The organism is Flagellimonas oceanensis, from assembly GCF_003992595.1.
GTDB classification, from domain to species: domain Bacteria; phylum Bacteroidota; class Bacteroidia; order Flavobacteriales; family Flavobacteriaceae; genus Flagellimonas; species Flagellimonas oceanensis.
The window spans coordinates 1-57,671 of record NZ_RZNA01000024.1; the positions used below are offsets into that span (position 1 = coordinate 1).

Here is a 57,671-nt window from a genome sequence, read left to right on the forward strand (position 1 = left end):
GCCCTGAAACGGCTCCCGTTGTACAACTGGTCCGAGACAAAATCCATGCTCCAACATTCGTTCAAACTGGAGGCGTTCCCCTCTGCGGGCTGTCTGTGTGCGGCGGAACGGTTCCGTTTGGGCCGCTTGCTCCTCAGGTTCAGCCCTTCCTCACAATAGACCCTGTACATGCGTTTGTGGTTGTCCATGAAACCCTCCCGTCTCAAAAGAATATGGATACGCCAGAACCCGTAGCGTACCCTGACAGCGGCAATCTCGTTCATTCTCATGCGCAACAGTTCATCGCTACGGCCCTTGGCCCTGTAATAGAAAACACTCTTGTGCAGCAATACGAGCTTGCAGCAACGCTGGATGGAAATATTGTACTCCATCCTTATATTATCGACCATCCCGCGCTTTCGGGACGGCCTCAGAACTTTTTTTTCAGCACGTCCTGTAGGATCTGTTTGTCCAGACTCAGGTCGGCGACCAGTTTCTTCAACTGTGCGTTCTCCTCCTCCAGGTTCTTCAGCCTCCGGAGTTCGGAAACACCCAGCCCACCATATTTCTTCTTCCAATTGTAAAATGTGGCCTCACTGATGCCCATCTTGCGACATACCTCTTGGATACGGGTCCCCGTCTCCACCTGTTCGATCGCAAATACGATCTGCGATTCTGAATACTTTGATCGTCCCATAAGCAAATACTTGTTTAAAGTCAAACATTTATTCGCCCAGAACACTCTAATTCCAAACTGTCCGGTTTAACGGGAGGAGGTCAAACCCAATTGATAAAAAGTGTATTGATGTACAATGCTTTATTGCTTGTATTGGCAATATCATCTAGAGGTTTACTAAAAGATCGGTCTTTAAAACTACTTATTGGGATTTGGTCAATACTTACCATATCAATGGCTCTGATTAATCTCCATTTCTTTAAAAAAATAAAGGAAAATAATGCAATTCTAATTTTAGACAAAAAGGGTATTCAAATTTCAACAAAACCCTTCTTGGCTTGGAGCGATATAATTCCAAATCAAGTAATCTATCATCGTGGACACAACAGTAACGCCCATCAATATTATCTAAATATCAGAGCAAAAGATTTTAAATGGCAAATGAAATCAATGAAATAGATATGGAAATGGATGAAATCTGTCATTGGATTGCTTAATTCAAGAAGCAACTGAATTAAAATGTTTACGCTCTATTTTTTGTCTCGAATAAAATTCTTGGAGCGCAAAATAAAACTGTAAAAAATAGTGTATATGCCAAACGAGCTGGGTTTGGTTTCCTTTCGGGGATTGTGTGACCCTTCTCTCCCATAATCCCTAAAACAATTACTTTATATTCTTCAAATTGATGACCTCCTGCTCCGTTAAGTGTCTCCAATGGCCACGAGGCAAATCTTTTTTGGTCAAACCAGCGAAGATCACACGGTCCAATTTGGTCACGTTGTAGCCCAAATGTTCAAAAATACGGCGTACAATACGGTTACGTCCGCTGTGGATTTCCACTCCAATCTCACGCTTTGGTGCTCCTTGGATATAGCTGATGCTGTCCACTGAAATGGGTCCGTCCTCCAGCTCAAGACCAGCTTCAATTTTATGAAGGTCGCCCAAGCTTAGGTTATTGTCCAAATGCACATGATAGATCTTGCGCACATTATGCTTGGGGTGCGTCAGTTTTTTGGTCAGGTCTCCATCATTGGTAAAAAGCAATAGACCTGTAGTATTCCTATCCAAACGGCCAACGGGCAACAAGCGGTTGTTCGAAGCACTTGAAATCAGTTCCATTACGGTACGGCGTCCCTTTTCATCACTCGTAGTGGTAATAAAATTCTTGGGTTTGTTGAGCAAAATGTACTCCTTCTTTTCCAAGTTGAGTCGTTTTCCATCAAAACGAACATCATCGGAACGCTTTACCTTATAACCCATTTCGGTTATGGTTTTTCCGTTCACGGTAACGTTGCCTGCAGCAATATAGGTATCCGCTTCCCTTCGGGAACAAATGCCCGCATTGGCAATATATCGGTTCAACCGAATCTCATCTGGATTTGATTTTTTCCGTGGAGCGCTCTGCTTAGGTTTTGAGGAAAATTTTTTATCGAACGGTTTCTTTCTATCCCCGCCCTTGAAGTTTTTGGAAGGCCTTCTGCCCTTATTGTTGTCTGATTTCGCCATCAGTCGAATTTTTTGCAAATGTAGTCTTTTTAAGTTCCAAAAAACTTAAAGAACAAAGAATTACATAATTCGATTCAGCACTACATCCACATCAATCAAAAGAATACTGAAAACCCCTGCAACAATAATGAACTTGATGATGTTGTGCAGCCACACATAGTGTTTTTTCCCCTTTGCCTTCCATAACAGTACGAGGAACAAAACCAATAAGACAATGCAAGCCATGAAATAGAGGTACATATACCCTATATCAAACGATTTGATGAGCAGCAGTGCGGGAACCAAGGTCAGTCCAATTAAAAAAGTAATCATGGATTTTGACACATTGGGACCGTAAATAATGGGTATGGTCCTATAATTCTGTGCCATATCGCCTGCCATATTCTCCAAATCCTTGATCATTTCACGGGCCAAAATCAACAAGAACAGGAAGAGAGCGTGCACAAAAATTACGGTCTGGAAATTCTGATAATACACAAACACCACAAAAAATGGTGCAATGGCCAAAGTGGAGGATACCAGGTTACCCACAAAAGGTATACGCTTGAGTTTGTGTGAGTAAATCCAAATACCAAAAATATAGGCAGAGAAAAACAGCACTGCCTTGAACGAGATATAACTTGCAGCGAAAACTGTCAAAAAATTGAGGATAAAATAGGTCGTCAATTTAAATCGCTGGCTTACCAAACGATCCAACATGCTTTTGGTGGGTTTGTTGATCAAATCCTTTTCGGCATCGTAAAAATTATTGATGATGTAACCGCTCGCTATCGTAAGTGCCGAGGCGGTAACAATAAGAAAAAGGTTCAAATCCAGTATGACATGCTGCAGGGGGATGTGGGGCGCCAAAATATAGATGGAAGCCAAGTACTGCGCCAAGGTAATCACAAGGATGTTGTAACCCCTGACCACAGAAAACAGACTCAACAGCTTAAACAGCAAGAGTTTGTTTTTTCTACTAAGCATGTATTTGCTTTTAGAAGTTGTACACTACCTCCAAATTATGGCCTTTGAGTGCTTTTTTGGCCTTTTCCAAATCTTGGGTAAAGCCCAAAATATATCCACCACCACCAGAACCGCAGAGTTTAAGGTAGTAATCGTTGGTCTCGATTCCTTTTTGCCATAATTGGTGGAATTTGGATGGAATCATGGGTTTGAAGTGATCGAACACCACATGCGAAAGTTGCTTCAGGTTACCGAACAAGGATTTTACATTGCCGTTCAAAAAGTCTTCAACGCAGGCATCGGTATGTTTGATGAACTGGTCCTTGATCATATTGCGGAAACCTTCCTGCTTCATGTTTTCCATGAACAATTGCACCATAGGTGCAGTCTCTCCCGTCATTCCACTATCCAACAAGAACACAGCTCCTTTTCCTTCGGTATTTTGAGAAGGAATGCTGGTGGATTCTATATTGTCTTTGGAATTGATGAGAATCGGTAAGCTCAAGTAGCTGTTCAAAGGGTCCAATCCAGAGGATTTACCATGGAAGAAAGACTCCATTTTACCGAATATCTTCTTCAATTGAAGCAGTTTTTCCCGGGTCAGGTTTTCCAAAACCGTGATCTTGTCCGTGGCATAGCGGTCATAAATGGCAGCGACCAATGCACCACTACTCCCAATGCCATAGCCTTGCGGAATGGAACTATCAAAATACATTCCATCGGCAACATCTTTTTCCAAAGCTTCAATATCAAAAGAAACCAAACCTTCTTCCTTGATTTCGAGCACCTTGAGATACTCGGCATAAGCCTTTAGGCTTTTATTGGATTCTTGCGCCATTTTGGAATCGTTCTTGTCCCTCTTGAGCGCTCCTTTGAAAAAATTATACGGGATTGAAAGTCCTTTGGAGTCTTTGATAATGCCGTACTCCCCGAACAATAAAATCTTGGAATAAAATAATGGACCTTTCATATATACTACTAAGATACAAACAAATTTTGTTTAATTTTTGATAAAATTCGATAAACAAACCAACTTTATCTTTAAAAACCTGTTCCCATGGTCTAAAATCTTGGCAAATAACGTAAAAAAACAGCTTAGCTGTTCATTTTTAACCGTTTATTTTGATTGCCCCCAACCCTACTTGATCGTGGATATATTGACCGTTCTGGCAATGTTCAGCCAATTCATTCTTTATAAAATCCTGTACTTTTTCCTTGTCTGCTTCCGGATATAGTAAATGCACATTGGCACCGGCATCCAAGGTAAAGCAAACAGGTGTCTTGGTTGCTTCGCGATATTCCCAAATTTTATTGATGATTTCCAAGGTATCGGGTTTCATCAACATAAAATAGGGCATACTGGTCATCATCATGGCATGCAAGGTCAGCGCCTCACTTTCCACCAATTCGATAAACTCTTCCAGATTGCCATCGGCCAAGATGGGTTTTAACCTATCCAAATTGGAAAAAGCCTGTTCAAATCTATTTTCGGCATAGGGGTGTCCATGCATCAACTGATGCCCCACCGTACTACTGACCTGTTTTTGTCCTTTGTGCACCAACAAAATCGTATCGCAATAACTTTTAAAGACGGGATTTATCTCAAACGGGTATTCAATACCATACAAATCGGAACTGTTGGGAATATTTTGGTGTGCTCCCCATTGAACCAGGTTGCCCTTGGTGCTTCGACATGCACTTCCCGACCCCAATCTAGCCAAATAGGATGCTTTTACAAAGAACAAGGAATCATCCAACTTCGGATTCAATTGCTTTTCAATATCCATTAAACACATCGATAGGGCCGCCATTCCGCTGGCCGATGATGCGATTCCACTACTGTGCGGAAATGAATTGGAGGTTCCGATCGTAAAATGATATTCCTTCAAAAAAGGAAGATACATCTCAATCCGCTCCAAAAAAGTTTGAATCTTGGGTTTAAAATCATCCTTTGGTTTTCCTTCAAAAAACAAATCAAAAGAAAATCCATCTTTGGTGTTTTTTTTCTCAAAAGAAACTGATGTGGTAGTTGCACATGCATCCAATGTAAAGCTAATGGAAGGGTTGGCGGGCATTTGAACAGGGCGTTTTCCCCAATATTTTACCAAGGCAATATTGCTGGGAGCTTTCCAAGTGACCTTACCTTGTTCTGGCAAATTTTGGTAATCGCCGGGCAAAAAATCATTTTCCGTCATTGAGCGTGGATGTTTAAACAAATATAAGCAGCGGCAAACTTACTGGAAATCGGATTGAAATAAATTCTTATTTTAGTGGAAGTTGCACCAACCATGAAAAAAAGAATCGTTTACATAGCCATAAGTGTTTTGGTCTGCCTTGTCATTGGTTTTTTGTCAAGCATCGCGACCCAAAGCTCCGTCAACGATTGGTACGTTACGCTGAGCAAACCATCATTCACCCCTCCGAATTATCTTTTTGCCCCGGTTTGGACAGCATTGTACATTATGATGGGGATAGCTGCAGGTCTTGTTTGGTCCAAGGGCTATCATCATGTTTGGGTAAAAACAGCCTTGTATCACTTTGTGTTCCAACTGTTGCTCAACGCCTTATGGAGCATCGTTTTTTTCGGACTCAAAAATCCATTCGGGGGAATGATTGTTATCTTGGCCTTGTTGACCATGATCATCCTTACCATAAAATGGTTCAGGGTCATCAGTAAACCTGCCGCGCTGTTGATGGTTCCCTATGTTCTATGGGTGGCCTTTGCCTCAACCCTCAATTACAAAATCTGGGAACTCAATCCCTAACCCGAAGTCATTTCCAAAAGCTTCGACATCGTTTTGTGGTTTCTAGTGGTAGCTTCCACTCCCAGCTTTTTTTCAATGAGATTGTTATTCAGTTTTGCTCTACCATAACCATTTTTACAGAATAGGTACACGCAGGAATCGGTCATGTGAAATCCTTCATGTTCAAATTGAAGTTGGTTGAACTGCTTGACCAAATCATCCTTTGGATGACTTTTCAGCAAAACATAGTACAATTTGTTTTCCTCCGCCTCTTCTGAAAAAGGATTGGCATTCAGAATTTGTTCAACGTCATTTTTCTGGATTACCAAGGTCGGCACATCAAATCCAAAATGCTGATGGATGGTTGCCGCAATTTTTTCTTGAAGTATGTCCTTATCAACCTGATCGCTATCAAAAACAATATTACCACTTTGGATATAGGTTTTTACGTTTTTTAGATCGCTATCCTCCAAAATATGCCTCAAATCGGCCATTTTTATCTTTTTTTGACCACTTACATTGATTCCGCGTAGTAAGGCTATATATGTATTCCCCATACTGATGGATTCCAAACCCGAATTAATTTTAGTAAATTCAAACGCACTTAAATTAACAAAATGAATCAATATATCCTTGCCTTGGACCAAGGCACCACCAGTTCCCGTGCCGTGGTCTTTGATAAAAAGGGAACCATTATCTCCGTAGCACAGAAAGAATTCACGCAAATATTTCCCAAACCAGGATGGGTGGAACACGACCCAGACGAAATCTGGTCCACCCAAGCGGGAATGGCCGCAGAGGCTGTGAGCAAAAAAGGGTTGAAAGCAGCACAAATGGCTGCTATTGGCATTACCAATCAGCGGGAAACCGTAGTGGTCTGGGACAGGAACACCAGTGAACCGGTTTATAATGCCATTGTTTGGCAGGACAAGCGTACCGCTGATTATTGCGATGAGTTGAAAAAAGAAGGTAAATCCAATATGATTCGGGAAAAAACGGGATTGGTCATTGATTCCTATTTCTCAGGCACCAAGGTAAAATGGATTTTGGATAATGTGGATGGGGCACGAGAAAAAGCCGAAGCAGGGGATTTAATCATGGGAACCATAGATTCATGGTTGATATGGAAAATGACGGATGGAGGGCTTCACATTACCGATGTGACCAATGCCTGCCGTTCAATGCTCTTCAACATCAATACCATGGATTGGGACGATGAGCTTTTGGATCTGTTGACAATCCCAAAAAGCATGCTCCCCGAAGTAAAACAGTCAAGCGAGGTCTACGGACATACCAGCCCCAATTTATTTGCCACTCCAATCCCGATCGCAGGGATTGCCGGTGATCAACAAGCCGCTTTGTTCGGTCAAATGTGCACAAAAAAGGGCATGGTCAAAAACACTTACGGTACCGGTTGTTTCATGCTGATGAACATTGGGGAAAAACCGATTGTTTCCGACAACAACCTACTGACCACGGTGGCTTGGAAAATCAATGGAAAAACACACTACGCATTAGAGGGAAGCATTTTTATTGCTGGTGCTGTGGTACAATGGTTACGGGATAGTCTAAACATTATAAAAACCTCTGCAGAGGTGGAAAAACTTGCCAGTTCGGTGGATAGCACAGAAGGCGTTGTTTTTGTTCCCGCTTTTGCGGGGTTGGGAGCCCCGCATTGGAACCAAAAGGCACAAGGAACCATATTTGGTCTTACTCGAGGAAGTACCGATGCCCATATTGCTCGTGCTGCCCTGGAATCGATCGCCTATCAGACCATGGATATCCTCAAAGCCATGGAAGCGGATTCCGGCATTTCCATAAAAGAGCTTCGTGTTGATGGTGGTGCCACTGTAAACGATATGCTGATGCAGTTTCAGGCCGATGTATTGAATACCGTTACCGTACGACCAAAGATCGTGGAAACCACCGTGATGGGCGCCGCGTATTTGGCAGGGTTGGCCGTTGGCTATTGGGAAAGTCCAGAAGAAATCCAGGATATTTGGCAAACCGATGTACATTTTAATCCAACTCAAGAACGTGAAGCCATTGATGAAGGCATCAAAAGTTGGTACAAGGCCATAAAAGCATTGGAGTTCTGGACTGAGAACCCCTAATTTTCAAAAATATCATAAACACTAACATTACATTTATATGACTCCTTTTGTATCTGAGATTGTAGGTACTTTTTTGCTGATGGTACTCGGATGTGGCGTAAATGCCAACGTATCCCTACAAAAAACCTACGGTAACGGCTCTGGCTGGATTGTAATCACCACGGGATGGGCTTTTGCCGTGTATACCGGCGTTGTGGTCGCTGGACCACACAGCGGTGCACATATCAACCCTGCCGTAAGTATTGGATTGGCCGTAGCGGGCGAATTTCCTTGGAGCGAAGTACCCGGTTATATTTTGGCTCAATTTATCGGCGCTATGTTCGCAGCATTTTGCGTGTGGCTGGCAAACAAAGATCATTTCAATGCCACAGAAGATGGTGGCACCAAACGAGGTGTTTTTTGTACAGCCCCCGCCATTTCGAACACATTTATAAATCTGTTTTCCGAGGTGTTGGGAACCTTTGTATTGGTCTTTTCGGTGCTTTATTTTACAGATGCAGTGCTATCCACAGACAATGCCATTATTGGGTTGGGCTCGTTGGGTGCGTTGCCCGTTTCTTTGATAGTCTGGGGCATAGGTTTGTCCTTGGGCGGCACTACGGGCTATGCGATAAACCCCGCTAGGGATTTAGGGCCGCGAATCGTACATGCACTTTTACCTTTAAAAAACAAGGGGTCCAACGGTTGGGGGTATGCTTGGATTCCAGTTATAGGCCCGATATTGGGAGCGTCGATAGCCGCGTGGATTGCTTTAGCATTGCAATAAATTTTTAGGAGGCAATGGCCTGAGCAGCAATATAGGCTCCTGTCCATGCATTTTGGAAGTTGAATCCTCCGGTAATGGCATCCACATTGATGATCTCACCCGCAAAGTAGAGATTGGGATGCAATTTGCTCTCGAAGGTCTTAAAGTTGATTTCCTTTAAATCAACTCCACCTGCGGTAACGAATTCTTCTTTGAAGGTACTTTTGCCCTCCACCTTAAATGAGGAGGCCGTCAATTGTTCGGACAGTGCTTGTAACTGCTCTTTGTTGATGTCTCCCCAACGTTCATCGGGAGCAATACCGGCTGCTTCTACCAAGCGCTTCCATAAGCGTTTGGGAAGTTCGGTCACATTGGTTCGCATAACCGTTTTTTTGGCCTCCACTCCTTTTAGTTCCTTGAGGTAGGCCTCCATGGATTCGGTGCTGTAATCGGGCAACCAGTTCACTTTGATCCTGAACGAATAATTGAAATCATGCAGGATATTAGCTCCCCATGCAGAAAGCTTCAAAATGGCAGGGCCGCTCAAGCCCCAGTGCGTTATCAAAAGTGGACCATCTGAATAAAGAACGGCCTCGTCTTTTACATTGCTTTTAAGATTCAGGCTTTTTTTATCGGTATGGAAGGTTTTCCTGGGCATTACCTCAACAGTAGCATACGTACTTATGCCTTGAATACCTTGAATTCTCTTATCGTTAATATTGAATGTGAACAAGGAAGGTACCGGCGAAATAATGTGATGACCCAAATCTTGCAGTTGCTTCCAGATTTTGGGATTACTTCCAGTGGTCACCAATAGTTTTTTGCATTGATAGTGTTTGTTCATTGTAGTGACCTGCCAGCCATCATCCAATTTACCAATTGTCTTTACTGAACTGTTTTTCAGTACTTTAACCCCTAATCGATGTGCTTCACCAACCAGACAATCTATGATGCTTTGTGAAGAATCACTTTTTGGAAACACGCGACCATCATCTTCAATTTTGAGCGGTACGCCTCTTTCCTCAAAAAAAGCCATGACATCCATTGGGGCATATTTATGAAATGGACCTAAGAGCTCTTTCTCCCCCCTTGGATAATTTGTGGTCAGCTCTTTGGGCATAAATTCGCCATGGGTCACATTGCATCGTCCACCTCCTGAAACCTTTACTTTGGAAAGTACGGTTTTGCCACGTTCAAAAATGCCGATTTTTATATCGGTTGAACGTTCCGCTATTTGTATAGCCGCATAAAACCCAGCTGCTCCGCCTCCTACGATTATAACATCGAACATTACTTCACGCGTTCCGGGTAATTTGTAATAATGCCATCGACCCCGAACTCCACCATTCTTTGAATGTCCTTGGGTTCGTTAACCGTCCATGTATATACCTTTAATCCTTCGGATTGGATTTTTGCCGTGTTCTCTTGAGTTAGCGTTTTGTAGTTGGGGTTTATAGCAACCGCACCTAGCTCTTTGGCCACATTTATAGCTCCAAGCGGATCATCGGAGGTTAATATGGCAATCTTTATGTCCTTATTAACAGCTCTCATGCCCTTAAGTTCATCCCATTTAAAACTGGAAATGACAAAATTATCCAGAGACCAACCATGGTCTTCAATATATGTGTTCACTATTTGATTGACATCTTCCGCGGTTCCGGCTCCTTTCAACTCTATATTGAGTTGGACCTTGTTGTCCATCAAGTCAAGTACTTCCGCTAGTTCGGGTATTTTGTGGTTACCTTTTAAGGTAAGTTGTTTTAAACTGTCCAAATCATATCCTTCTATATCGCCTTGGGAATCCGCAAGTCTATCCACTTGATCATCATGAAAAACCACAATCTCTCCGCTCTTTATTTTGAACACATCAATCTCAATCATATCCACGCCGAGTTCCATGGCTTTTTCAATTGATGCCAAAGTGTTCTCGGTCTCGTGACCCATGGCTCCCCTATGTCCAACAACCAATGGTTTTGATTCTTCCATGTTACAACTGGTTAAAAGTAGAATGGCCACAAAAGCCACAAGTAAGTTTCGCTTCATTTTGGTTTGGTTTGATGCTTAAAAATACAATTTGCAATTGAATATCACTTTCAACACTGCATGAAGAAATCTTTATTCCTTTAGCATTCGGTCCTTCAAACAAACCCGAGCCTATTCTTCCACCTTAAAGATGTAGGATTGCAAAGGTTCCAATTCCAATTGGATGTGCCCTTGTCCATTGCTTACGGAGAGTTTCTTCTCTATTTCCCCGTAGAGCTTTTCACTGATTGGATAATCGTCATCGGTCAACTGCCATTTGGCGATCACATCTCCGGGTATTTTGAAATCGAAGGAATAGCTTTTATGCTCATCAAAATTGGAGAGGACAATCAGTTTTTCGTTTTCACTCCAACGTACATAGGAAAGTACCCTGTGGTCGTAACCTTCAGTGTTATCCTTATTGTAGAAATGAATTTCCCGATATTCGCCCATCAAGGCTTCACTGTTGATGGTAAAATTCAGGAGTCGCTTATAAAAGTCCCTTAAATTTTTCTCTTCTTCGGACAATTGTCCACCATCGAACTTATTGTTGTTCACCCACCGCTGATGATGTGGCACACCGATATAGTCGAAAATTGAGGTTCGTGTCGGTTTTCCAAAACCTGCATCTTCGGCCCCAGGTTCCCCAACTTCCTGCCCAAAATAGATCATGGTTGGCGATGTACTGATGGTGGCGGAGACCACCATGGCCGGTTTTGCCAATTCGGCGTCGCCTACAAAATCGGGACTGGCTATACGTTGCTCATCATGGTTCTCCAAAAAGTGGAGCATATGGTGCTCTATATCGGCCATGCCTTTTTGTACAACGGGAATATGGTCCGTCCAACCGTAGCCTTTCATAATGTGTTTGATGCTATCGTAGAGTTCTACCTTATCATACAGGTAATCCATTTTACCTTGATGGATGTAGTCCCGGTACAAACTTGGGTTGTATACTTCGGCCAATAGAAAAGCATCGGGATTTTTCATTTTGATATTGGAATTGAGGTAGCTCCAAAATTCCACAGGAACCATTTCGGCCATGTCAAAACGGAATCCATCCACACCAAAATCCAACCAATATTGGGTAATGTCCTTAAACTTATGCCATGAATCCGGCAAGGTTTTGTCCTTCCAAAATCCGTAGTGGGCTTTATAATCCTTTTGACCATAAGTGTCCGGCAGTTCCTCAAAGTCCTTGGTGCCGTCAGGTCGAACGCCGTAATTGATTTTTACGGTCTCGTACCAATCGTTGAAGTGGGGCTGCGCCAATCGGGAACCGTTGCCCGTCCATTTGGCGGGCACCTCTTCAAATTTTGAATCCGCCAATCTATTTTCATCCCCTCCCAATGGCAAATATCCATCTTGCCACTCTGGCACTTTGAAGGCTTCTCCCGGGATGTAGTAAAAATTATTGTTGACATCATATTCTTTGGATGTATCATCGGAAGCTCCAAAATCCTCAACTCCCTCTGGATTTGTTCTCCCTTCATAATTTCTAGCCACATGATTGGGAACAATGTCGATGATTACTTTAAGACCGGCATCGTGGGTTCTTTGAATCAATTGTTTGAACTCTTCAAGTCGTTTTGATGGGTCTGTGGCCAAATCGGGATTGACATTATAGTAATCCTTGACGGCATAGGGCGACCCCGCCCTTCCTTTTACCACATCGGGATCATCATTGGAAATTCCGTAGTCCGTATAGTCGCGGATAACCGCATGATGCGGTACTCCCGTGTACCAAATATGGGTAACGCCCAAATCTTTGATTTCGGCTAAGGCCTTTTCTGAGAAATCAGCAAACTTCCCTACACCATTTTCCTCAATAGTTCCCCACGGCTTGTTGGTGGTATTGGTGTTTCCAAAAAGACGGGTAAATACCTGATAGACTACTTCTTTCTTTTTCATAGGTGGAGGGGTAGGCTTTTGGTCGGGTTTATCTTTACACGAAGTTAGCACGACAATGGTTAGGAATAAAACAAGGCCGGAAATTGTTCTCATTTTCAAAATTGGTTTGCTAATGGCTATCAATGTGCTATGGAATCCCTGACCACCAAGGTGGGTTCCAATATTTTGGTTTGATAGGTTTCCACTTCAGCTTCGCTCTCTACCTTATCTATGAGCATTTTGGCTGACTCTTCTCCCATTTTCTCACCATGTTGTGCCACAACGGTAAGGCTTGGGTTGGCATATTTGGACAAAACACCATCGGTAAAGCCTATGAACGCGATATCTTCTGGAATTCTCAACCCTTTTTTCTGAACCCAGCGCATACCGCACACTGCAAAGATTTCGTTCACGCACAAAACCGCATCGGGATTCTTGGAGTCCAAAAAGGTTTTTATGGCTTCCTCATCCATTTCCATGGAGGGCATTTTCAACATCATGGATTCATCGATACCAAGGGAACTCTCCTCCAATGCCTTTCTATAGCCTTTGGTCCGAGCCTTGCTCACGCTTAAATAATCATCGGTAGTGATGAGTGCTATTCGTTTTTTGCCTTGATCGATAAACTTTTTAGTGGCTTGATAAGCTCCAAGTTCATCATCGATAATCACTTTATCGCACTCTACCTCTTGGGTAATTCTATCAAAAAGTACTACGGGAATACCTTGTTCCGTTACTTCCTTTAAATGATTGTAATCTCCCTTTTGCTGTGTTTCCGAGGAAAGGGACATGATAAATCCATCGATACTCCCATTGGCCAACATCTCCATATTGATGACTTCCTTGTCAAAAGATTCTTCGGAAAGACAAACAATAACATTATAACCACGCGCATTGGCGTATTTTTCAATGCCTCGAATTACGGTCGTAAAAAAATGGTGCACGATATCGGGGATAACAACCCCAATGTTCTTGGTTCGCTTGTTCTTTAAGCTTATCGCAATATTGTTCGGCTTGTAATTGTAGAGCTTTGCAAAGGCCTGAACTTTCTCTTTGGTGTCCCTGCTTATCTCCTCACTGTTCTTGAGCGCCTTCGAAACGGTGGAAATGGACACCTCGAGTTCACGGGCTATATCTTTTAAGGTAATCTTGGCTTTCAATGATCAAATATTTTTGGCTAACTGATTTGGCGTTGAAAATTACTCAATAATGGTACAAGCAACAGTACATATTTTATTTATTTAACAAAAGTAGGCGTAACTACCGTGCTGAGAAAAAATCTTAACCAAAAAATAAATTCCTTATATTAGAGGGCGCATTATTGAATTAACAATTCTCAATCTCTTTTTTGAGATTACAACAAACTAACGACTAGAGTTTTGTCACACCTTCACATTTCAAAGTTATTAACACGAAAACGGTTTCGTAGTATTTTGCAATATACTTAAATTTCGATTAACCTTTTTTTTATATATGTTTAACACTTGAATTAAAATTAACTAAACTTAAAATTAATTATTTATGAAGATTACGCTACTAAGAAGCTTTCTCTTGCTTGGGGCATTTTTATGCTTTGGGTTGGCGAAAGCTCAGACAGTATCGGGTACCGTTTCGGACGCAAACGGACCTTTGCCAGGGGCAAGCGTATTGGTAAAAGGTACTACCAATGGTACGCAGACCGATTTTGATGGTAACTACACCCTTAATGATATAGGGGATGCCGCAACCTTGGTTTTTAGCTACATTGGGTACAAGACCCAAGAAATTGCAGTTAATGGACAATCTACCATTAACGTGACCTTGGAGGAAGATGCACAAGCATTGGACGAGGTAGTAATCATAGGTTACGGACAAACTACTGTTAAGGATGCGACCGGATCGGTTGCAGCAGTAACCTCTGAAGATTTCAACAAAGGTGTGATTTCTTCTCCTGAGCAATTGATCCAAGGTAAGACTGCCGGTGTTCAGATTGCCCAAGGTAGTGGTGAGCCAGGTTCTGGAGTCGCCATTAGAATTAGGGGTACCTCTTCCGTTCGATCTAACAACAACCCTCTTTTTGTAGTTGATGGGGTTCCATTACCTTCAGGGGACACTTCTTCCGAAGGTACCAACATTGGTGTTGGTTCCAGTTCTGCAAGAAACCCGTTAAGCTTCCTTAACCCTAACGATATTGAAAGTATGAGTATCTTGAAAGATGCTTCCGCTACTGCAATTTATGGTTCTAGAGGTGCGAACGGTGTTGTTATAATCACTACTAAAAGTGGAAAAACCGGAGCTAGCGGTGGTACTTGGGAATACTCTTCAGATTTGAGTTACTCAACTCCAGCCAATAGCTACGATTTATTGAACGCTTCGGAGTTCCTTTCCGCTGTTGATGCTTTTGGAGGAACAGCCATCAATGCTGGTGCCGATACGGATTGGCAAAACTTAGTTACCCGTTCCACTGCTTCCACGAACAACAACTTGGCTTATTCCCAGAACTACGGTTCCGGTAATGTTAGGGCCACTTTCAATTACGGGAAACAATTCGGGGTTATAGAGAAATCCTCTCAAGAAAGAATAACAGGAAGGCTTAATGCCTCACAACGTTTGTTAGATGACAAACTACGCCTAAATCTACAAGGTACGCTCTCAAGGGTTAACGATGAAGCTCCACCATTGAGTGGTAGTGCCGGTTCCACTGGGGATTTACTTGGGGCAGCTTATGCGGCCAACCCAACGTGGCCTGCCAATTCTCAATTCAATCCAGGAGATAGGATAAACCCTTTGAACCTCTTGGAAAACTGGCAAAGCATGACCTATACAGACCGTATTTTGGTCAATTTCTCCGCCGAGTACGATATCACTAGCGAACTAACGGGAAAAATCACTGTTGGTTATGATAAATCCGATTCAAAGAGAGAGGCTTCTCTTACCGCTGAATCATTTAACGTTGCGAGGGGTGCCGGTAACAATGGTAGAGGCGCATTGAACGACCTGATCAATGAAAATAGGTTATTGGAAGCAACATTGAACTACACTAAAGAGTTTGACAATTCCAATCTTGATGCCTTGGTTGGTTTCTCTTACCAAGATTTCAACACAAGAGGAAGAAATATCGAAGGTTGGGGATACTCATCGCCCGACCTAAACCAAATGCCTCGAGACTTATCTAGTTCAGCAAATACCTTGGAGTCCATGATTCCAGGTGAATACCAGCAATACGGGTACTCCTTTGACGTACCCGGCAATCCAGCTGGCCTTTTTGTGAATCGCTTATTTCCTACGCCAGAAACAGAATTCTTTGGCGAAACTACCGGTTTAGGTGTTAGAGCACTATTTGCAGATACATTCGATTACACAGACGAACTTCAATCCTTCTTTGGAAGGGTCAATTATACAATAGCCAACAAATATTTGTTCACGGCCACAGTAAGGGCCGATGGTTCTTCCCGTTTCGGTGAAAACAACAAATATGGTATTTTCCCATCTGCGGCCTTCGCTTGGAAAATCAATGAAGAAGATTTTATCGGCGATGCCGTATCAACTCTTAAACTTAGGTTGAGCTATGGTATCACAGGTAACCAAGATGGTATTGGTTATGGTCGATTTGTAAGAAGGGAAAGATATTCTGGAGGAAGCGTTGGAGACGGTGGTGCCGTCAACGTTCCAGGTACAAGTACCGTGGATTTTGCGAATCCAGACCTTAAATGGGAGGAAACAACACAGTATGGTGTTGGTATTGACTTTGGTTTTGCTAACGATCGTTTGAACGGTAGCGTTGATGTATATCGCAAAGAGACCAGAGACTTATTGTTAAGTGTTGAAGCGGCGCAGCCATCTCCACAGCCGTTCTTCTTCCAAAATTTGGATGCGATGGTATTGAACCAAGGTGTTGAATTCTCGCTTAACTACGATATTTTACAAGGAGAGGACTTTTTCTGGACAGCTGGTTTCAATATGGCATACAACAAAAACGAAATTCAAGATTTTGAAGGAGCCATTCCAGCAGGTACCATACGAGGTGCAGGTCTTACAAATGCATTTGCACAACGTTTGCAAACAGGACAGCCTCTTTACTCTTTCTACCTAAGGGAATTCACTGGATTTGATGAAAACGGAAACCCAGTTCATGAAGGTGGTACGGATAACCAAAAATTTGTTGGGAAAAGTGCACTGCCAGACATTACTGGAGGTTTCTCTACTTCTGCAAACTATAAAAACTGGGATGCGTCTTTGTATTTCACCGGACAATTCGGAAACTACATATATAACAACACGGCCAACGCCTTCTTTACTGCGGGTGCCATTGGAAGTGGAAACAATGTTATAAAAGATGTAGTGGATTTGGCAGGCGAGGAAAGTCGCTTTGCAGAAGCTTCGGTATCTACAAGATTCTTGGAAAAAGGGGATTTTGTAAGACTACAGACCGCATCCATCGGATATAATGTACCACTATCAGGCGACGGGCTTTTCAAAACCATGAGGTTGAGCCTTACAGGTCAGAACCTATTCGTAATCACGGATTACAGTGGTTTGGATCCTGAGGTAAGTGTTACTCCAGCTTCTGGAGACCTATTGAACGGTCTTCCAATTGCCGGTATCGATTACTCATCATTCCCAAGGCCAAGAACTTATACATTTGGCTTTAGTGTAACTTTTTAAAAAAATAAGCATGAAACTAGAAACATATAAAAAATTTGTTTTTGCTTCACTCTTTATACTAGGTCTTACTTACTCTTGTACCGATTTGGAAATAGAGGAAACGGACTCTATTATAAGTGAGGAAGCAGGCGACACTGGGTTTTCAGGGGTCACAAACCCTACCAGTGCATTAAATGATTTGTACAATAAGGTTGGGGGAGACTTTGCAACCCAAGAGAACATGTACGCACTATCGGAAGTAACCTCCGATGAACTATTGATTCCCACAAGAGGTACCGACTGGGGGGATAATGGTGTATGGAGACAATTACATACGCATACTTGGACTCCAGACCACGCATTCGTTAAAAATGCATGGAACAATCTGAACCAAAACATTTTCAGAGCTTCTGAAATCATTGAAACATCAAGTTCAGATAACAGCACTGTTGCTCAAGCTAAATTCCTAAGAGCATTCAACATGTTCTTTGTGATGGATCTTTATGGTTCTGTTCCTTTTAGAGGGGTAGATGAAGGTCCGGAAATAAACCCTACAGTTCTGACTAGATCAGAAGCTTATAGCTTTATAGAAACAGACCTGACCGAAGCAATCGCAGGATTGCCATCCGTTGGCCCTGGTGTTGCCAATGTAGGCACGGCCACTCAAGAAGCCGCGAAGTTCCTTTTGGCCAAACTGTATCTTAACGGTCATGTATACAAAGGAACTGGCTCTGCCGATAATGCAGACATGCAAAATGTAATTGATTTGGTTGACGAAATCAATGCCAGCGGTTTTGATATCCAAGAAGGTTATTTCGAGATTTTTGAGCCAACTGACGATACGGAAACCATCCTATTTTTGAGAAGTGATCTTGGAGCTAGAATTTGGAACAGTCTGCACTACAATCAAAACTCACCTGACAACACAGGTGGTGGTTGGAATGGATTTTCCACATTGGCTGAGTTCTACGACCTTTTCGAAGGTGATCCAAACACGAACTATGTTGGTGATGGCCAAGAAGAAAGAAGAGGATATGTGCCAGATGCCACTACGGCAAATGACCAAAATTTAGGTATTGGCTACGGTTTCCTTATTGGACTACAGTACAACGAGGATGGAACTCCGTTGACCAACAGACAAAACCAGCCTTTGGTATTCCAAAAAGAATTCCCTTCACTTGTAGGTAATGGTGAAGCCGAGGGAGTTCGAGTCATCAAATACCACCCATACGATCCTACCGATGAGGACGATCAAGTAAACTCATATAGACAGCATCAGATCATATTCAGATATGCAGATGCACATTTGATGAAAGCTGAAGCTATGATGCGAATGGGAGGAGACCCGACAAGTATGGTAAATGATTTAAGAGGTCTAAGAGAAGACACTCCTGATTTAGCCAGCGTTACCGAACAAACCCTTCTTGAAGAAAGAGCCCGTGAATTGTTCATAGAGTTCTGGAGAAGAAACGATTTGGTAAGATTTGGTCAATTTACTGCACCATGGGGTCTTAAAGAAGTTAGCGGAGATGAGAATATGAATCTATTCCCAATTCCTGCAACAGCACTTTTATCCAATCCTAACCTAGTTCAAAACCCTGGTTACTAAGCATAAAGTTTAAGCTGTTTTAAAAAAAATGCCGCCCTCGGATTGAGGACGGCATTTTTTTTTGGCTTAAATGGCAAAAAACGACAAATAAAAGATTAATGAAATATTAATGAAGTCGAATAATTTTGAGATAAGTCTCCATCTTGGTAGATTGCTGGCTTCACACGGAAGCCTTTCAAAACTGATGTGGCGATAAGTATGTACTTTTTCAACATCAAAATTGAAATATTTAAGTGTCGCCAGAAAAATTAACGAGTAAATGGCAATGGAATTAAGCTATTCATCATAGCATGGATTATAGAGCTCCTATTTTTTTGGTCAAAAAACAGAACAATAAATGAAACTAAAATATATTACTGTTAGCCTTCTTTTGATAGGCCTTGTCGCATGTAATAATAAAGAAGGCGCTCAACCCAAAAAAGATGAGGACACCGAGACGCTTTTCACCCTGTTGAAACCAGAGGAAACAGGTGTCGAATTCGTCAATAAGGTGGAAAACCAAAAGAATTTCAACATCTTTAAGTACCGTAACTTCTACAACGGCGGGGGTGTGGCCATTGGGGATATCAACAATGACGGACTTCAGGATATTTATTTGACCGGGAATATGGAGCCCAATCGCCTATATCTCAACAAGGGCGACATGAAGTTTGAGGACATCTCCGAAACGGCCGGCGTGCTGGGAAACAAACCCTGGTCCACAGGTGTTGTCATGGTGGATATCAATCATGACGGGCTATTGGACATCTATGTCTCCAATGCCGGGAACATGGAAGGCAACAACCACGACAATGATCTTTACATCAACAATGGAGATTTAACCTTTACTGAAAAGGCTGAAGAGTACAATCTGGCCAAAACCGGTTTTACAACCCATGCCTCCTTTTTTGATTATGATAAAGACGGAGATCTGGACGTATATATCCTAAACAATAGCAACATTCCCGTAAGCAGCCTTGGTTATGCGGAGCAACGTGAGGTAAGAGCACAGGATTGGGAAGGTGTGCCCGATATTTTCAAGGGCGTTGGGGATATGTTGTTGCGTAACGACAACGGCACATTTGTAGACGTAAGTGAAGAAGCTGGGATTTATGGAAGCTTGATTGGTTTTGGGCTTGGCGTATTGGTCACAGACTTTAACGGGGACCTTTATCCAGACATCTACGTATCCAATGATTTTTATGAAAGGGATTATCTCTATATCAATCAAAAGGATGGGACGTTCAATGAAGAAATCAAAGAATGGACCTCACACTTGAGCCTATCGGCCATGGGAATCGATATAGCGGACATCAACAACGATGGCCATAACGATATTTTCATTACCGATATGCTTCCCGAAGAAGAGCACCGGGTAAAATCCGTGATGGAATTTGAAGGCTACAATGTTTTTAATCTAAAACAGAGCAAAGACTTTGGCCAACAGTACATACAGAACACACTCCAACTCAATAACGGTAACGGCACATTCTCCGAAGTGGCATACTACAGCGGCATAGATGCCACGGATTGGAGCTGGGCAGGACTTATGTTCGACATGGACAACGATGGCCTAAAAGATATTTTCATTACCAACGGTATCAATCACGATCTTACCGATTTGGACTTCGTGGATTTTTTTGCCAACGAAATCGTCCAAAAAATGGCATTAACGGGACAAAAGGAATCCATAGACTCCATCATCAGTAAAATGCCGATAAAACCACAGCCCAATTATGCCTATAGGAACAATGGTGACATCTCCTTTAAAAATGCCAATAAGGAATGGGGGTTTGAACTTCCCTCCCGCTCCAACGGAGCTGCCTATGCCGATTTGGACAATGATGGCGATTTGGACCTAGTGATCAACAATGTTAACACACCTGCCTTCATCTATAAAAACAATACCGAATCCCTGTTGAACAACAATTACATTCAACTGAAGTTCAAAGGGCCAGAAAACAATCCTTTTGCAGTTGGCACGCTCGCCAAAATCTATTTCGATGGCAACATCGTGAATCAGGAATTGATTCCATCAAGAGGATTCCAGTCCTCTATGCAATACGATATGACCGTTGGTTTGGGCAAATCAAAACAATTGGATTCCATCCGTATCATATGGCCCGATGAAAAAACCCAAAAAATGGAAAATGTGGTGGTAAACCAGGTCTTGACCTTGGATTATGCCGATGCCACAGAAACTTATTCCATTCCAAAGAAAGAGTCCAAAAAATCGTTCTTGAAAGAGTTGGACAACAATTTGATTACCGAACACAAAGAGGACAACTACAACGATTTTGATTACGAAGGCCTTATTTCCCATAAACTCTCACAAGAAGGACCCTCGTTGGCTGTTGCCGATGTCGATGGCGATGGCAACGAAGATTTCTTTATTGGCGGGGCAAAAGGCCAGGCAGGAACCATTTATCTCCACAAAGGGAATGGAAAAGTGGCCCAACAAAAATCAATGGCTTTCGACGAAGATAAGAACCATGAGGATGTTGCTGCAGCATTTTTTGATGCCGACGGCGATGGCGACTTGGATTTGGTCGTGGGCTCAGGAGGAAACGATGTGACCCAACAAGGTAATTACAAAGCTCGATTGTATCTCAATGACGGCAATGGAAACTTTTCAAAATCGGAAAACCCGCTGCCGTCAACATTCAAGAACATTTCCACGATTTCCGCCCATGATTACGACAACGATGGCGACATGGACCTTTTCATCGGTTCACGCAGCGTAGTGGGTGTATATGGTGTATCGCCCGACCACCTCTTGTTGGAAAACACAGGAAATGGCACCTTCAATGATGTCACGGAAAGATTGGGGTACGATCTCAAGGATGCCGGAATGGTAACCGACTCCAAATGGGAGGATATAGATGGAGACGGTAAAAAGGACCTTATCATCACAGCAGAATGGGACACCCCAAAAATCTATAAAAACACGGGGAGAAGACTGGCTAAAATGACCAGTTCGTTGGACAGCCTTTACGGTTGGTGGAACACTGTGGAGACCGCTGATCTGGATGGAGATGGCGACCAGGATCTCATATTGGGCAACCAAGGTTTAAACCTCCACTACAAACCAACAGATTACGCCCCAATGAAAATGTACATCAATGATTACGACAATAACGGCACCATAGAGCAAATCGTGACCATGCAAGAAAACGGTGGCGATTATCCAATACATCAAAAAAGGGAGCTTACCGAGCAATTACCTTCACTCAAAAAGCAAAACCTGAAAGCATCGGATTATGCCCATCGCACCATACATCAACTTTTTCCAAAGGAAGTGATGGATAGGTCCATTGTAAAAAAAGCTGAAACCTCGGCATCGGTAATTGCCATTAACGAGGGTGGCGGGAAGTTTACAATCAAAAATCTACCGCCCCGGGTACAACTTTCCTGTGTGTGCGACATTACCTGTACCGATGTCAACAAGGATGGCAATCTGGACTTGATCATGGCCGGGAACAATTATGAGTTCAAGCCACAGTTCTCCCGATTGGATGCCAGTCAAGGAAACTTACTGCTGGGCGACGGTAATTTGGGCTTCACTTGGCAAGATTATGAGACCAGCGGGTTCAAAGTCAGGGACGAAGTGAAATATTTAAAGCAGTTCAAGGATAAAAACGGTAAAGTTTATGTCATTGCAGCCGTAAACAACAACAAACCAAAGATTTTTGCCTTAAATGAATAGGTTTCTGATCACATTACTGGCAACAACCCTTGTTGTTTCATGTAAAAAGGAAGGAAGTCTTTTTGAAAATCCTGCCCCTAAGGAAACAGGTGTGGATTTTACCAATACGCTTACCTCTTCAAAAGATTTGAGCATTTTGGATTACCTCTACTTTTACAACGGTGGTGGTGTATCCATTGGCGATATCAATAACGATGGCTTACCCGATATCTTCTTTACCGGAAACCAGGTCAAAAATAAATTGTACCTCAACAAAGGCGACCTTAAATTTGAAGATATCTCCAATTCAGCGGGGATTGAGGGAAACAGCACATGGAACACTGGAGTTACCATGGCCGATGTGAACGGAGACGGTCTATTGGACATCTACGTTTGTGCAGTGGTCGGAATCAATGGGTTCAATGGGTTCAACGAACTATATATCAACAATGGCGATAATACCTTTACCGAAAGTGCCGCCAAATACGGACTGGATTTTGATTCGTACAGTTCCAATGCAACCTTTTTCGATTATGACCTAGATGGCGACCTCGACCTGTACCTGCTCAACCACGCCGTACACACCCAAAATTCCTTTGGGCGATTTGATCTAAGGTACGAACGCAGTTATGAAACTGGGGACAAACTATTACGGAATGATAATGGAAGGTTTACCGATGTGAGCGAAGAAGCAGGCATTTATGGGGGCGTAAACGGTTATGGGCTCGGTTTGGCCGTTGCCGATTTCAATCAAGATGGATACCCTGATATTTATGTGGGCAACGACTTTCACGAAGACGATTATTACTACCTCAACAATGGGGACGGCACCTTTACCGAAAGCTTGAAAAAATACTTTGGACACACCACCCGATTCTCCATGGGCAACGATGTGGCCGACATCAACAACGATGGTCGACCTGATTTCCTTTCGTTGGACATGCTGCCCGAAGACGAAGTGGCCCTAAAATCCTCTGAGGGTGATGATAACATCCAAACCCAAAAGATGCGAATAGACCGTTTTGGTTACCATTATCAGTTTACGCGCAATATGCTCTTTGTCAACCAGCCCGATGGTAATTTCATGGAAACAGCTTTAATGAGCGGTATTGCCGCCACCGATTGGAGCTGGAGTGGTCTTTTTGGTGATTTTGACCAAGATGGACATCAAGATGTATTCATTTCCAACGGAATTCCGAAAAGACCCAATGATTTGGATTTCATCAAGTTTGTTTCGAGCGATCAAATCAGAAGTAAGATCGACAACACTAAGCTCGTGGATCAGCAAGCTTTGGATTTGATGCCTTCCGGAAATGTGCACAACTACGTTTTTAAAGGAGGCAAGGAACTTCATTTTCAAGACATGTCCGAAAAATGGATCACGAAAGACACCTTGATATCTGGTGCAACGGCCATGGGAGACCTTGATGGCGATGGGGATTTGGATGTAGTGACCAACAATATCGATCAACCTGCCTCCCTGTACATCAATAAAACAAACGACAAGAGCAACTACCTGAAGCTAAAATTCAATTATACTGATAAAAACACCTTTGGTATCGGCACCAAGGTATATTCGTATGTCAATGGAGGTCTTCAGTTCAAGGAACTGTTCCCCACAAGGGGCTTTCAGGCATCCTCAGAACCGATGGTACATTTTGGTTACACTAATGCAACAGCAATAGACTCCATAAAAATAATTTGGCCAGACAAAACTTATCAGGTGTTACAAAATGTTCCGGTAAACCAAACACTTACCATTGAGCCGACAAACACAAAGCCCTTTGATTACGAATCACTCCGTAAATCGAAAAAACCTTTGTTCAGCCCAGTGGACAACAATCTTGGCCTTGATTTTACCCATGTGGAGGACAACTATACGGACTTTAACCGCGAAAAATTGATTCCCTATCAAATTTCCGATAGAGGACCTGCTTTTGCCATTGGTGATGTAAATGGAGATGGTAAGAGGGATATTTTCTTTGGAGGGTCCAAATATGAGCCTTCACAGATTTTTGTGCAACAAGATTCCATCTTTGTCAACCAACGGTTTGATAGCATTCAAAAAGACTCCATTCAGGAAAACGTTTCAGCAGCCATTGCGGACTTTAACGGCGATGGGAAAAATGATTTGATCACCGCATCCGGAGGCGGGGACTTTTTTGGTCCGTCCGACCCACTATTGGACGCCTATTACGTGCAACAGGACACCAATTTCACAAGTGCTGAGCTTCCTGAGTACTACCAAAACTCCTCTGTCATCAAACCTTTTGATTTTGACGACGATGGGGATTTGGATGTTTTTATCGGAGGACACACCATTACGGCCAAGTTCGGGGCTCCAGCAAATTCCTATTTGCTGGAAAATGACAAAGGCACTTTCAAAGTGAGGAATGATTTTGAAAGGCTTGGAAAAGGAATGGTAACCGATGCCATTTGGAGTGATTTTGATGGAGATGGCAGCACCGACCTTATTTTGGTGGGGGAATGGATGGCTCCCAAGTTTTTGAAACAAAAAAATGGTTCTTTCACTGAAGTGGAACAAGTCAACATATCCGGTCTATGGCAAACCATTGAAGCCTTTGACATTGATGGGGATGGCGACACGGATTACCTTCTTGGAAACTGGGGCACCAATTCCAAGTTCAAAGCTTCCCAGGAACATCCCATGAAATTGTATTTCAATGATTTTGATGATAACGGTCAGACCGAGACAGTGACGGCCCTGGAGAAAAATGGCAAGTACTACCCTTTGGAAACATTGGACGGATTGGCCTCACAAATGGTATTCCTTAAAAAGAGATATACCACCTATAAATCCTTTGCTGGAGATACCATGGAAGAAATATTCGGAGAGGATGCGTTGAATAAGTCCACTTTAATGGAGGTCAACACATTGAAATCGGGATATTTGCGAAACGATAATGGTACCTTTGTTTTTGTCCCATTTAAAAATGAACTCCAGGTATCCCCGATTATGTCATTTCTGGTAGATGATTTTGATGATGATGGGAATACCGAGGTATTGATCGGAGGAAATTATTTTGGGGTAAAGCCCTATCACGGTAGGCTGGATTCATTTCCAGGGGCCCTCATCAAAAGTGATGGCAGCATTATTTTGGGTAACCAATTGGGATTGGATTTCACAAAAAGATCAATTCGACACTTAAAAACAATCATATTAAACAATCAAAAATATTTGTTGGCAGTGTTCAACAACGATAAAGCACAAGTCTATAAAATCAATGATTAATCGCAATGCCATGAAAAAAAGAATAAGTTTAATCGCAGCTCTAATGTTGGTTTTGGCATCATGTCAGAAAAAACAGGAACCCGTAGAAGTCTCCCCAGAGGAATTCCATGCATCTGTTGACAAGGTGGTGGAAATCATGATTCACGATATATTCTCGCCACCAGTGGCCAGTAGAATTTTTGCATACGGTAACATTGCGGCCTACGAAGTTATAGCCAAGAAAAACGATGAATACAAGTCCTTGGCAGGCCAGGTAACTGGTTTAAAAAACATTCCAGACCCTAAAAACAGTGAGAACATCAACTATGAAATGGCTGCTTTGATCGCTCACATGGACATTAGCAAAAGGCTTATCTTCTCCGAAGAAAGGATGGAAAGCTTCCGCGACAGTCTATACACCATCTGGAAGGATAAAAATGAAACCGTTTTTAATGCCAGCAAGGAATACGGAACGGAAGTGGCCAACTTTGTAGGGGATTGGATGAACAAGGATAACTATAAGGAAACGCGGACCATGCCCAAATTCTCTGTGGACTCCGAAGATCCCTCACGTTGGCAGCCCACTCCCCCGGCCTATATGAACGGTATAGAGCCTCACTGGGAAAAAATACGTCCGTTTGCCATTGACTCCGCACAACAGTTCAAACCCATTCCACCACCAGAATTTTCCTTGGAGAAGGATTCCAAATTTTTCCAAGAAGTGATGGAGGTCTACGAGGTTAGAAAGAGTATGATCGGCAAAGGCGATAAGTCCGACGAAATAGCGATTGCCCAATTTTGGGACTGTAACCCTTATGTTTCCGTAACCCGTGGACATTTGATGTTCGCCACCAAGAAAATTACACCTGGGGCACACTGGATCGGTATTACCAAAATAGCCGCCAGAAAAACGGATGCCGATTTTGCAAAAACAGTGTATGCCTATACCAAAACATCCATTGCGATTGCCGACGCCTTTATAAGCTGCTGGGACGAAAAATACAGGAGTAATCTTATACGTCCAGAAACGGTCATCAACGAGTATATCGACGACAGTTGGGAGCCAGTGCTTCAAACGCCTCCATTCCCGGAATACACAAGCGGACACAGCGTAGTATCGGGTGCAGCAGCGATAGCACTCACGGATATCTTTGGCGACAACTTTGCTTTTGATGATGATACCGAAGTAGCCTACGGTCTGCCCGTACGTTCCTTCAACTCGTTCAATGAAGCCTCCGATGAAGCCGCCCTTAGCCGTATGTATGGAGGAATCCACTATCGTGCGGCCATTGAAGTCGGGATTAAACAAGGTAGGGATCTTGGGAAATTTATAGTGGACAAATTGGATATGACAAAAGGCTAATCCGTATTTTTGCTCCTTAATTATGAGGAAGATTATTTCAATAATCCTTGCCATTTTGGTGGGGGCAGTTTTATGGTATTTATTTTTAAAGCCCCAGGATTATCAAGTCAATTTTAAGGCAAAAGCAATTCCTGGAACCATTTTTGAAACAGTAAAGGCCTGGAATCATGGCTTTGATTCCGTAGTTCCCGTGGATTACATAAGTCCGAGCCATTTCAAACAAACCATTTTGGCAAACGACTCCGTTTATGTGTATGAATGGAAAATCGATCAAGTCCACGACTCCCTGAGTGAAGTTGAAGTAAACATCAAGGATGTTGACAATTCAATCAACAATAGATTAGCTGTACCTTTTTCAGATACCAACTTTGAGAAAGGTTCCCGAAAACGCCTTTTGGATTTCAATGCCTTTCTGAAGGAGCATTTGGAGGGATTCAACTATTCTATTGAAGGAGAAGCCGAAATATTCTCTTCGTTCTGTGCTTGCGTTCAGCTAAAAACCACTCCGGAGAACAAAGCGAAGGGCATGATGGCCAACTATAACTTTCTGGATGGCATTCTTGCCGATAACGAGGTTCAATTGAACGGACCTCCTTTCGTGGAGGTATTGGATTGGGATTTGGAGAACAATAGCCTTTCCTATAATTTTTGCAACCCCATTGTACGTTCCGAAAAACTTCCAAACCACCCCGACATTGAGTACAAGCGCATTTTCAGTAAAAATGCCATAAAGGCTGTTTACCACGGAAATTATATTGCATCCGACCGTGCTTGGTATGCGATAATCGATTATGCCAAGAAGAACGACATCCCCATTGAGAAAAAACCTATCGAAGTGTTCTTTAACAATCCACATGTGGGTGGGAATGAACTGGAATGGACCACAGAGATATTCATGCCCATAAAAGAACCCAATGAATAAAATTGCCCTTATTTTTCTATTGGTCATAGCTCAAGCTTGTGCCCAGAATACCTATATGGGCAACTTGGAGAAGTTGGGCAAATTTCCCTCCAAACTTAAAGAAGTATCGGGATTGGAAGTTACCCCGAATGGGAACATTTGGGTAATTGAGGATAGCGGCAATAAGGATAAAATTTATCGGGTCGATAAAGACGGGGATATCAAGGAATCATTAAAAATTGACCATGCCAAAAACAGGGACTGGGAAGATTTGACCGTAGATACCGAAGGTAACCTGTACATTGGCGATTTTGGCAACAACAAAAATGCGCGTGAGGATTTGGTCATTTACAAAATACCGGAAGATGAAATGGGCAAAAAAGAACCCAATGCCGATAAAATCGAATTCTTTTATCCGCAACAAAAAGATTTCCCTCCCAAAAAAGACAGTCTCTACTTTGATACCGAGGGTTTTTTCCACTTGGATGATCACCTCTACATCTTCACAAAAAACCGCACCAGACCTTACTCAGGGAAAACCTTGATATATCGGGTTCCTGACAAGGAAGGGGAATACGAAGCGGAGTTCTTGGGCTCTTTGTTCCTCTGCGGAGACCAAGACCATTGTTCGGTAACCAGCGCCGATATTTCCCCTGATGGCAAAACCATTGCCTTATTGAGTTACGGCTTTGCTTTTTTACTGACGGATTTCAGCACCCCCGACTTTACCAAATCGTCCATTAAGATCATTGATTTGCAGACGGACACACAGATTGAATCGATTTGCTTTTATGATAACAACACACTTCTCATCGCAGATGAAGAGAACAATCATGGAGGCCGAAAACTCTACGAGTTGAAATTGGATTAAAACCCAAAACCGAGCCCAAAGGCAAAACGCAGCCCATCCACACTGTTGAACAGTCCAAAGTTGGCGGAAAGCACATCAGCCCCGTTCAGGAAGAATCCTCCTCCGTAGGAATTGTGCCATGTATCGGAATCTTCCCCTGGGAACCAAACACGACCATAATCAAATCCACCATAAATTCCAGGGGTAACCGGCATCAATCCTGTTTTCACTCCTCTAAAGCTATACCTCAGGTCTGTATTTTGAAAATAAGCGGTCTTCCCCGTAAATCGTTGAAAACGGAAACCCCTCAACCCATTATCGCCTCCAATACTGGCCGCTTGATAAAATTCATAACCGTTGCCAATGACGAAATGTCCTTTGAATTTGGTGGCAAGCACCAATCTACCATCTGCCGAAAGTTTGTGATCCACAGAAAAAGACGGTATTACGTAACCAAATGACCTGGAAGAATCATCCAGATTGGTCTTGAAACCACCTGCTAGACCAAATGCCATTCCCAAAGTGGGAAAGGCTTCGTTATCCGTATTGGAATAACTGTATTCTGCATGGGCTCCGAAAAAACTCAAATGGTTTTCCTCACCGTTCTCCAGATAAAATTCGTTGATGAACCTATTCTCGGTTTCCTCAATCTCAATGTTCTCATAGGCGACTCCCAATCGGACCTTAGATCCAAAAAAGCCTCGCCACACCAATGAAGGGGCAAATTTCAATGTGCGTATACGCACTCGGTTATAATCCAATTCCAAGGGCTCTTCATCATCATTGTTGACCGTTTCGTTACCAAAACCAAAAAAGTTTTGGGTAAAATTAGGACTCGTGAACCTCGCATGCAGTTCCAAATTCACCTTATTGAAAACATGGGCAAACTCCCCACGGTAGCCCAAATCAAACCCGTCCGTAGCAAAGTAATAGGCAGCACTTACCGTATGCTGCTGTGTGAATGGATTTTTTCTGAAGCCGTTGAAGGTGTAAGTGTTCGTCAACCCGACACGAACACCATCATCCGGATTGAACCCAATGGTGGGCAATGTTTGATTATTACTGCCCTTTATGTTTAAAAACTCATAGGTATTGGTATCGTAATCATTTACCAATTTGATTTTTCCTCCATAGGCCTCGTCCAATGTATTTTTCTTAGCTTTAAAGTCGTACACCAACAATTTCTTGGAATCTTCCGATATTTTATAAATATCGTTGTTCTGTCCGCCAGCGATTCGCACTTTTATTTTTGATGATGCCGTATTGGCTTCAAAAACATCATCATCATCCAGACCATAAATCCAAATCTCTTTGGTGTAGTCGGGACTAAAAACCTTGTTGAAAAATAAATCCGTGTACTCCCCTCCTTTTATCCGATACGCCCTTACCTCAACATCGCCATTGGGAAGTGAAACTATATTGAAATAATCATCCTTGTCGGTTCCGGTAATCACACTGTATTTGTTCAATACGGCATAATAATCACGTGCCGTTTCAACCAAATTTTCCTTCCGGGCCAAAAGTATGTCCTTGATTTCGGTCAAGGTTTCGTCTCTTACCTCTTCCGGAAACGCCAAAAATGCCTCGTCAATGATGTCCCCATCCAAATTTTGTTTGATGAACTTAGCTTGATCGACCCACATCTGCATATCGGTTTCCGATAACAGCGCCATATCCAAGGCAAAGGTCCGTGGGGAGGATGTTAGTCCTTTTACGCTTCTGATTTCCTTATGAAAGCCTTCAAAAATACGGAGTGCCGGAACCGCTCGTGAACCAAAATTCATGATGAGACCATCGCCCCAGCGTGAAAACACCTGATCTCTGTCCCGCGCAATGGGCTTGTAGACCTTGTTCCCGTTCTCCATTTCAAATTCGGCCCAACGCCATTGATCCACATGCCTATCCCAATCCCCGATCAAAATATCGAACAAACGGGCCTTTACGTATTCTTTTTGATCAATGCTGTATTCTTCATCTTCACGGAGCTTGTCCATGAGGTCGTACGTACTTTCAATTTTTTTGGTGTATCCAAAGCTTTCCAGGTTATCGTGATCGTCCGAAACATGTTCCTCGATCATATACAATCCATCGCCAAACTCTTTGTTGTAATCACCCAAAACGGATTGCTTGGGAACATAGTACAGTTTAGGATTGGTGTGGTACATCCCGAGGGCATCAGAAAGTCTGTCGATGGTAAATGGTGCATATGGATGGGCTCCCGTGTATAGGTCCAACAACAATTTTTCGGGATAGGTGTCCTCGAACTTTCCTATGATGTATTGTTCCTGAAAAGCAATGGCCTGGAGGTATCTTTCGGCACTTTTCCGCAAGCCTCTCATTACATATTCCCTGCCATCCTTATCGGCCAATCGCAACGAGTTGGATTGATTCCCACCTCCTTTTCGAACAACGGTCAATCCCCCCAAAAGTGTATCCAGCCGAACAGTTGGTGCTTTTACCTTGGTTCCATAATATTTTCTATAGCGTTCGCCCCACAACAGTTTGTGGAAGCCACTTTTATCGATTTCCTCTGGCTCATAAACCGATGCCATTTTGTATGGAGGAAAATCATCGGGGAGTGTGATTTTTTTGGTAGATCTGTCTGGTGGTAGCACTTCGGTTTGATATAATAGTGCTGTTTCGTTGGCGTCCGCTCCAAAAAACTCCACTTTTGAAGACCCGTCAACATATACCTTTAGAATGGCATATCCATTTCTCCCCGTGGAAAATTTACTCCCGTTCAATAGTCGTGTCCAACCTGTTTTAGCCCCTGAACCACTTACAATTTGCGGCTTTCCCGACTCCACGATGTACTGCAGCGTATGTTCATGGCCTGATGCGAATATTATTTTATCGGAATATTGGGACAGGGTTACCACTCTTTTTTTAAGTTCGTTGTACATCCTATTGGACATATCCTCCGAAGTGGCGCCGGAGGTTTTTCTCATTAGGTTGATGGCCGAACCTAGAAGGGGCAACGGGATTTTTGAGCTGCTGGGATATATGCCCTGTTTAAATGAAAATTGACCTCCATGCGACCCATAGGAAAACATGGGATGATGCATGGCCAAGATCACTGTTTTATCCCTGTTCTTTTTGATGATGCTCTCCAGTTCCTCAAAAAACCGACTCCTGGTCTTGATTTCACATTCATCATTCATGGTAGGGTGCTTGTCCCAATTAACGATGTACCATTCCGTATCGATAGCAACAACGAGTATATTGTCGTTGACTTCAATTTCCTCAATGGGACAGCCATTTTCAGGCTGAAAGGCATCCTTATCATCCAAGACATCCTCCACATATTTTTCTTCCCGTTTTAGACCTTTTAGTCCATCGGTGTACCAATCATGATTGCCAGGAATAAAAAGCTTTTGCCCTTTGTAGTGCTCCAACGTGCTCAATTGGGCATCCAAATGATTTTTAGCTTCCAAATAAGCAATGGTCGAATCTTTTTTATCGGGCAGGCCAGCGGGATAAATATTATCTCCCAAAAAAATCGCGGTGCTATTCGTATTCGCTTGGTCCAGAACTTTTTTAAAGGCTTTCAATGTAGGATTTAAATCGCCCATGGGGGATTTCCCGGCATCACCGATCAAGTAAAATGTATGTTCAACCTCTTTTTCCTGTGGGTTCTCATTTGCGGAAAAGGGCTCCGCATATTTGGTCTCATAAGTTGCACAACCCATGGCCAAAACCAACAAGAAAAGTAGAAAGTAATGTTTCTTCATATACACGAGGTTGATTCCAAAATTTTGTAATTTGGATGTCTTAATTTGGAACTATGTCGGAAATTGTTGAAAAAACTAAACACTTTGTTTCTGAGCTATTAACGGAAGAACTAGATTCAAGGTTCTTGTACCACAACTTGCGACATACCCAAAGAGTAGTCAAAAGTACTAAAGAATTGCTCAATTATTACAACCTGGAGGAAGTTGAGAACGAAAGGTTATTGTTGGCGGCTTGGTTACATGATGTTGGACATACAAAAGGATGGGAGGACCATGAAGAGAACAGCTGTGCAATAGCCAGGGAATTTTTGGGCAATAACGACTACGATCCCAAAGGGATTGAGCAAGTATGCTCCTTGATCATGGTCACCAAAATGTGCAACGAGCCTTCCAATTTAATGGAGGGAATCATCCGGGATGCCGACATATCCCATTTTGCCAAAAAAAGCTATTGGGAGACCACCGATTTCCTGAAAGAGGAGCTCAAAGCCCTTGGTGTAGCAGATTATTCGGCCAAGGAGTGGCGTGATAAGAACATTAAAATGTTCCGCACAAAACATCACTTTTACACGGATTACGCCAAAGAAAATTGGGAAGAGGGCAAACAACAGAACTTAAAAAAGCTCCTTAAGGAGAAAAAGGCAGAGAAAAAGATTGCCAAAAAAGAGGCTTTAAAAGCAAAATATAAAAGTGAGAGCCCGGACAGAAGTGTCCAAACCTTGTATCGTGTTACTTTGAGAAATCACCTTAAACTGAGTGACATTGCTGATACCAAGGCGAATATATTGCTATCTGTCAACGCCATCATCATTTCGCTGGTACTGGCCAATTTACTTACCAAACTGGATAACCCTACCAACTCCTACATGATCTATCCTACGATGATTTTGATTTTGTTCAGTGTGGCTTCCATGGTCCTGTCCGTTTTGGCCACTAGGCCCAACATTACCAGTGGAAAGTTTACCAGGGAAGATGTCGAAAAAAGGAGAGTGAATCTCTTGTTCTTCGGTAATTTCCACCAAATGGGCTTGGAAGAATATCAATCGGCAGTGGAAGAATTGGTAAAGGACAAGGATTACGTCTATTCCTCACTCACCAAAGACCTATATTACTTGGGTGTTGTTCTAAACAGAAAATACAAGATACTACGCATTACCTACAACATTTTCATGTTGGGAATTATAGTTTCGGTAATCGCTTTTGGAATTGCCTTCCGCTTCTTTGGTCCTGATCGTTTGGTGTTCTGATTTTAGGCACTAAGCTCTTCCATCAAATCATCATAGGTGTAGGTACGTTCCGATTTTTTGTCCTTTTGATAAAGAATCTCAGCCCTGATGGCCTTGAGTCCCGATACTCCTTGAACGCCTTCCAGCTCCACAATTTCGATATTGTTGGTAAAATATCCTTTTGCTTTTAGGAAGCTGATGTAGCGTAAGTACTCTTTTTCATCCTTGCGTTGGGAGTACACAATGGCCAATTTACCCTTTTGGGTAAGTCGCTCGTTGGTCCCCTTGATGAATGATTTATCGATACGTTTTTTTATGACTTCGTATCTGGCATTGTAGGTGCCGTCGACATCAAAACGCTTTTCGTCCATTCTAAACCTGATGGCCAAAGACGTGCTGTACACCAAAACCAATGATGCCACATCCAATTTTACGGGCAAATGGGGTTTAAGGCTATAGTACTTGTTCTCCATTTCGCACATGACCTGAAGTTGCCACAATCTCAAGTTACTCAAAAACAGCTCACTGAACTCACGTTCCTTAGTGATAGACCTTCCAATGTACATGTTATGCTCTACCCCATCGGTTTTGTAGCGTTCGAAATAATGTGGGAACATTTCCTGTGCTTCCTCCTGCCTTTTGTCCAGAAGAGCGGCAAGCTTCATGTTGGCCTCCATCACGCTATTGTCGTAATTCCTGCGATGATCATAATAGCTTTCAGTGGACTTATCTATCTTCTGATTGTATTTTTCGAGCAATCCGGCAATTTGTTCATCCTCTTTTTGAAGGTGATTGAAAACGGGGTCCACTTCTACTTTTACAAAATCAAAAACCGCTTGTTCGGTATGTGTGAACAGTGCCTCTTTTACCTCACTCAAATAATTGTTCACCCGGAACATCAACTCCTCATAAATGGGCAGCTTGTATTTTTTAAAAGCAATCTCCAAGATATCATTGATTTCAGAAAGCTGAATCATTAAATCCCTTTGGATGGCCAGGTTTCGTTCTTTTGCAGAATCCTTGATATCGATTTGACCGTACAAGGGGAACACATCCTTGAAAACAACTTCTTTGAAAACGGGTTCGTTCCCGGCCAACTCGTCCTTCATAAAACGTTTGGCCTCTTCCTGGAACTTCCAATACACGGATGGATGTACGGAAGTGCACTCATGCTGGATTACGGCATCAATCAAGTTTTCCTCTTCCTCAATGGTTCGCATCACTGCAGCGATAATGTATGGCATTACATCATCCAACTTGTTCGCATTGACACTGTTGAGCTCGTTTATCTTACCAGACACCAATTCAAGAACCCCCAATAGGTTTCCGTTTACAGCAATAGGAGCTAAAATAGCACTCTTGATGCCTTGCTCCATCAAGCTTTTGTAGGGTTGGGTCTCCCCATTGGAACCTTCAAAATATTTTTCCACATTGGAGATGGCGAAGTACTTGTTCTCCTTGAACAATTTTCCATGGGTGTGGTTGCAGAACATGGAGTCACATTCCTCCATATCCTTGCCATTGAGTATATAACTTTCCATTCCCTTCCCATATACCCTAAAGAAGTGGTTGGCATCGGAGTCGTATTCTGAGAAACCCACTTTGATATCGTTCAGGTTAAAGAACGACCTGAAGGTGTCCTCAAAACTTTCCATAAAGGTATCTTTACCCCTTTGGGAACGACCGATCAAGGTCGATTTTATTTCCGACACGGAATGCTCTGAAGTAACATCGAACATGTTTGAGATAACAAAACCTTTCGCAATAAAGCTGTTCGGTGGAATCTTCTCCTTCCAGATATCCAAGTTGTAGAAATTGTCCAGCAACTCATCCACATCGTCTTGGGTCAGTTCCTTCGCCTTATCGGTAGGGATAATCTCCATAAAATCCGCATTGTACAAAATACGGTACCTGCGCATTACCCCATTGGTATCCGGAATATCATAGAAGAAAGGACGTTTAAAGTCCAATTTGTAGCCGTAATAAAACTGAAGGATAACGGCACAACGCATGATGTAACCAAACTCTCGTGGAATATTGGTAATCGCCAAATCAAAATCCTCTCCTGCATCTTTTAGAATCTGACGAAAACGCTCCGAAGAGTTGAACACCAGATTCTCAAAAGGAGTCGATGCCGTTTTAATCTCGTTTTTGGTCAAAATCGGGGAAAAGGAATCCTCCAAAATTACTCGAATCACATCCTTGTGCTTTTCCAACAGGGACAAGTCGGTAAAACCTTCCCTCAACACAGGGTACGGGGCCTGCGCATCCAATACATATTTTGCCCTTTCGGCAATGTGTGGATTGGAACTTTCCAATTGTTCATCGTAATGTTCCAACAATTTGTTGAAACTTACCAACTGAACCAGAGGGCTTTCCGAATTGAGGTTATGCTTCATACCCAAGTTAGTCGTGGTTTAGGCGGCAAAGTTACAAAAAGTAAAAATGCATTCCGTTTAATGGATATCTTTATGGACGAATCACCTTTTTTAAGGATATTTAGCAAAAACTTTTTCATGTCCTCTTCGACCCGATTAGACAGAGCCTACAAAAACGCCATGAAGATTCCGTTTGATGAGGATTCCAAATTCATTTTTTTCAGTGACTGCCATCGCGGGGACAATAGTTTTGCGGATGACTTTGCCAATAATCGGAATATCTACTTCCATGCACTTAACCATTATTATCGGGAGGGCTACACCTATATTGAACTTGGCGACGGGGACGAACTTTGGGAAAACATCAGTTTTGATTCCATTTTTGAAGCCCATAAAAATGTGTACCAACTTTTGCGAAGGTTCCATTTGGAAAAGCGGCTGCACATGCTCTGGGGAAATCACGATATGGTGTACCGCGACCCCGATTATGTGGACGAACACCTCTCCCATTATTTTGAACCCATCGATGGTTCGGACAAGGAGCTTTTTGAGGGCATTACCTATCACGAAGCACTGATTTTAAAGCATACGGAAACGGGGCAAGAACTTTTTTGCACCCATGGCCACCAAGCGGATTGGTGGAACTATGTCTGTTGGCGCATTGGCCGTTTTTTGGTTCGGGTTTTATGGAAACCGTTGCAGGTCGTAGGTATTGCCGACCCTACAAGTCCTGCCAAAAACTACAAAGAGCTCATTCGTATCGAAAAGCGCATCAAACGGTGGATTTTAAAAAAAGAGTTGCTCGTTACCTTAGCTGGGCATACCCATAGACCGCGCTTTCCCGAGCCGGGGCAGATTCCTTTTTTCAACGACGGTAGCTGCGTTCACCCAAGAAGCATCACGGGCATCGAGATTGAAAAAGGTCAAATCTCTCTCATCAAATGGCATATTGATACCAAACCCGACGGCACCCTTCAAATTGTTAGGGTATTGTTGGAAGGTCCGGAAAAACTACAGGATTACATCGACCACTAGGCTCGTTTTGCCATCGTTTTGATGGCTCCCACAAATTGGTCCAATTCCTCCGTAGCGGTAAATACATTAGGTGTTATCCGGCATCCGTGCACGTTTTCAAAATCAATGGCCACTGTCCATACATTGAATTCATCCAACAAGGTTTTGGCCATTTCGCTTGGTTTCATGTTCGTGAGCCCCACATTGGCAATACCGCAGCTTCTATGTGGTTCAATTGGGGTATTAATGACCACATTCTCCACGTTCCGTAACTGGTCACTCCAATACCGCTGCAAATAGCGCATGCGGTTTTCCTTCCGCTCCATGCCAATCATTTCTAGATAATCCACGGAATCAGTTATAGTTAGGTCAGTGTGCACAGGGTGGGTCCCGGTATGGTTCAGCCTGCGTATTTTGGTCTTGTCCTTTTCATGCTCGGCCAATAAGGGCCATATTTTGGGAATATGCTTTTCAGCCACATAAAGCATGCCCGCCCCTAAAGGGGCGCAAAGCCATTTGTGCAAACTGGAACCGTAGTAATCGCAATCCAATTCGGCCAAGTCGACCTTTATATGTCCCACACAATGGGCTCCGTCCACCATAACCTCCACACCATGCGAATGTGCCATGTCACATATTTTTCTAATGGGTAGAATTTGACCCGTAACATTTACCATATGACAGACCATTAACAACTTGGTCTTGGGTGTAATCTGCGATTCGTAGAGCGAAACAATTTCTTCATCCGATTCAGGATGGTTCGGCAAGGACACCTTTTTACAGACAATTCCATAGCGTTCCTCCATTTGATGAAAATGTACTTGCATGGCCCCGTAATCCTGAACGGCGAAAACGGCTTCATCCCCTTTCTCCCATGGATAACCTCCGATAATGGTATCCAAGGACTCCGTGGTGTTCCGGGTAATGACCAATTCCTTTTCCGAACAGTTGACCAATGCTGCCACACGTGCAGCAGCCTTTTTTTTATTGTCCCATTGTACGGTTCGCATATAATAAGAACCTTCATAATTCACATGTGCCACGTGTTCCATGTATTTATTCAGAATGGGTGTGGGAATAATGTTGTAGTACCCACTTTCCAGATTGATGTAATCGGGTTTCAACCTATAATCTTCCCGTATTCGTTCCCAAAATGCCTCGCTGTCCCCATCCGGGTATGGTGCTACGGTTTTTGAAGAATTTTCAAGGGTAAATGGTAATAAAGGGGCGGCCATGGCGGCATTGCCCATATAGCGAAGGAACTGTCTCTTTTTCATTTTGGTCGGGTTGATTAAAAAAAGATTGGTAATTTTCGATTTTAGTTGACTCCAAGATACAATTTACGCCCATACCATGGATGATGTAAAGGTTATATTTGATCAAATCCCTATTCGCCACGACCTTGCGTCACATATTATGCTTTTGGGTATAGTACAAGGGTTTTTCCTCGCCTTTGTGATTTTTTTGAGAGCGAAACGAAAATCGGCCATCAACCTGTTCGGATGGTCACTTTTAGTGCAATGTTTGGTGTTTTTGGATGTGTACCTGTGCTACACCGGGCTCATGAAGTATATAATCCAATTCAACGATTCCACCGAATTTTTAGTGCTATTGATTACACCCACGCTGTATTTTTTCCTGTATACCCTATTGGAACGGAAGCCCATTACCTTTAAAAAGTTTTGGCCCCATTTTTTGCTTCCCCTGTTCTATGTGGTCTCTCAATTCAACTATCACACAAGCCCTGTTGAAGTTAAACTCAATGCCTATTTAAGTGCATACCACCGAAGTCTGGGTTTTGTCGATGTTCCTGAGGGCTTTGATTATTCGTACCACTATATCAAGGACCAATTTAGGTGGCTCGTACTGTTCAGTTTTGCATTTTACCTTGTTTTGTCATTAATGTTGGTCATTAGAACCAGAAAAAAAGGATGGACTTCCTCCAAAAACATTAAAGTGGACAAATACATTTTCTCCAGAAACACGGTTATTTTCTTTTTTGTGCTGATGCTGACCTTATTCATCATTTACCTGAACTATGATGATGATGGTGGGGATCATATTATCGGAATGATACAGACCGTTACCATCTTTTTTACATCATTCTTTATTCTTTCGGAATCACGCTTTTTTGAAAAATCATGGATTGCGGACAAATACGAGACTCTGACCAATAATTCCATTCAGTTTGAAACCCTTGAGCATTTTATCTCCGAATCCCGGTATTATTCCCAGCAAGAAATCAGCCTTAAAAAAGTGGCAGAACAATTGGGCACCAATGGCAATACTGTTTCCAAACTCATCAATTCCGAAACTGGCACCAATTTCAACGACTACATCAACCAAAAACGGATTGCTTTGGCCAAAGAACGATTATTGGATAATGAATTCAAGCAACTTACAGTGGAAGCTATTGGGGAATCCGTAGGGTTTAAATCAAAATCAGCCTTTTACAATGCCTTTAAAAAACATACCGGACAATCCCCATCCGCATTTATGAAGCAAAATAGGATGTAATTTCTCCATAATTGCAATTCAGGACGTTTCCCAAGCCAAAAAATAAGTCTGTTTTACCATCCCTTTCCATCTTTGGAAAAAATTTTTAAGATGAACACCACGATTAGGCGTTACGATTTGGATTGGCTCCGTGTGATTGTATTTGGGCTACTTATTTTTTATCACGTAGGGATGTTTTTTGTGCCCTGGGGCTGGCACCTCAAAAACAATGAGATATACGACTGGCTTCGTTGGCCCATGTTGTTCCTGAACCAATGGCGCTTGCCCATACTTTTTATGATTTCTGGCATGGGAACCTACTACGCTTTGGGAAAAAGAAGCATGGGTAAATTTGTGTGGGAGCGTTTCCTACGTTTGGGGATTCCCTTGGTAGCAGGTATGATTTTGATTGTGCCCCCACAAGTATATTTTGAACGTTTGGCAGAAGGGCAATTTTCAGGTTCGTATTGGGAATATTTTACCACGATTGCATTTGATGGAGTTTATCCCGTAGGCAACCTGAGCTGGCACCACTTATGGTTTTTGCCTTATCTTTTGGTGTTTTCCTGGGTATTGGCCCCATTATTTGTTTATCTGAGAAGGCATCAGACCCTTTTTATCGAATGGATCAAAAGGTTGATTCAAAAAACTTGGGGAATCTATGTATTTGTGATTCCGCTCTACTTTGTGGAATCCTTGGTTGAACCCTTTTTCCCTGTTACCCATGCCTTGGTCGATGATTGGTTCAATTTCATATTCAGTATTATCCTCTTCTTTTATGGTTTCATATTGATAGCCACGGGAGACGTATTTTGGCAAACGGTCGCCAAAGTGAAGCAAAAAGCACTTGCCTTGGGCATCATTGGGTTTTCAGGTCAATTGATTATTTGGTTGTTTTTTGAAGATAGTTATGTCATTCATTTTACTGAAGCTTTGTTGAAAGTAGTCAATCTCTGGTCATGGATATTGGTGCTTTTTGCCTACGCTTCGCAGTATCTGAACAAGCCGAGTAAAGGTTTGGCCTATTCAAACAGGGCGGTTTATCCCTTCTATATTTTGCACCAAACGGTCACCATTGCAATTGCCTATTATTTGATGGATTTGGACTGGGGATTTGTGCCAAAAGCACTTATTTTGGTTGTGGGTACGTTTGGAATCAGTTGGTTGATCTACGACTTGATTATTTTACGCATTCCGATACTGCATCCACTGTTTGGACTTAAAAAGAAAAAGCCCGCTAAAATATAGCGGGCCATTCCATGCTTTTTTAGAAATAGTAGGAGAGTCCAAATAAAATATTGGATGAATCCAAACCTAAATCAAATCCATTTGAGGTAGTTTCGGCTCCATTGCTTTCTATTTTATTCGAAGAATATTGTAATATGCCAAAGGAAGATTCCAAAGCTAATTTATGGGAAACGAAGAAGGTAATCCCTGGTCTAAACGCTACATAAAATTGATCTGATTCCGTGGTGGACCTGTTTGTTTGGTTCGTGATGTTCTCGGACCATGAACCAACATACCCAGCCTCACCTTGAGCATAGAACAACAGATTCTTTCCCAAACCATAGTACTTTCGAACATAAGGTGCAAAAGTAAAGGCCTCTGTTTTGCTTTCTGATTGATTAAAATTTGGCTGTTGCGCCAAATCATTTTCAACTTTTGTTCGGTTATATCCGGTCCTTAAGCCAACCATCAAGTTTTCCGAGAAAGCATAGCCCATTCTAGGAAAAAATCCTACCGAAAATCTATCGGCATCAAGTGAAGATCCGTCGTTTTGTGATTCTGCATTGTAGGTGCTTAAATTGGCTTCGATACCCAAATTCCAGGTTCCTTTGGAAATTGTTCGTTTGTCTTCATCCGAATTTTGGGCTTGAAGGGTTGCAAAGCCCAGCAATAGGGCAAAAAATAATACTCGTTTCATTTTAATTGGATTTAAAAGGTTAAAGCTGAAAATCATCAAGCATTATTCCCCTTTTTCTTAAAGAATATTATTTGTGAAGACTTTAACGAGCCCTTGTTTTTTATCGATTTAACTCCAATTTATAATGTTGATGGCAAGGTATTTGCTAAATTTATAATTGGATTATCAGCCATCTTGCCATGAAAAAGAAGTTTTATATTGTATTGGGATCAGTTCTATTCAGCCTGCCCATGTTCGCTCAGGGTGATATGCCCACAACCCGACCGTTGAAGATTGGCGAGAAAAACAATCTCGATGTAAAGGCAAGCAATCAAGGGACTTTGCTTCGCATGCCTTCCGTGTTAGATGAAAATTTTATTTCCAAAAACGAGAAACCAGGTGTTAAAATGTTACCGGACCGTGAACTTTTACAAGCCGGTCACGATATGATCATTGACCCCAAAGTGAAGGAAAAAAGAGAAAAAGGGGCCAACGAACATTTTGGCGATCAATATTTAGGTGATTTTAAAACCACCGCCAAGTTTGTGGGCATTGTGGCCCGAGACCACGAATATGTGGATGGTGACCGTATCAAGATCTACGTAAACGGAGAAGTAGTAGAATACAATATGCTCTTATCCGGTTCTTATAAAGGTATTAACTTGGATTTGGTCAAAGGCTTTAACCGTGTGGAATTTGAAGCCCTCAACCAAGGCTCTTCGGGTCCGAACACGGCACAAGTGGTCGTAACGGACGATAAAGGCGTGGTTATCCACAACAACCGCTGGAATTTGTCCACAGGTTCCAAAGCCAGCCTCATCATTGTTAAGGAAGAAGATGGTGAACTAAAAAAAAGCAACTAGTTCATAATCAGTACTTCTCTCCCGGCGAATAGGTTACTTCCGCTCGTTTTAGCACATCTTCCTTGTAATAAGCTGCATCTTTGAATTCCATATCGGCGTAGCGTTGCGCTTGATCATTAAAATGTGGCGACTCAGGGTCTCCACTCTGACCCCCAGCCAACATGGTTTTTGCCTTTACTTTATCCCCAAATTCCACAGCAGCTACAAAACTATTACCGCGGGTACCATAAATCTTTTTGGTATTGTTGGAATAACGAGCTCCGTAAGCAGCCAAGGCACCCCATCTTCCACTGGCAAAACCAATCGGAATACTTGGTTTGTCATCATCAAACGCTTGGCGGATATCACCATTCAAACGCTGGTACCGATTCACTTCGCCCCAAGGCATCTTCCAAGTTCCGAAATCACTTTCAAGATTATCCAAGACCTGCTTAAAGAGTTCCACCCTTCGCTCAGAAGACATCCATTTTTCATTGTTATTAAACAGTTCTAATTGAGTGGGGCGAGTTTTCATTTTTCCAGTCAATGCTGATGTCCAAAAAATTGTTCCATAATAATGAGCCAAAGTCATGGCAATGGATTCTTCAGAAGTGGTATAATCCCAATTACGCAAAACGTCGATTGCCTCCTCCAGTTCAGGGTTTGGGTTTTCATCATAAGCCTTTACCAAGCCGGGAATCAACGCCTCAAAAGCCGGCAAATAAGGATCGTGTGCCAATTCAATAAGTTCGTCCAAAGTATATCCGCTTCGGCCTGTCAGCAATTCAATGGCATGGATGCCCCTAAAGTTTTCTTGGTCCACGGACATATAATTGGGGTAATCTTCACGCTTTGGACTAAACTCCAGCGCGGATGTATAAGGTGTGGAATTACAGTTTTGAATCCAACCATTTTCTGGGTTCAGCACCAAAATATTTTCATCCACTGTATGGAGTCCTTGCCAATCGGTTTTGGGATTACTACCGTCCACTGGCTCGGTATAATCAAAGATGGTATCGCGCTTGGGCACAAAATTTCCATGGAAATAGGCAATATTCCCTTCTGCATCGGCATAAACGGTATTATTGGAGGAATTGGTTCGAATATCCATCATCTCTCTGAAACCATCATAACCATCTTGTTTGGTACGAATATAGGATTGCTCCAAAGCTTTTACGGGCTCCCACATCATGGCGGAAGCCGTCCATTGACCACCCACTTGATGGGTAATCGGACCGTGGTGGGTACTATACATTGGGAAGGTTCTCTCCTTCATGCTGTCCCCATCCTTATAAGTTAAGGTCACTGAACTTGAATCCACAGGTTTCAATTCCTCCCCGTACTGATAAAATAGTTTTCCATCATTTTTAACGATGGTCTCCTTGAACTCATCCATCACATCGGTATAGGTTGAAGTGTGCATCCATCCCGTTTTTTCATTAAAGCCTTGGTACACAAAAAACTGTCCCCAAGTAACAGCGCCGTAGGCATTCAATCCTTCTTCGCTAACCACATGCACTTCACCTCTAAAGTAGAATGAGGTATGGGGGTTGATCAATAACATCGCATTTCCAGATTCCGTCAAGTCTCCAGAAATAGCGATTCCATTCGAACCTTGTGGCTCGGCCATCTCTTCCTCTTTTTTGAGCTGAAGCGCTTCCATTTCCGGTAATTCCATACCGCTTTCGTAAAAGCTTTTGATTTTTCGCGTCGATATCCGTTCGATATCCCCTCCAATAGACCCCTCACTGAAATACATGGGCATCCACGGTTCAAAACGGGTAAATAATTTGGGTTCGATCTCAGGGTGGGTATGCAAGTAGTAGTTGATTCCATCGGCAAAGGCATCACAAAGTTCCTTTAGCCACTCGGGACTGTTTTCGTAATTGGCCCTAGCCTCTTCTTCTGTCATAAAAAGCTTGGCCCGAAGGTCACTGTACAAGGCATCTTCCCCTTCCACCTCGGCCAAACGCCCAGTGGCCCAAATATAATTTTGTTCCACACGGTTAAAATCATCCTCGCATTGCGCGTAGAGCAATCCAAATACTGCATCCGCATCCGTCTTTCCATAAATATGAGGCACTCCAAAATCATCTCGAATGATGGTAATATTTTCCGCTTGTGCTTCCCATTGTTCCACCTCCGTTTGAGGCTTTTCGGAACAAGAAATAAATAGAAAAAGTGCTGCAAGGATTGTAACTCTCATATCGGGGATTGGTTTAGTTAGTTTTTGTGAAAATACGGTAAATCGGAAACAATTACCAACTTCCACTGGCACCTCCACCTCCAGAACTTCCTCCCCCTCCAGAAAAGCTACTGGATGAACCTCCACTAGATCCCGAACCGAAGGAATGGGTTCCCGAAGAGGAAAAGGTTTTGCTCATATAATCGTTATCGGATTTAAAAAACGATAGTTTCAGATCTTGGTCGCCTTTGTCCTTCATTTTTTTAACGACAAGTAGTATGGTAAGAACAATAAAAGCCAGAACCACAAAAAGTACCCAGGTAAAATCCTTGACCAATCGGCTCAATTCATCATCAAAACCAAGTAATAATGTTATGAAAAACAATGGCATGCCCACAAAAACCATCCCAAAAACCAAAGGAAACAGCATAAAAACGGCCATAAACACGCCTCTGAACACCGCTAATTTTCCAATGAACATGCCTCGGAGTATTTCAATCAAGGTAGAATACCCTTTGTAAAAAATGAATCCGCCCGCAGCTACGAACATCATCAGGAACAAACCAATGATTCCCAACAGCCACCAAGGCATTTCGTTTTCAGCCTCGATTTCGGCTTTGAATTCATCCAGCGCCTCGGGATTGTTCAAAAATTCAATGATTTGGTTGGTGGCAGCATCCAATCCTCCGAAATAATCTTCCTCCTTGAACCTTGGGATCATCGTATTTCGAATGATGCGCGAAGCAACGGCATCCGTAATGTAGGGCTCTAGCCCGTAGCCCACCTCAATACGGACCTCCCGGTCCAGTTTTGAAAAGAGAATCAGAATACCATTGTCTTTTCCTTCCTGTCCCAACCCATTTTGGTTGAAGACCTCCAGCGCATACTGTTCAATGGTCTCGTTGCCCAGTTCATCAATCGTTAAAATCACCAACTGATTGGTGGTCTCCGATTCAAATTGATATAGTTTGGTGCGAAGTCCTTCAAGTTGCGGTTGTGTGAAAATTTGGGCTTTATCGGTAACGAATTCCGTCAACTTTGGATACTCTTGCTGTGCCATGCACCAAGAGCCTATCAACAACAAAAAACCGAACCATCGTGCTTTTAGCATACCTGTTTTTTATAATTCAAGCAGTTAAATATAGTGTTTGTAATTTTTCCGAGCCCCGAACCACCCAATTCCCCATCCTTATATTTTGCCGTAACTTGCAGACTCTTTCTAAAAATTATTATGCCCGATAAAAAAGTTAGTATTCTTACTGCGTTCAAAACCATTATTTGGCCCAAGCGCAAACTCGTTTTTTTAGGTCTGTTTTTAATTGCCCTTAGCAAGGGGGCCAGTTTTGTAGCTCCGATTGCCTCCAAATATTTGATTGATGACGTTATCGTGAACAAGGACATTGACATGCTTAAGTACCTGGTTGCTGGTGTAATGTTGGCGATTCTCGTGCAAGCCGTCACTTCGTTTTTGCTGACCAAGATTTTGAGCGTACAGGCGCAATACCTTATTTCTGAACTGCGTGCCCAGGTACAAAAAAAAGTACTGGCATTGCCCGTTCGGTTTTTTGACAATGCCAAATCTGGAGCTTTGGTATCCAGAATCATGTCGGATGTTGAAGGCGTCCGAAACCTTATCGGAACAGGTTTGGTGCAATTGGTAGGCGGCATCATTACGGCAGTGGTCTCCCTAATTCTGTTGATGGAAATCAGCGTGTTTATGACGCTTTTCACCTTTATCCCTTTGACCACTTTCGCCATCATTGCTCTGAAAGCCTTTAAAATCATCCGTCCCATTTTCAGGAATCGTGGGAAAATCAATGCCGAGGTAAAAGGTAGATTAACAGAGACCTTGGGTGGCATTCGCGTAATCAAAGGATTTAATGCCGAGCGGCAGGAAGAAGAAGTGTTTGAAGTTGGAGTGGAACGCCTGTATGAAAATGTAAAAAAGAGTTTGACGACCACTGCCTTTATGACAAGTTCCTCCACTTTTCTCTTAGGTGTGGCGACCACCAGTGTTATGGGATTTGGTGGCTATAAAATCATTCACGACAGCCTTACCGTAGGGGAATTTGTGGAGTTTACGGTGCTTTTAGGCCTTATGATTGCCCCGATTGTACAAATGAGCAGTGTGGGAAGTCAGTTGACCGAAGCGCTGGCCGGTTTGGACAGAACAGAGGAATTGATGAACTTGGAAGAGGAGTCCGATGAGGAAAACCGCACCATTGTTTTGGACAAAGTTGTGGGACGCATGTCATTTTCCGATGTCTGTTTTTCCTATGAAGAAGATAAGGAAGTGCTGCATAATATCAGTTTTGATGTGGAACAAGGGCAGGTCGTAGCCTTGGTGGGCAGTTCAGGCTCGGGAAAATCCACTATCGCAGGCCTGGCCGCCAGTTTTTTAAATCCTGATTCGGGCACAGTCACTATCGATGGACAAGACATTTCCAATGTTAATTTAAAAAGCTTCCGTAAACATTTGGGCGTTGTGCTTCAAGATGACTTTTTGTTTGAGGGCACCATCCGGGAAAATATACTTTTTCCAAGACCAGATGCCAGCAAAGAACAATTATTGGAAGCGGTAAAAGCCGCTTATGTGGATGAATTCACGGACCGGTTCGACAAAGGCTTGGATACCTTGATCGGGGAACGTGGCGTAAAACTATCAGGGGGGCAACGTCAACGCATTGCCATTGCGCGAGCTATTTTGGCAGACCCCAAAATCTTGATTTTGGACGAAGCCACTTCAAGTTTGGACACGGAATCCGAAGCGCTGATTCAGAAAAGTTTGGGCGAACTTACCAAAGGTAGAACCACTTTTGTCATTGCGCACCGACTGAGTACCATCCGAAAAGCGGACCAAATTTTAGTGATTGAAAACGGCCACATCCTGGAACAGGGCACACATGAAAAACTGATAGCTTCCGAAGGAAGATACTTCAACCTGTTCACTTATCAGGCAAGAATTTAAGCTTCTTCAGGTGCCAATTCCACTTCCAAACCATCCAAATCCTCAGTAATGTGGATTTGGCAACCCAAACGGCTGTTGTCCTTCACAAAAAAGGCTTCGGCCAACATGGCTTCTTCGTCATCCGACTTTTCAGGAAGTTGGTGGTCGGACTGCACATAACATTGGCAAGAGGCGCACATCGCCATTCCGCCACAAATTCCAATAGTCCCTTCCGGAGCCAGTTCGTAGGAACGTACCACTTCCATCAGGTTCATGTTCATATCCGTTGGGGCATCCACTTCATGCGCTACGCCCTCTCTATCTATAATTTTTAATTTGATATCGCTCATACCTATTCGAAAACTCACCAAGGAGTTCCCTTAACGATTTTATTTTTGATTTATTACTAGTCGATAGCTTTAACCACAGCCTTCGGCGCTTCTTTTTTACTTCCGTCAAAACCTGTTACTCCGCCTACAGTGGTATATTTCATCACATATTTTTTATCGGGGAATATCTTTTGATAAGCACTTTGGCACATCAAGGTGGCTTCATGGAACCCACAAAGAATCAACTTCAATTTCCCAGGGTACGTATTGACATCCCCAATGGCATAGATACCGGGAATGTTGGTCTGATAATCATAAGTATTGTCCACCTTAATGGCATTTTTCTCTATTTCGAGTCCCCAATTGGCGATTGGGCCCAATTTGGGCGACAATCCGAACAATGGGATAAAGTTATCGACTTCCACATCGGTTTCTTCGGAAGTGGAGGTGTTCTTGACGGTTACTTTCTCCAATTGGTCTTCGCCTTTCAAGGCAACCACCTCGGCAGGTGTTATCAAATTGATTTTGCCCTCATTCTTGAGTTGCTGTACTTTTTCCACAGAATCCAAAGCACCCCTAAATTCATTTCTGCGGTGTACCAAGGTTACTTCCTTGGCGACATCGGCCAAAAAGATGGACCAATCCAAAGCGGAATCGCCCCCACCGGCAATCAACACTTTTTTATCTCGGTAGATCTCCGGCTCCTTGATCATGTAGGCCACTCCATTGTCTTCGTACTTTGCCAAGTTTTCAAGCAAGGGTTTTCTAGGTTCAAAACTTCCCAAACCACCTGCAATGGCCACCACGGGAGCATGGTGCTTAGTCCCTTTATTCGTGGTAACGATGAACGCCCCATCATCCAATTTTTCGATGGTCTCGGCACGTTCACCCAAAGTAAAACCTGGCTGGAACGGTTTGATCTGCTCCATAAGGTTATCCACCAAATCGCCCGCCAATACTTCGGGGTATCCAGGGATATCGTAAATGGGCTTCTTTGGATATATTTCGGAGCATTGACCACCCGCTTGTGGCAATGCATCGATGAGATGACATTTGAGTTGTAAAAGGCCTGCTTCAAAAACAGCAAAGAGACCCGTAGGTCCCGCTCCAATTATCAAAATATCTGTTTTGATCATATACTTAGGGTTTTGGCACGCAACTTACTGCTTGCCCAAAAAAAGATTCATGATTAATATCAGTTAGGAAATATTGATTACCTCTTCGATTTGAGGTGCGTACTTCTTAATGGTCATTTCCACTCCGCTCTTCAAGGTCATCTGGTTTACACTGCATCCAATGCAGTTACCTTCCAAACGTACCTTTACCGTATTGTCCTCGATGGAAATCAACGTAATGTCCCCTCCGTCACTCTGCAAAAATGGACGTATCTCTTCCAACGCCTTTTCTACATTGGTCCTTGTTTCTTCTGATGTCATTGTTGCCATGCTCATTTCTTTTTAACAGCGGAACAGCCGGCCATTGTTGTAATTTTTATTGCTTCGGTCGGTGGAAGGTCGGTATTTCTCCTAACCAACTCCTGAACCACACTCTTTGTGAGCTCTTCGAAAGCCTCTTCGGTAGGGGTGGCTGTCTGTAAAGCAGCTGGCCTTCCTACGTCACCCGCTTCCCTGATGCTTTGCACCAGCGGAATTTGTCCTAAAAATGGTACTTCCAAATCTTCGGACAAGTTCTTTGCTCCGTTCTCACCAAAAATATAATACTTATTATCCGGTAGCTCCGCAGGTGTAAAATACGCCATATTCTCCACGATTCCCAATACGGGGACATTAATAGCCTCCTGTTGGAACATGGCCACTCCTTTTCTGGCATCGGCCAATGCGATTTCCTGAGGGGTACTTACCACCACCGCTCCTGTTACGGGCAGGGATTGCATAATGCTCAAATGGATATCGCCTGTTCCTGGTGGCAGGTCCAGTAAAAGGAAGTCCAATTCGCCCCAATACGCATCAAAAATCATTTGGTTCAATGCCTTTGCCGCCATGGGACCTCTCCAGATTACAGCTTGATTGGGTTGGGTAAAGAATCCTATGGAAAGTAGTTTCACCCCATAGTTTTCAATGGGTTTCATCTTAGCTTTGCCATCCACATTTATGGACAACGGCTTTTCCGTGGCCACATCGAACATGATCGGCATGGATGGACCGTAAATATCCGTGTCCAGCAACCCCACTTTAAAGCCCATTTTGGCCAAGGTCACCGCCAAGTTTGCGGTCACGGTAGATTTACCCACACCACCTTTACCGGACGCTACAGCTATGATATTTTGAATCCCGGGAATCGGGTTTCCCTTGATTTGGTTCACTTTGGGTTTTTCGGGAGCATCAACCTTTAGGTTGACCTTTATTTTGGCTTTTTCGTATACCTCTCTGTGAATACACTTCAATATTTCCACCTCGGTCTTCTTTTTAGCTTGAAGACTTGGGTTCTTGATGGTAACATCCACTTCAACCTCATCACCGAAAACCTGAACATTGGTCACTGCACCACTTTCCACCAAGTTCTGGCCTTCACCGGGTGCGGAAATTTTTTCCAATGCCTTAAGAATATCTGTTTTTTTCAACTTCATGAATCAAATTTTTTAAACCAATAGTTTGAACTGGTTCTAAACTACAAAGATACGGTGTTGGCGTTAGATTAAGAAGTTGTACTGTTGAATTTCAAAAAAATCACATTTTGGATTACGGAGAATGGAATAAACATCATTAACCAACACAAAACAGAGGCGTTTTTGTGCTACTTTTTTTGAAAAAATGTAGCTTAGAAGCTGTTACTTGAAATTATCAACCAACATGCTGTCAAAAACCAGAATCCCCCACTTTATTCTTTTAGTTATTTTTTTGACATGTCTTTCATGCTCCACAAACAAAAACTCATTTACAAAGCGAGATGTTATAAAGTCGGAAAAATTAATCGGCCTTCATTTTGCCAACAAAGACATTGATACACTCTATCCCTATTTAAAAAGAAACCGTAGTGGGTTCGATTCATTGCGTAAATATCCAATAGGAAATGATGTTTTCCCAGCTATCCGCTTTGACCCAACCCCGTTCGATTTTACCATGCCGGAGCAGCAAAATGGAACCGATTGGAAGATTCCAGATAATATAAAAATACCTGAACCATACGATCTATTGGCATTTTACACAATTCCTCAATTGGCCTCACTTGTAAAAAATCAGAAAATATCCTCTACGGAGCTAACAAAATTTTTCTTGGCCCGTCTTAAAAAATATCAACCTGCTCTGCAATGCAGCATAACCATAACAGATAGTTTGGCATTGGAACAGGCCAAGCGAGCCGATGAAGAGATCAAGAATGGGAAATACCGTGGTATTCTCCATGGCATTCCCTATGGCACCAAAGATTTAATGGCGGTTCCAGGGTATCCCACAACTTGGGGAGCCGCTCCTTACAAGGACCAGATAATCGATGAAACAGCCACCGTGGTTAAAAAGTTGGAGGATGCGGGAGCCATTTTAGTTGCTAAATTGGTGTCTGGGGCATTGGCCAGAGGCGACGTATGGTTTGGTGGAAAAACCAAAAATCCTTGGGACACTACACAAGGGGCCAGTGGCTCGTCGGCAGGGTCGGGTTCGGCAACATCTGCAGGGCTTGTGCCATTTGCTCTAGGAACGGAAACCTTGGGCTCGATTACTTCGCCAAGCACACGAAACGGGGTCACAGGTCTTAGACCTACGTATGGAAGGGTAAGCAGACATGGTGTGATGAGCTTAAGCTGGTCCATGGATAAAGTAGGTCCACTGGGACGAAATGCAGAGGACTGTGCCATTGTTTTTGAAGCCATCCAGGGAAAAGATAAAAATGATTTGAGCACAACTGACCTTCCATTTGGAGTGGACTGGAAAAAAGACATCAAAAACCTACGGGTAGCATATTTGAAAAAAGACATTGAAAAAGATACTACGGAAACCGGGGACAATCTGAGAAATGCCCTTAAATCCTTGAAGGAAATGGGTATTGAACCTGCCGCAGTGGAAATGCCCAAAGAAGTACCCTATCGTGGTTTCGATATTATTTTGAGAGCCGAAGCAGGAGCCTTTTTTGATGAACTCGTCCGTTCGGGAGATGTGGACTTGATGGTGGAGCAAAGTAGACGCTCTCGAGCCAACTCTTTAAGACAAAGTAGATTCATTCCTGCTGTGGAGTACATACAGGCCAATAGACAGCGACAGGTGCTCATCCAAAAAATGCACGATTTGATGAAGGACTTCGATGTTTTGATTTCACCCACCTTTGGTAACGACCAATTGATGGCCACGAATTTAACAGGCCATCCGGTAATTGCAGTTCCAACGGGATTGGATGATGAAAACCATCCAACGAGCATGACGTTTGTCGGTAATTTATATGATGAGGAGAGTATATTGTTATTGGCAAAAGCATTTCAGGACAACACCTCGTTTGATGAACTGCATCCTCCAGGTTATTGATCAAGCTCTATCGCAGGGTCCCAAAAGTATTTTTGAAAATCAACGATTTGATTGTCCTTGACGGAGATGCCTTCGTTCTCGAGGAGCTGTTGCATAATGTTGCTTCCATCAAAATGGTGCTTGCCCGTCAACACACCCACCCTATTGACCACACGATGTGCAGGGACGTCCTTCGCCAAGGAATTGTTCATGGCCCAACCCACCATCCGGGCGCTTCGGGCAGCTCCCAAATATTTGGCAATGGCTCCATAGGAGGTCACCCTGCCGTAAGGAATCTGTTTGGCCACTTCGTACACTTTATCAAAAAAGTTTTTCTCCATCTTAGCGGTACATGATTCGAATCAGTGTGATAATCAGCAACAACAGCATCAAAGCGCTCAAAATATAGTTGGAGTTCTTGGAAAAACGGTTGGTCTTGGTCTCCATTTTATCAAAATAAAATGTATAGAGGTATAGTACGGAAAATGTTCCTGCCCCGGCAGCTACCACAAAAGTAGTAATGTCCTTTGCCTCGAATTTAATCCACCCCGCTTCGTTCCACATCGCATTTAAACCACTATAATAGGGAATCGTCAACAAATTGAGTGCTGCCAATAAAACACCCTTAAAAAAACTGTTCTTTTTACTCAGGTTGACCTCTTTGATTGTTTGGGCCTGAGATTTGTTACGTTTTGCCAATACAAAAAAATAAACGGCAAAAAAGGCAAATACAGCCACGGCAATTTTGAATAAAATGTCTATTACCTCAGGGTTACGGTATAAAAATTTCGAAATGTAAACTGCAATATAGGCCTGCAGCATAATGGTGCTGGAAACCCCCAGACTGAAGATTACTCCGTTCAATTTTCCCTTTTCCACACTAACCTTGGCCGCGTTCATATTGAGCAACCCCGGTGGCACGGTAGCCATAAAGGCTGCCGAGAATGTAGCAAAAAAAAGAATGAGTACGTGGGTCATTGGTTAGTTGATCCTAAATTGGATGTAGGTAATTGGTTTTCCTTTTTCAAGATACTGATTTTCATAGAAAGTCTGAATTTTGAGCACTTCTGGAGGAGCTCCTTCATTTTTATACACATCGTGGTTGGCGTACAAAATTTCATGTCCCAGACCTTGCAAAAGCCCCAAAGTATAGCCGTGCATGTACTCGCTATCGGTCTTTAGATTGATCAATCCACCCGGCTTGAGAATTTTTTTGTATCGCTCCAAAAACACGGGATTCGTCATTCGGTGCTTGGTTCGTTTATACTTTATCTGTGGGTCGGGGAATGTAATCCAGATTTCACTGACCTCCCCTTCGCCAAAAAGATGGTCCACCAATTCAATTTGCGTACGCAAAAACGCTACGTTGTTCATTTTTTCCTCCAAAGCGGTTTTTGCACCCCTCCAAAACCTGGCTCCTTTAATATCGATTCCGATATGGTTTTTGTTTGGGTTTATTTGTGCAAGCCCAACCGTATATTCGCCCTTGCCACAACCCAGTTCCAATACTATGGGATTATCATTTCCAAAAAAAGAGGCCCAGTTCCCCTTATACTTGAATCCATCCAAGACTTCTTCCCGTGTGGGTTGGACCACATTGGCAAATGTTTCATTCTCCTTGAACCGTTTCAGCTTGTTCTTACTTCCCACTTTCGTATTGAATTGAGCAAAAAATTAATGATTTGGCAAAACTAAGGAAATCTAAAAGCAATTCGCATTTTGTTTTTTTGTTGTTATGAATTCTTCCAAACGTATTCTGGTTGCTCCCTTGAACTGGGGGCTGGGACATGCTACCAGATGCATCCCCATTATTCATGAATTAATAAAGCATGGGCACCAACCCTATTTGGCTTCAGACGGGGTTGCCCTTTCTTTATTGAAGAAGGAATTTCCAAATTTACCGGCATTTGAGCTTCCGTCCTACAAGATATCGTATGCAGAAAAGGCAAGGAATTTCAAAATAAAAATGATCTGGGACTCCCCAAAAGTGCTCAAAGCCATTGCCAAGGAAAAGAAAGCCGTAAAGCGTTTGGTGAAAGAGCACGGGTTGGACGGAATCATTTCTGATAATCGATTGGGCGCCTATTACAAAAAAGTGCCCTGCGTGTTCATTACCCATCAACTCAACGTACTTTCGGGCAATACAACTTGGATGAGTTCCAAAGCACATCAAAAAATCATAAAAAAGTTTGATGCCTGCTGGGTTCCAGATGTGGAAGAAAAACCGAATTTAACGGGGAAACTGGGGCATCTGAAAAAATCCAAATTGAACATTGCTTATTTGGGTCCTTTGAGTCGATTTGAGAAAAAAGAGGCTCCAATCATCAATGATTTGATGGTGTTGCTCTCTGGTCCTGAACCGCAACGGACCATGTTGGAGGAAAAACTATTGGCTGAACTCCAAGGGTTTGAAGGGAACATTCTTTTTGTAAAAGGCAAAATCGAAGATGAACAGGTCCAAGAAGAAATTCAGACATCAAAGGGAAAAATCCTGCATTACAATTTTATGAAGTCCAACCAATTGGAAAAGGCCTTGAACCAAAGTGAAAAAGTCCTTTGTAGATCGGGATACACCACGGTCATGGATTTGGCCAAGTTGGAAAAGAAAGCATTTTTCATCCCCACACCGGGTCAATACGAACAGGAATATTTGGCCAAACGGATGCAAAAACAAGGTTTGGTTCCCTATAGCACGCAGGAAGAATTCAAGCTCCAGGATTTATCCAAAATAAAGGATTTTGATGGGCTGGCTCAATTTGATTCAAGCGTTGATTTTTCCTCCTTGTTTGGAGTTTTCTCCGAAGCTGGTGCCGTGGAGGCCTTTTCCAGCGTGAAGGAAAATTCAGAACCTACATCGACCTCACTTTCCACGTAAATTTTTTCGCCGTGGGCCTCCACAATATGTTTCACAATGGATAGACCAAGACCTGAACCGCCTTCGTTTCGGCTGCCACTCTGGTCCACGCGGTAAAAACGCTCGAAAAGACGTGGAATGTGCTGTTTTGGAATTCCTCCACCGTTATCCGTTACCCGGACGATCACTTTGTTTTTGATAAGATTTTCCACACTTACCTCCGTGGTTCCTTTGGGCAAACCGTATTTTATGGAGTTTACCAGCAGATTACTTATGACCTGCTGTATTTTCTCCTTATCTCCATTTACATAAACCGGATTGGGATATTCCATATCAAAAGTGAGGGAAATCTCTTTTTTGGCAGCTTTCATTTCCAAAAGTTCAAAGGTGTTTTGGATAAGCTCAATGATATCAAAATCCTCCCGTTCCAACTTTAATTCGCCAGCTTCGAGTTTGGTGATCAAGTCGAGGTCTTTTACAATATAAATGAGGCGCTCCACCCCTTTATTGGCACGTTGGAGGTATTTTTTTCGAAGTTTTTTGTCCTTCATGGCACCATCCAGTAGGGTAAGGATGTAACCTTGCACTGTAAAGAGTGGGGTTTTTAATTCGTGTGATACGTTTCCCAGAAAATCCTTTCGGTATTCTTCCCGTATTTTGAGGGTATCGATTTCGATTTTCTTCCCTTCGGCAAATTTTTCAATCTCTTCAACCAAAGTTCTCATGTCCGTGGTCACGGGCTTGGAGGAAAAGGAGGAGGATTCCAAGAGGGACACATCATCATAAATCCTTTTGATTCGCCTATATATGAAGCGCTCTACCCGAATCTGGATAATGGCGAAGCAAATAGCGAAACATATCAAGGCAAAAAGTAGGGTATGTGGCCAGTCCATATGGTCCACATCCATGTGAAACCCTACAAATACGGCTGTGATCAAAATGGTAATAACCAAAGAAGACCGTAGCGCAAATTTGTATGATTTCTTTAGTTTAATGGCCATTAAAGCACAAACTTATACCCCACGCCCTTCACGGTTTTAAAGTGGTGGTCTCCTATTTTTTCACGTAATTTTCTTATGTGGACATCAATGGTTCTACCACCAACAACCACTTCATTGCCCCAAACTTTGTCCAGAATCACTTCACGTTTGAAAACCTTGTTGGGTTTGGAGGTCAATAGGGACAATAGTTCAAATTCCTTTCTGGGCAATACCATCTCCTCGCCATCGTTCACGATTTTATATTCCTCACGATTAATAACGATGTCCCCTACCTTGACAATATCCTCTACTTCTTTTTTGTCATCTTTCAACCTCCTCAATAGGGCTTTTACCTTACTGACCAATACTTTTGGTTTAATGGGTTTGGTAATGTAATCATCAGCTCCGGCATCGAATCCGGCTACTTGGGAATAATCTTCGCCACGGGCTGTTAAAAAAGTGATTATGGTGTTGTCCAATCCGGGAGTGTTTCGAATCACTTCACATGCTTCGATACCATCCATTTCCGGCATCATCACATCCATAATGATAAGATGTGGGCTCTTCTTTTTGGCTTTGGCGACTCCTTCCGCTCCATTTTTAGCTGTGAATACTTCGTAGCCTTCGGAGGAGAGGTTGTAGCTTATAATTTCCAGAATATCAGGTTCATCGTCTACCAATAGAATCTTAATGTCCTTGTTTTTCATGGGATGGTATTTCTGTGTTAATCGCCCAAATGTAAAGATAATACACTTACGGGATAAACGCTTAACATTCATTTAATCTAGTAACATTATTGTAACAGAACTGAAATAAACTCTTAACATACAACTAACACGGCTTTTACAACCCGTGGCGTTCTTTGCGCCAAATATATACCTGATAATGAAATATTTTTTAATGATTTTTGCCTTGGCGGCAACATCACTGGTCAGCGCCCAACAATCTACGGGTAGCATCGTCGGTAAACTTACCGACCAAGAATACAATAATGAACCGCTTGCATTTGCCAATGTACTTATTAAAGGGACTACTCTGGGAGCCACTTCTGACTTCGATGGTCTTTTTGAAATCGCCAATGTTGAGCCTGGAACTTACACGGTAACTTTCAGTTATTTAGGATATGAGACCGTTGAAATTCCAAATGTGACGGTCGAAGCTGGAAAAGTAACCAGTTTAAATGTGCCCATGAGCGCCTCTGAAGGGGTGGCCTTGGATGAAGTAGTGGTTACCACTGTAGCCAGAAAAGATTCGGAAGTGGCTTTACTTTTGGATCAGAAAAAAGCAATTACACTCGAGACTTCCATTGGTGCGCAAGAGCTGGCACGCAAGGGAGCAAGTGATGCTGCAACCGCAGTTACCAAAATAACCGGTATAGCCAAGGAAGAAGGTTCGGACAATGTTTATGTACGTGGTCTTGGAGATAGGTTTAATGTTACTACCCTAAATGGGCTTCCTTTACCATCAAACAA

General features: G+C 42.8%; 43 protein-coding genes and 3 pseudogenes (1 of these 46 running past the window's edge). 20 read left to right on the plus strand and 26 right to left on the minus strand.

Going from position 1 to position 57,671, the window contains the following annotated elements; genetic code table 11:
* Together EO132_RS06990 and EO132_RS06995 are read right to left on the minus strand one after the other, a co-directional pair.
* A pseudogene (locus EO132_RS06990) lies at positions 1–278 on the minus strand (IS3 family transposase); the annotation flags it as partial.
* A gap of 110 nt (positions 279–388) precedes the next feature.
* Positions 389–676 (minus strand): annotated as a pseudogene (locus EO132_RS06995) (transposase); the annotation flags it as partial.
* Between the two features lie 108 nt (positions 677–784).
* Here EO132_RS06995 and EO132_RS07000 point away from each other — a divergent pair.
* Positions 785–1,114: a hypothetical protein gene (locus EO132_RS07000; protein ID WP_127137200.1), complete on the plus strand. Its 330-nt coding sequence runs from the start codon at positions 785–787 to the stop codon at positions 1,112–1,114.
* 204 nt (positions 1,115–1,318) lie between these two features.
* Here the strand turns inward: EO132_RS07000 and EO132_RS07005 are convergent, their stop codons facing one another.
* From EO132_RS07005 to mvaD, 4 genes are all read right to left on the minus strand, one after another.
* Positions 1,319–2,161: a pseudouridine synthase gene (locus EO132_RS07005; RefSeq protein ID WP_127137201.1), complete on the minus strand. Its 843-nt coding sequence runs from the start codon at positions 2,159–2,161 to the stop codon at positions 1,319–1,321.
* A gap of 60 nt (positions 2,162–2,221) precedes the next feature.
* Entirely contained in the window at positions 2,222–3,127 is a 906-nt protein-coding gene (locus tag EO132_RS07010) for a geranylgeranylglycerol-phosphate geranylgeranyltransferase (protein WP_127137202.1), read from the minus strand.
* A gap of 10 nt (positions 3,128–3,137) precedes the next feature.
* A complete protein-coding gene (locus tag EO132_RS07015; RefSeq protein ID WP_127137203.1) occupies positions 3,138–4,076 on the minus strand; it encodes a mevalonate kinase family protein in 939 nt (312 codons plus the stop codon).
* A gap of 139 nt (positions 4,077–4,215) precedes the next feature.
* Complete coding sequence (gene mvaD / locus EO132_RS07020; RefSeq protein ID WP_127137204.1) at positions 4,216–5,301, minus strand: diphosphomevalonate decarboxylase; 1,086 nt, start codon at positions 5,299–5,301, stop codon at positions 4,216–4,218.
* A 93-nt stretch (positions 5,302–5,394) separates the two neighbouring features.
* Here mvaD and EO132_RS07025 point away from each other — a divergent pair, with 93 nt between their 5' ends.
* A complete protein-coding gene (locus EO132_RS07025; protein ID WP_127137205.1) occupies positions 5,395–5,871 on the plus strand; it encodes a TspO/MBR family protein in 477 nt (158 codons plus the stop codon).
* On the opposite strand, the gene EO132_RS07030 is transcribed toward EO132_RS07025, so the two are convergent.
* Entirely contained in the window at positions 5,868–6,422 is a 555-nt protein-coding gene (locus tag EO132_RS07030) for a DUF1697 domain-containing protein (RefSeq protein ID WP_127137206.1), read from the minus strand. The genes EO132_RS07025 and EO132_RS07030 overlap by 4 nt on opposite strands.
* 45 nt (positions 6,423–6,467) lie before the next feature.
* On the opposite strand from EO132_RS07030, the gene glpK reads away from it, so the two are divergent.
* The gene (gene glpK / locus EO132_RS07035; protein ID WP_127137207.1) at positions 6,468–7,964 is read left to right on the plus strand and encodes a glycerol kinase GlpK; all 1,497 of its coding nucleotides are present in this window, start codon (positions 6,468–6,470) and stop codon (positions 7,962–7,964) included.
* 37 nt (positions 7,965–8,001) lie between these two features.
* Complete coding sequence (locus EO132_RS07040) at positions 8,002–8,730, plus strand: MIP/aquaporin family protein (protein WP_127137208.1); 729 nt, start codon at positions 8,002–8,004, stop codon at positions 8,728–8,730.
* Between the two features lie 4 nt (positions 8,731–8,734).
* Here the strand turns inward: EO132_RS07040 and EO132_RS07045 are convergent, their stop codons facing one another.
* From EO132_RS07045 to EO132_RS07060, 4 genes are all read right to left on the minus strand, one after another.
* Positions 8,735–10,000, minus strand: a complete 1,266-nt coding sequence (locus EO132_RS07045) for a BaiN/RdsA family NAD(P)/FAD-dependent oxidoreductase (protein ID WP_127137209.1) — start codon at positions 9,998–10,000, stop codon at positions 8,735–8,737.
* Positions 10,000–10,752, minus strand: a complete 753-nt coding sequence (locus EO132_RS07050) for a glycerophosphodiester phosphodiesterase (RefSeq protein WP_235856398.1) — start codon at positions 10,750–10,752, stop codon at positions 10,000–10,002. Before EO132_RS07050 ends, EO132_RS07045 begins: the two co-directional genes overlap by 1 nt.
* Positions 10,753–10,863: 111 nt before the next feature.
* Positions 10,864–12,735, minus strand: a complete 1,872-nt coding sequence (locus tag EO132_RS07055) for an alpha-amylase family glycosyl hydrolase (protein WP_127137210.1) — start codon at positions 12,733–12,735, stop codon at positions 10,864–10,866.
* A gap of 26 nt (positions 12,736–12,761) precedes the next feature.
* Positions 12,762–13,781: a LacI family DNA-binding transcriptional regulator gene (locus EO132_RS07060; protein WP_127137211.1), complete on the minus strand. Its 1,020-nt coding sequence runs from the start codon at positions 13,779–13,781 to the stop codon at positions 12,762–12,764.
* A 361-nt stretch (positions 13,782–14,142) separates the two neighbouring features.
* Here EO132_RS07060 and EO132_RS07065 point away from each other — a divergent pair, with 361 nt between their 5' ends.
* From EO132_RS07065 to EO132_RS07095, 7 genes are all read left to right on the plus strand, one after another.
* Positions 14,143–17,265 carry a SusC/RagA family TonB-linked outer membrane protein gene (locus EO132_RS07065; protein WP_127137212.1) on the plus strand — a complete coding sequence of 1,041 codons (3,123 nt, stop codon included), beginning with the start codon at positions 14,143–14,145 and terminating at the stop codon, positions 17,263–17,265.
* Between the two features lie 10 nt (positions 17,266–17,275).
* Complete coding sequence (locus tag EO132_RS07070; RefSeq protein WP_164732292.1) at positions 17,276–18,853, plus strand: RagB/SusD family nutrient uptake outer membrane protein; 1,578 nt, start codon at positions 17,276–17,278, stop codon at positions 18,851–18,853.
* A gap of 337 nt (positions 18,854–19,190) precedes the next feature.
* Positions 19,191–22,538, plus strand: coding sequence for a CRTAC1 family protein (locus EO132_RS07075; protein ID WP_127137214.1), 3,348 nt, complete (start codon positions 19,191–19,193; stop codon positions 22,536–22,538).
* A complete protein-coding gene (locus EO132_RS07080; protein ID WP_127137215.1) occupies positions 22,531–25,770 on the plus strand; it encodes a VCBS repeat-containing protein in 3,240 nt (1,079 codons plus the stop codon). The genes EO132_RS07075 and EO132_RS07080 overlap by 8 nt, the downstream gene beginning before the upstream one ends.
* 10 nt (positions 25,771–25,780) lie before the next feature.
* Positions 25,781–27,112, plus strand: a complete 1,332-nt coding sequence (locus EO132_RS07085; protein WP_164732293.1) for a vanadium-dependent haloperoxidase — start codon at positions 25,781–25,783, stop codon at positions 27,110–27,112.
* Between the two features lie 22 nt (positions 27,113–27,134).
* Positions 27,135–28,034: a GyrI-like domain-containing protein gene (locus EO132_RS07090; protein ID WP_127137217.1), complete on the plus strand. Its 900-nt coding sequence runs from the start codon at positions 27,135–27,137 to the stop codon at positions 28,032–28,034.
* On the plus strand, positions 28,027–28,884 hold the full coding sequence (locus EO132_RS07095; protein ID WP_127137218.1) for an NHL repeat-containing protein: 858 nt from the start codon (positions 28,027–28,029) through the stop codon (positions 28,882–28,884). The genes EO132_RS07090 and EO132_RS07095 overlap by 8 nt, the downstream gene beginning before the upstream one ends.
* On the opposite strand, the gene EO132_RS07100 is transcribed toward EO132_RS07095, so the two are convergent.
* Positions 28,881–32,594 carry a metallophosphoesterase gene (locus tag EO132_RS07100; protein ID WP_164732294.1) on the minus strand — a complete coding sequence of 1,238 codons (3,714 nt, stop codon included), beginning with the start codon at positions 32,592–32,594 and terminating at the stop codon, positions 28,881–28,883. The two genes, EO132_RS07095 and EO132_RS07100, sit on opposite strands and share 4 nt — an antisense overlap.
* A 53-nt stretch (positions 32,595–32,647) precedes the next feature.
* On the opposite strand from EO132_RS07100, the gene EO132_RS07105 reads away from it, so the two are divergent.
* On the plus strand, positions 32,648–33,841 hold the full coding sequence (locus EO132_RS07105; protein ID WP_127137220.1) for a Pycsar system effector family protein: 1,194 nt from the start codon (positions 32,648–32,650) through the stop codon (positions 33,839–33,841).
* A gap of 2 nt (positions 33,842–33,843) precedes the next feature.
* On the opposite strand, the gene EO132_RS07110 is transcribed toward EO132_RS07105, so the two are convergent.
* Positions 33,844–36,219, minus strand: a complete 2,376-nt coding sequence (locus tag EO132_RS07110; protein WP_127137221.1) for a GAF domain-containing protein — start codon at positions 36,217–36,219, stop codon at positions 33,844–33,846.
* Positions 36,220–36,336: 117 nt separating this feature from the next.
* Here EO132_RS07110 and EO132_RS07115 point away from each other — a divergent pair, with 117 nt between their 5' ends.
* Positions 36,337–37,233, plus strand: coding sequence for a metallophosphoesterase (locus EO132_RS07115; protein ID WP_127137222.1), 897 nt, complete (start codon positions 36,337–36,339; stop codon positions 37,231–37,233).
* On the opposite strand, the gene EO132_RS07120 is transcribed toward EO132_RS07115, so the two are convergent.
* Positions 37,230–38,489 (minus strand): aminotransferase class V-fold PLP-dependent enzyme, encoded by a 1,260-nt coding sequence (locus EO132_RS07120; RefSeq protein ID WP_127137223.1) that lies wholly within the window; start codon positions 38,487–38,489, stop codon positions 37,230–37,232. The two genes, EO132_RS07115 and EO132_RS07120, sit on opposite strands and share 4 nt — an antisense overlap.
* Before the next feature lie 76 nt (positions 38,490–38,565).
* Here EO132_RS07120 and EO132_RS07125 point away from each other — a divergent pair, with 76 nt between their 5' ends.
* Together EO132_RS07125 and EO132_RS07130 are read left to right on the plus strand one after the other, a co-directional pair.
* Positions 38,566–39,729 (plus strand): helix-turn-helix domain-containing protein, encoded by a 1,164-nt coding sequence (locus EO132_RS07125; RefSeq protein WP_127137224.1) that lies wholly within the window; start codon positions 38,566–38,568, stop codon positions 39,727–39,729.
* 90 nt (positions 39,730–39,819) lie between these two features.
* A complete protein-coding gene (locus tag EO132_RS07130; RefSeq protein ID WP_205780329.1) occupies positions 39,820–40,956 on the plus strand; it encodes an acyltransferase family protein in 1,137 nt (378 codons plus the stop codon).
* A gap of 19 nt (positions 40,957–40,975) precedes the next feature.
* On the opposite strand, the gene EO132_RS07135 is transcribed toward EO132_RS07130, so the two are convergent.
* Positions 40,976–41,632: an outer membrane beta-barrel protein gene (locus EO132_RS07135; RefSeq protein WP_164732295.1), complete on the minus strand. Its 657-nt coding sequence runs from the start codon at positions 41,630–41,632 to the stop codon at positions 40,976–40,978.
* 179 nt (positions 41,633–41,811) lie between these two features.
* On the opposite strand from EO132_RS07135, the gene EO132_RS07140 reads away from it, so the two are divergent.
* Positions 41,812–42,474, plus strand: a complete 663-nt coding sequence (locus tag EO132_RS07140) for a hypothetical protein (protein ID WP_127137226.1) — start codon at positions 41,812–41,814, stop codon at positions 42,472–42,474.
* A 7-nt stretch (positions 42,475–42,481) separates the two neighbouring features.
* Here EO132_RS07140 and EO132_RS07145 read toward each other — a convergent pair whose 3' ends face one another.
* Entirely contained in the window at positions 42,482–44,659 is a 2,178-nt protein-coding gene (locus EO132_RS07145) for an acylase (protein ID WP_127137227.1), read from the minus strand.
* Positions 44,660–44,711: 52 nt separating this feature from the next.
* Complete coding sequence (locus tag EO132_RS07150; protein WP_127137228.1) at positions 44,712–45,749, minus strand: TPM domain-containing protein; 1,038 nt, start codon at positions 45,747–45,749, stop codon at positions 44,712–44,714.
* Between the two features lie 120 nt (positions 45,750–45,869).
* On the opposite strand from EO132_RS07150, the gene EO132_RS07155 reads away from it, so the two are divergent.
* Positions 45,870–47,606, plus strand: a complete 1,737-nt coding sequence (locus tag EO132_RS07155) for an ABC transporter ATP-binding protein (protein WP_127137229.1) — start codon at positions 45,870–45,872, stop codon at positions 47,604–47,606.
* Here the strand turns inward: EO132_RS07155 and EO132_RS07160 are convergent.
* The 4 genes from EO132_RS07160 to EO132_RS07175 form a co-directional block, all read right to left on the minus strand.
* Positions 47,603–47,935: a 2Fe-2S iron-sulfur cluster-binding family protein gene (locus EO132_RS07160; RefSeq protein ID WP_127137230.1), complete on the minus strand. Its 333-nt coding sequence runs from the start codon at positions 47,933–47,935 to the stop codon at positions 47,603–47,605. The genes EO132_RS07155 and EO132_RS07160 overlap by 4 nt on opposite strands.
* A 56-nt stretch (positions 47,936–47,991) precedes the next feature.
* On the minus strand, positions 47,992–49,050 hold the full coding sequence (locus tag EO132_RS07165; protein WP_127137231.1) for an NAD(P)/FAD-dependent oxidoreductase: 1,059 nt from the start codon (positions 49,048–49,050) through the stop codon (positions 47,992–47,994).
* A gap of 63 nt (positions 49,051–49,113) precedes the next feature.
* The gene (locus EO132_RS07170) at positions 49,114–49,350 is read right to left on the minus strand and encodes a NifU family protein (protein ID WP_127137383.1); all 237 of its coding nucleotides are present in this window, start codon (positions 49,348–49,350) and stop codon (positions 49,114–49,116) included.
* Between the two features lie 11 nt (positions 49,351–49,361).
* Complete coding sequence (locus tag EO132_RS07175) at positions 49,362–50,501, minus strand: Mrp/NBP35 family ATP-binding protein (protein ID WP_127137232.1); 1,140 nt, start codon at positions 50,499–50,501, stop codon at positions 49,362–49,364.
* Positions 50,502–50,994: 493 nt separating this feature from the next.
* On the opposite strand from EO132_RS07175, the gene EO132_RS07180 reads away from it, so the two are divergent.
* A complete protein-coding gene (locus tag EO132_RS07180) occupies positions 50,995–52,386 on the plus strand; it encodes an amidase (RefSeq protein WP_235856399.1) in 1,392 nt (463 codons plus the stop codon).
* On the opposite strand, the gene EO132_RS07185 is transcribed toward EO132_RS07180, so the two are convergent.
* From EO132_RS07185 to trmB, 3 genes are read right to left on the minus strand one after another with little or no spacing between them, the layout of a single operon-like run.
* On the minus strand, positions 52,380–52,706 hold the full coding sequence (locus tag EO132_RS07185) for an MGMT family protein (protein WP_127137234.1): 327 nt from the start codon (positions 52,704–52,706) through the stop codon (positions 52,380–52,382). The genes EO132_RS07180 and EO132_RS07185 overlap by 7 nt on opposite strands.
* Before the next feature lies 1 nt (position 52,707).
* Positions 52,708–53,343 (minus strand): LysE family transporter, encoded by a 636-nt coding sequence (locus tag EO132_RS07190; RefSeq protein ID WP_127137235.1) that lies wholly within the window; start codon positions 53,341–53,343, stop codon positions 52,708–52,710.
* A gap of 3 nt (positions 53,344–53,346) precedes the next feature.
* Positions 53,347–54,015, minus strand: a complete 669-nt coding sequence (trmB, locus tag EO132_RS07195; protein WP_127137236.1) for a tRNA (guanosine(46)-N7)-methyltransferase TrmB — start codon at positions 54,013–54,015, stop codon at positions 53,347–53,349.
* A gap of 721 nt (positions 54,016–54,736) precedes the next feature.
* On the opposite strand from trmB, the pseudogene EO132_RS19700 reads away from it, so the two are divergent.
* Positions 54,737–55,078, plus strand: a pseudogene (locus EO132_RS19700) (glycosyltransferase); the annotation flags it as partial.
* 38 nt (positions 55,079–55,116) lie between these two features.
* On the opposite strand, the gene EO132_RS07205 reads toward EO132_RS19700, so the two are convergent.
* A complete protein-coding gene (locus EO132_RS07205; RefSeq protein WP_235856400.1) occupies positions 55,117–56,220 on the minus strand; it encodes a sensor histidine kinase in 1,104 nt (367 codons plus the stop codon).
* A complete protein-coding gene (locus EO132_RS07210; protein WP_127137238.1) occupies positions 56,220–56,906 on the minus strand; it encodes a response regulator transcription factor in 687 nt (228 codons plus the stop codon). The genes EO132_RS07205 and EO132_RS07210 overlap by 1 nt, the downstream gene beginning before the upstream one ends.
* A 178-nt stretch (positions 56,907–57,084) precedes the next feature.
* Between EO132_RS07210 and EO132_RS07215 the strand changes: the two genes are divergently transcribed.
* A protein-coding gene (locus EO132_RS07215; protein WP_127137239.1) for a TonB-dependent receptor crosses the window boundary here: on the plus strand, positions 57,085–57,671 show its 5' end (the start). Its footprint extends 2,263 nt past the window's final position; the window shows 587 of its 2,850 coding nt (coding positions 1–587); the start codon lies at positions 57,085–57,087; its stop codon lies beyond the right edge, outside the window.

Excerpts from the sequence above, each read along its gene's own strand:
- EO132_RS07150 (WP_127137228.1), bottom strand. The coding sequence starts at position 45,749 with ATGCTAAAAGCACGATGGTTCGGTTTTTTGTTGTTGATAGGCTCTTGG.
- EO132_RS07205 (WP_235856400.1), bottom strand. The coding sequence starts at position 56,220 with ATGGCCATTAAACTAAAGAAATCATACAAATTTGCGCTACGGTCTTCT.
- EO132_RS07005 (WP_127137201.1), bottom strand. The coding sequence starts at position 2,161 with ATGGCGAAATCAGACAACAATAAGGGCAGAAGGCCTTCCAAAAACTTC.
- EO132_RS07015 (WP_127137203.1), bottom strand. The coding sequence starts at position 4,076 with ATGAAAGGTCCATTATTTTATTCCAAGATTTTATTGTTCGGGGAGTAC.
- EO132_RS07010 (WP_127137202.1), bottom strand. The coding sequence starts at position 3,127 with ATGCTTAGTAGAAAAAACAAACTCTTGCTGTTTAAGCTGTTGAGTCTG.
- EO132_RS07125 (WP_127137224.1), top strand. The coding sequence starts at position 38,566 with ATGGATGATGTAAAGGTTATATTTGATCAAATCCCTATTCGCCACGAC.
- EO132_RS07075 (WP_127137214.1), top strand. The coding sequence starts at position 19,191 with ATGAAACTAAAATATATTACTGTTAGCCTTCTTTTGATAGGCCTTGTC.
- EO132_RS07080 (WP_127137215.1), top strand. The coding sequence starts at position 22,531 with ATGAATAGGTTTCTGATCACATTACTGGCAACAACCCTTGTTGTTTCA.
- EO132_RS07085 (WP_164732293.1), top strand. The coding sequence starts at position 25,781 with ATGAAAAAAAGAATAAGTTTAATCGCAGCTCTAATGTTGGTTTTGGCA.
- EO132_RS07000 (WP_127137200.1), top strand. The coding sequence starts at position 785 with ATGTACAATGCTTTATTGCTTGTATTGGCAATATCATCTAGAGGTTTA.
- EO132_RS07145 (WP_127137227.1), bottom strand. The coding sequence starts at position 44,659 with ATGAGAGTTACAATCCTTGCAGCACTTTTTCTATTTATTTCTTGTTCC.
- EO132_RS07045 (WP_127137209.1), bottom strand. The coding sequence starts at position 10,000 with ATGTTCGATGTTATAATCGTAGGAGGCGGAGCAGCTGGGTTTTATGCG.
- EO132_RS07070 (WP_164732292.1), top strand. The coding sequence starts at position 17,276 with ATGAAACTAGAAACATATAAAAAATTTGTTTTTGCTTCACTCTTTATA.
- EO132_RS07135 (WP_164732295.1), bottom strand. The coding sequence starts at position 41,632 with ATGAAACGAGTATTATTTTTTGCCCTATTGCTGGGCTTTGCAACCCTT.
- EO132_RS07110 (WP_127137221.1), bottom strand. The coding sequence starts at position 36,219 with ATGAAGCATAACCTCAATTCGGAAAGCCCTCTGGTTCAGTTGGTAAGT.
- EO132_RS07160 (WP_127137230.1), bottom strand. The coding sequence starts at position 47,935 with ATGAGCGATATCAAATTAAAAATTATAGATAGAGAGGGCGTAGCGCAT.
- EO132_RS07185 (WP_127137234.1), bottom strand. The coding sequence starts at position 52,706 with ATGGAGAAAAACTTTTTTGATAAAGTGTACGAAGTGGCCAAACAGATT.
- EO132_RS07155 (WP_127137229.1), top strand. The coding sequence starts at position 45,870 with ATGCCCGATAAAAAAGTTAGTATTCTTACTGCGTTCAAAACCATTATT.
- EO132_RS07190 (WP_127137235.1), bottom strand. The coding sequence starts at position 53,343 with ATGACCCACGTACTCATTCTTTTTTTTGCTACATTCTCGGCAGCCTTT.
- EO132_RS07055 (WP_127137210.1), bottom strand. The coding sequence starts at position 12,735 with ATGAGAACAATTTCCGGCCTTGTTTTATTCCTAACCATTGTCGTGCTA.
- mvaD (WP_127137204.1), bottom strand. The coding sequence starts at position 5,301 with ATGACGGAAAATGATTTTTTGCCCGGCGATTACCAAAATTTGCCAGAA.
- EO132_RS07170 (WP_127137383.1), bottom strand. The coding sequence starts at position 49,350 with ATGACATCAGAAGAAACAAGGACCAATGTAGAAAAGGCGTTGGAAGAG.
- EO132_RS07140 (WP_127137226.1), top strand. The coding sequence starts at position 41,812 with ATGAAAAAGAAGTTTTATATTGTATTGGGATCAGTTCTATTCAGCCTG.
- EO132_RS07210 (WP_127137238.1), bottom strand. The coding sequence starts at position 56,906 with ATGAAAAACAAGGACATTAAGATTCTATTGGTAGACGATGAACCTGAT.
- EO132_RS07130 (WP_205780329.1), top strand. The coding sequence starts at position 39,820 with ATGAACACCACGATTAGGCGTTACGATTTGGATTGGCTCCGTGTGATT.
- EO132_RS07065 (WP_127137212.1), top strand. The coding sequence starts at position 14,143 with ATGAAGATTACGCTACTAAGAAGCTTTCTCTTGCTTGGGGCATTTTTA.
- EO132_RS07115 (WP_127137222.1), top strand. The coding sequence starts at position 36,337 with ATGTCCTCTTCGACCCGATTAGACAGAGCCTACAAAAACGCCATGAAG.
- EO132_RS07175 (WP_127137232.1), bottom strand. The coding sequence starts at position 50,501 with ATGAAGTTGAAAAAAACAGATATTCTTAAGGCATTGGAAAAAATTTCC.
- EO132_RS07025 (WP_127137205.1), top strand. The coding sequence starts at position 5,395 with ATGAAAAAAAGAATCGTTTACATAGCCATAAGTGTTTTGGTCTGCCTT.
- glpK (WP_127137207.1), top strand. The coding sequence starts at position 6,468 with ATGAATCAATATATCCTTGCCTTGGACCAAGGCACCACCAGTTCCCGT.
- EO132_RS07095 (WP_127137218.1), top strand. The coding sequence starts at position 28,027 with ATGAATAAAATTGCCCTTATTTTTCTATTGGTCATAGCTCAAGCTTGT.
- EO132_RS07050 (WP_235856398.1), bottom strand. The coding sequence starts at position 10,752 with ATGAAGCGAAACTTACTTGTGGCTTTTGTGGCCATTCTACTTTTAACC.
- EO132_RS07165 (WP_127137231.1), bottom strand. The coding sequence starts at position 49,050 with ATGATCAAAACAGATATTTTGATAATTGGAGCGGGACCTACGGGTCTC.
- EO132_RS07105 (WP_127137220.1), top strand. The coding sequence starts at position 32,648 with ATGTCGGAAATTGTTGAAAAAACTAAACACTTTGTTTCTGAGCTATTA.
- EO132_RS07120 (WP_127137223.1), bottom strand. The coding sequence starts at position 38,489 with ATGAAAAAGAGACAGTTCCTTCGCTATATGGGCAATGCCGCCATGGCC.
- EO132_RS07040 (WP_127137208.1), top strand. The coding sequence starts at position 8,002 with ATGACTCCTTTTGTATCTGAGATTGTAGGTACTTTTTTGCTGATGGTA.
- EO132_RS07090 (WP_127137217.1), top strand. The coding sequence starts at position 27,135 with ATGAGGAAGATTATTTCAATAATCCTTGCCATTTTGGTGGGGGCAGTT.
- EO132_RS07100 (WP_164732294.1), bottom strand. The coding sequence starts at position 32,594 with ATGAAGAAACATTACTTTCTACTTTTCTTGTTGGTTTTGGCCATGGGT.
- EO132_RS07180 (WP_235856399.1), top strand. The coding sequence starts at position 50,995 with ATGCCGGAGCAGCAAAATGGAACCGATTGGAAGATTCCAGATAATATA.